A 57,671-nucleotide genomic window follows, 5' to 3' on the forward strand; every position below is an offset into this window, starting at 1 on the left:
CCCGTTCATTGGACGGAATTCACCGGCGGAGACCGCGGCTTCTGGTCGATCACCCGTCACGCGGACATCCTCGCTCTCAACCGCCAGGCGGACCTGCTCTCCTCCGCTCGGGGGATCAGGATGGAGGACCAGACGGAGGAAGAGTACGAAGCGCGCAAGACCTTCCAGGAGACCGATGCGCCGGTGCACCGCGCGTTTCGCGCCCTCGCCAGCAAGGCGTTCTCGAAAGGGGCGATAGCCCAGTACGAAAGCCGCATCCGCGAAATCGTCACCGAGCTGCTCGACCAGGCGTTCGATGAACGCGAGCTGGACGCGGTGGAGCGGATCGCCCGCCGTCTGCCCATGCAGATGCTGGCGCAGATCATGGGTGTTCCGGACGAGGACGGGGCGTGGCTGGTGGAGAAAGGCGACGCGCTGATCTCCAATGCCGACCCCGACTACACGGATTTCGTCATCGACCGCGTGGACACCGAGGAATACCGCTTCCTGCCGTTCCGTTCGCCCGCCGCCGTGGAGCTGTTCGACTATGCGAACAATCTGCTCGAACGCATGGACCGCGGCGAGCAGCTCGGCGTGCTCAACCTCGTGCTGGAGCCGACCAGCCACGGCACGCGGATGAGCCGCGACGAGTTCCGGAACTTCTTCTGCCTGCTGGTGGCGGCAGGCAACGACACGACCCGCTACAGCATCTCAGCGACGATCCACTCCCTCGCCAACGCCCCCAATCTGCTGGCGGACCTGCAGGCGGGCCGGCACGCCGGGTGGGAATCGACCACGGACGAGATGATCCGCTGGGCGTCGCCGACCAGCCACTTCCGCCGCACCGCGACGGCCGCCTTCGAATATGGCGGGAAGCAGATCCGCGAAGGCGACAAGGTCGTCCTGTGGTTCCTGTCCGGCAACCGCGACGCGGAAGGGATCCCCGACCCGTACAGCATCCGGCTGGACCGTCCGCGCAATCCGCACCTGGCCTTCGGCCAGGGCGGACCGCACATCTGCCTGGGCATGTGGCTCGCCAAGCTGGAGGTCGCGATAGTGCTTCAGGAGCTCGTGAAGAGGGTCCGCTCCATCGAACAGGTGGCGCAACATTCCTATCTTCGTTCCAACTTCATCCACGGCATCAAGAAGCTGCCGGTACGCGTGGTGGCCAAGTGATGGACCTGATGAAGTCGATGCTCCGAATTTCCTCCACCTCCGCCCTGGATACGCCGATCGAACGGTGCCGCATACTCTTCGCGGACCAGTTGAACCTGGCGCGCGGGAAATACGTGCCGATGTCGGAGGCAGCCAAAGGCCACGCGCGCCTGTGCGTCGGCACATATGCCGTCACGTACGACAAGCAGATGGTCGCGGCGCCGAGCGGCGGCGTGGTCGAGGGCCTGCCGGACATGGAGATCGCCTTCGATCCGGACGATCTGCGCAAAGGCTGGGAGCCCGGCACCGCGATCGCGCTCGGCGATCTGCGCGACGACAGGGGGCCCTTCCCGCTATGCGGCCGCAGCGCCCTGAAACGCGCGATCGCCGCCTGGCGCGAGCGCGGCCTGGAGCCGATGGTGGGTATCGAGCTGGAAGCCTACATCTTCCAGCGCGCAGAGGATGGCAGCTGGGTTCCCTACGACACCCCCGGCGCGTTCGTTTACGGCACCGGCCCGTTCTCCGACCCTGCCGGCCTGATCGACGACATCTGGGCCACCGCCGCTGCTTGCGACCTGCCGATCGAATCCATCAATGCAGAATTCGACGCTCCGCAGTTCGAACTGACCTTGCGCTATGCGGACGCGCTGAAGGCGGCCGACGATGCGTTCCTGTTCCGGCAGATGGCGCGCGAAGTGCTCTACCGCCGCGGATATCTGCTGTCGTTCCTGCCCAAGCCGTTCGCCGACAAGGCCGGCAGCGGCCTGCACTTCAACCTGAGCTTCCGTGACGCTGGCGGCGCCAACGTTTTCGCCGAGGACGCAGAAACCGGGCAGTGCGGCCCCATCATGGGCGGCGCGATCGCCGGGCTGCTGAAGCATCACCGGGCGCTGACCGGCATCATGGCGCCGCTGACCAATTCCTATTCCCGCCTCCAGCCGGCCAGCCTCTCCGGCTACTGGGCCAACTGGGGTCACGATCATCGCTCGGTCACCGTGCGGATCTCGGGCGAGAAGGGCCCCGCCGCACGCATGGAGCACCGCCTCGCCGACTGCGCGGCCAGCCCGTACTTCGCCCTCGCCGCTCTTCTCCAGGCCGCCCTGCTCGGCGTGGAGCGCGGTTGCGAGCCCCCTCCCCCCGAAACCGCCGACGGCCTCGAGAACGTTAGCACCACGGTCCACGCACCGGGCAATCTCGGGGAAGCGCTCGACGCCCTGGAGCAGGACCGCGAGCTGGTCGAGGCGATCGGCGCCGAGCTGGTCGCCAACTACATCGGCGTGAAGCGTCACGAGATCGAGGAACTCGCCAGCCGATCCGCTGAGGAGCAGATCGCCTACTACCTTCACTACATCTGAGGAACGCCTGTGCGCGACCGCATCGACATCGACGGCATATCGGTTTCTCCCGACCACTTCATCGGCGGCCGGCGCGTCAGTTCGCCGGAGACGTTCGAAACCCGCTGTCCGTTCGACTGGGACCGCAAGCTCGCCGACATCTCACGTGGTGATGCCGAAACGGCACGGCTTAGCGTTGCCGCGGCGGCCGAAGCCTTCCCTGCCTGGGCCGCGCTGACTCCGGCCGAACGGGCGACGTATCTGCACCGGCTGGCGGACCTGATCGAGGAGCGCAAGGACGACATCGCCCAGGTCGAATGCCTCGACATGGCGATGTTGCTGGAGAGCCTGCGGCTGCGGGTGATCTCTCGCGCCGCACTCAACTTCCGCAACTATGCCGATCTGGCCCTCGAGCACCAGGAACGCGTGTGGTCGTCCAAGGGCACGCTGAACCGCGTGATCCGCATGCCCGCCGGGCCAGCGCTGATCATCACCCCATGGAACGCGCCCTTCATGCTGTCGACGTGGAAGTGCGCGCCGGCGCTGGCGGCAGGCAACACGGTGATCCTCAAGCCGGCCGACTGGTCGCCGCTGTCCGCCTCGCTGCTGGGCGACCTGATCGACGAAGCGGGAATTCCGCCGGGAGTCTTCAACATCGTCCAGGGCGGCGCGGAGCTCGGCAACGCCCTGACCAGCGATCCCGGCGTGCGCCGCATCAGCTTCACCGGATCCGTGCCCACCGCGCGCATCATCGGCAAGAATGCCGCCGAGAACATCGTCCCGTTCACCGCGGAACTCGGCGGCAAGAGCGCCCTGCTCGTGTTCGAGGATGCCGACATCGACGCGGCGGCGAAGAAGGCCGCCGGCCAGTACGACGACAGCGGCCAGGTCTGCATGGCCGGATCGCGGCTGATCGTGCAGGACAGCGTGAAGGAAGAGTTCCTCGAACGCTTCCACGCCTACACCGACGCGCACGTGCTCGGCGACAGCCGCGATCCCGCGACGACGGTCTCCGCGATGATCCATCCGGTGCATGTCGAGCGCGTGCTCGGCTTCATCGACCGCGCGCGCGCCGCCGGAGACGAGATCGTCCGCGGCGGCAAGCGCTGGAAGGAAGGCGCCAACTGGGTCGAACCGACTCTCATCGTCCCTACGGGCAACGATAGTGAAGTTGTTCAGAATGAAGTGTTCGGACCCGTCCTGACCTTCCAGACCTTCACCGACGAGGCCGAAGGCGTGGCCCTGGCAAACTCCACCGAGTACGGCCTCTCCGGCGTTATCTACACCGGCAACGCCGACCGCGCCGAGCGCGTCGGGCGGCAGGTCCGCGGTGGCACGGTCTGGGTCAACACGTTCCTCGTGCGCGACCTCACCGCCCCCTTCGGCGGGATCGGCATCTCCGGCATCGGCCGTGAAGGCGGCGACTATGCGCTCGACTTCCATTCCGACCTGAAGACGCTGCAAATCCTCGAAGGCAGCTGCTGAGCGGCAGGACCTCGGCTCGCAGGCGCTGTTCAAGACGTAGTGGTGGTGGTGGGAGTTGGCTGCGCAGTCGTCGCTGGCGGAGTGGGCGTCGGGGTCGGCGTTTGCGCAGTTCCGCCCGATGTGCCGGCGCGCGCGGCGATGACGTTGGGATCGAGAGCCGGCGCGGCGGGCGCTGCAAGCCCCGGTTGCGACGGTGCGAGCGTGGGCGCGGTGCGGCCCGCCCTGGCCGTGTCGCGCGCCTGATAGCGGGCTTCGCGGGCCTGTTCGGCCTGCAGCATCAGCTCGGTTTCCCGGCTCGGATTGAGCGAGTTCTGCGTCAACCGCTGCTGCGTCGCCTGGCTCGCCAGGCGGTCGAGCGGAACCTGGTCGGTGCGGAAATTGAGCTCGACCGAACTGTTGAGGTCGGCGCTGGCGGTCAGATCCTCGCTCGTTGTCGTATCGCTGGTCCGCACATAACCAATGGTGGAGCTCAGGCTGGCCGAGGCGCTCCACCAGCCGAACCCGACACTGCCGCTGGCGGCCACCGAGGTGCGGGTATCGAAGGCCGAAGTCTGCCGGTCCTGCGCGGCCGATGTCGCATCGATGTGGAAACGCATTCCGGCTGTGATCTTGCCCGAATCGATGACGATCCGCTGCATGCCCATCTGGATCATCGTCGCCAGCATGCCCTGCCGGTTGCGCGCGAGGGCGCGCTTGACGAACGGCACCAGCGCCTCGCCCCCGCCACTCGGCACTTCGGCGTCCGCCTCGAGCGACAAAGCGGCGCGCAGCGCCTCGGGGCTTGGCGGCGCGCCGACCGAGACCAGGCGCAGCGGGTCGCGGTCCTCGTCCCCGTCCATCGACGGGAAATCGTCCTGCGCCTCGCCCTCGCCTTCAATTGCGTAGCTGCCGGGGAAGCGCTCGACCAGCCAACGCCGCGCCGCGTCGTCGTTGCCGCCGAGCGAGGAGAAGCTCTCGAGCGATTGCGAGACCCCGCGGATCAGTTCGAAATACTGCTGCAGCTGCTGCTGGTTGGTATCCAGGATCGCCTTGAACACCCCGTTGATCAGCTCGGCCACAAAGCGTGGAAAGGAGATCGCCTGGAGGATGTTGCGGGTCGTGCTCGCCACGCGGTCGACGGCGGTGCCGGAGAATTCGTCGCCCGCGTTCATCGCCCGCGCAGCCTGGGGCGGCTTGCCGGCATCACGCTCGAGCAGCTTCGCCGCTTCGGCGATGCGCACCAGCGAGTGGGCGATCTCGCGCCGGGTGGGTGGGTCGATCTCGGCGAATTGCGGAGCCGCCGTCAGCGCCTGGCGGACCTCGTGGCGCGTCTCCGGGCTCGGGCTGGCCAGCTGCACGCCGGGAGCGAGACCCGCGCGCACTGCCTAGCGTCCAAGATCGTGCCAGGAACCGACGTCGGGCGGGCGACCGGGCGCCCTGCCCGCGGCGTCGCTCGCCCGGGCTTCCTCTTCCGAGCGGATGAGGGCGATGGTCTCGTCGACCCAGTCGAGCGCGGCGCCGAGCACCGGATCGTCGCCGTCGATCCTGGTGCCTTGCCCGTCGCCGTGTTCGACCAGGTCGGCGAGCCAGGCGAGCACGACCATGCCCGCGCGCCCGCGCCGCAAGTGGCTGAGCGTGGGGCGAACCGGGCGGCGCAGGCGGCGATCGATCGCCGCAACGGCGTCCCACATCGTGCGCGCGGTCAGCGCCGCCCGCACTGCCGGATGATTGAGGATTGCGATCGCTTGCGACAGGCTCGAGATGATGTCGCGGGCCATCATCATCAGCATGTCGTTGGCGACTTCGCCAATGTTCTCCGCGACGCGGTCCGCGGCCATGCGCATGCGCGCCGGGCTCTGGCCGTCGGCCGCCTTGACGATCGTGTCGCACAGCTCGAGCAGCAGTTCCTCGAACATCTCGTTGATGCCGCCGGAAGCGTCGACCGGCCCGGCCGGCGCCCCGAACAGCCGCCCGAACAGGGCAAGACGCTCGGCCTCGCTGGCACGCTCGCTGCGCGCTTCCCAGAAAGCGATCACGAGTTGCGTCGCCTCGCCGAGGTCGCGCACCATGCCGCTGCGGACCATGCGCGTGAAGTCGTCGGCGGCCTGGATCAGCCCCGCCGCCTCGAGCGTCGAAGCCAGGTAGAGGCTGGCGGTCGCGCGCAGCTGGATCGGATCGGCGCGCGCGGCGGGCGGCAGCTCGATCCCGCCGAGCTCCGCCAGCATGAGCGCATGGCTCTCGGCCGAGAGGAGCAGCCGTTCGGCATCCTTGAGCGCGCTTTCGGCGCTCTGCGCACCGGCCTGCTCGGCAAAGGCGTGGACCAGCAGGGTCATTGCCCGGTCTCGGCAGGCTGCTGCGCGACCGGCGGGCGCGGCGTGGGCGCCGCGTTGCCCTGGATCGCCCCAATCATTTCCGGCGTCGCCATCTTCTCGAGCGGAAGGTAGTCGGACTTGAAGTTGACCCGCACTTCGCCCTGCATCTTGGCGGCCAGGTCGAGCTTGGACTCGCTCGATTCGTCGACCGAGGTCTTGACGGTGGCGACGTGGCTGCGCTCGTTGACGTTCACCGAACCGCCGCCGAAGCCGAGGAAGCTGCCGCCGAAGAAGCTGGTGTTCTTGTTGCGCTGGCTCTGCCGGTCATAGGCGGAAGCCTTGTAGTCACGCTCCGCCACATCGGTCGAACGCATGTCGAACTTTACCTTGGCGGTGATCGATCCGTCGGTGACGACGATCCGGTTGATGCCCAGCATGACCATCGAGGCGAGCAGCTGCTGGCGCGACTTGGCCATCATCAGCCGCGCGGCATTGACCAGGCGCAGCTCCTCCTCCTCTTCGCCGAGGTCCTCGACCGGCGGGCCGGGCATGCCCATCGTCTGCTGGATTTCGGTCAGCCCGCCCTCGTTGTCGGCATCCTTCTGGCGGAGCCGGGAATTGCCGTCCTGGTCGATTTCCAGGTCGAGCAGGTCGGGAAAGCGCTCGACAAGATAATCGCGCCCCTGCCCCACCCCGATGTTCTCGTTCATGTATTCCTCGGCCGACTTGGCCACATTGGACACCAGTTCGGCATAGGCGCGCATCTGCTCGATCGAGGTGTGCACGATGCTGACGAAGACGTTCTGGATCAGGCCGCCGACGAAGGCCGGGAAATCGACTTCGTTGACCAGGCGCACGAACTGGTCGGTACCCTGGCGCGCCGCGCCGGCCTCGAAGTCCTTGCCGGCGAAGCCCGGCGACTTGGAGAGGTTCTTGCGGGTCTGCTCGTTGGCATCGGCCTGCGCGGCGGCGAGCGGCGCGGTGCGCTTCGCCTGGGCGCGGCCGATCGGGTCCGCCATCGCGTCGCTGACCACGCCGTTGGGATCGTCGACATAGGCCAGCAGCTTGACCATGTTGTTGGCGAGCGCGAGCTGCTCGGCGCGCTCCATTTCCGAATAGGCCGGGATTTGCGTGAGCATGTCGCGCACCATCGGCCGCACGCGGTCGACGGCCTCGGGGCTGAGCCCGTCCGGCAGCCCTGGACCGCCCGCGGAGGCGGCGGCGGGCGGCGGTTCCGCGGTAGCGTGGTGAGAGGCGGCGGCCGGCACGGGTTACTGCCCTGCTTGCGGCTGCGGCGCTTGTCCGCCCTGCGGGGGCGGCGCCGCGCCCGGCTTGTAGATCGGCTTGTTGTGATCGACCGGCTTGGAGCGCATCTGGATCGCGGCCATCATCTCGGGCGTCGCCATCTTGTCCAGCGGCAGGTAGTCCGACTTGAAGTTCACCTCGACATTGCCGGCCAAGCTGGCCCGGGCCGTCAGAGCCTCGTTCTGCATGTCGCTGGCGACCGACATCGCGGTCATCACCGGCTTCTGCGCGTACTTGTATTTGCCTTTCGTGTAGTAGTCGGAATCATAGTTGCCCTTGTAGCTGCCGTCGGCGGCCCGCTCGTAATCGCCCGTGTACTTGCCGCCGCGGTCGTATTCGCCTTCGCTCTGCGACAGCAGGTCGAGCGAACCGTCCGCCTTGCGCGCATAGTCCCGCGCCTGGGCCGAGCGCGACAGGGTCCGCTGGCTGGAGGCGTTGAAGTCGTACATGATCTTGGCCTGGATCTTGCCGTTGGTGACGACGATCCGGTTCAGGCCCATCATGACCATCGTGGCGAGCAACTGCTGGCGCGCGGTGGCAATGTGGCTGCGCGCCGCCTGGATCAGCTTCGCCTCGGCTTCCGGATCGGCGACGTCGAGGGAATCGATTCCGCCTTCGACCAGGCCGCCAAGGGTCGATTGGACCCGGGCGAGCGCGCTGTCCTGATCGACCCCGTCGCGCACGCGCAGCTTGGGCTCCTTGGAGCCCGAGAATTCGTCGATGCCCATGGCGAAGACGTCGGGAAACTGCTCGATCAACTGGTCCTTGCCCTCATCGTCGGTGGTATTCTCGTCGCGGAACTGGTTGAGCGATTTGGAGACGTCCGCAACCATCTTCGAGTAAGCTTCCATCTGCTCGATCGAAGAGGTCACGATCGAGTTGAACACGCCGTCGATGAGGCCGGAGACAAACTCGACGAAGTTCACCTGCTTGATGAACTCGGCCCCTATACGGGCACCTTCCTCCACCGCCGCGGCGCTGAACGGGTCCTCGCCGATCGCCTCGACCGCCTTCTGCCCTTCCTTGAACTGGTCGTTCATCGCCATGCTGCGCATGTCGGCCGCTTGCTGCTGGCCGACCAGAGTATCGGCGACCAGCGCGGTATCGCGGGCGACCTGCTGCTGCTGCGCCGGCGAGAGCTGCGCGAAAGCTTCGGACTGGTTGAGCAGTTCGCGCACTTTGGCGCGCACTTCGGGGCGCGGCACGACTGCGGAGGCTGCGGGATCGCTGCCGCGGGCTTGCTCCGGGACCCGGGCGATGGCGGTTTGGGCGTTCATGGCGTGATCCTTGGATTAGCGGCGGCGCGCTCGCATCAGGCGGCGACCGGCTGGGCTGGCATACGGACGGCCGAAGGCGAGATCTCGAACTCGACCGGCCGCAGGAACAGGCTGATCTTCGCAGGGCCCGACGGCCCGATGCGGATGCCGAGGATCGAGAACCGCCCCGGCCAGACCTGGTCGTCCGGCGTGAACGCCTCGAGAAAGCGTTCGAGCGCGGTCAGCTCCGACGGGCGTTCGCGCAAGTTCATCGTCAGCAACTGCAGGAAGTTGGGCGGGACGTCGCCGACCGCGTCCAGCATGACCTGCAGCTCCATCTCGACGCCTTGCGGACCGCGGCCGAACGAAACCAGCGTCGAACCGCCCGGCAGATCGAACCGCCCGCCCAGCGCCACGCCGATGATCTGCATGATCGGCGCCAGCCGGCCGCCGAGGTCGAGTTCCTGCATCATCGGCTCGAGGTCGGCGAGGCGCAAGTTGTTGGTCAGCAGGAACGTCATCCACTGCGCGCCATGGTCTCGCCCGGCGACGAGCGTGGTGAACACCGGCCGCATCCCGGGCAGCGCCGCCATGGCGTTGCCGATCAGCATGGCGAGCCGCGGGTTCACCTGGGCGACGGCGGAATCCCCGCCTTCGTAGCTGACCGATGCCGACTGCAGCCCCCCGGCATCGAAGCTCGATCCGAAGATCGCGCCGTAGTTCAGGGAATGGCTGCGGCCGTGCGAACGGAAGCCTTCGCTGGCCCCATCGTACCATCGCAGCGCCTCGCTGCCGAAGTTGTCGTTCACCAGCCGGCGCATCGCGTGGGTGGTGAAGTCGCGGCGGTCCGATCCGCTGGCGCGGGGGCCGAGCGGCTCGAGTTCGAACGACAGGTTGCGCGGCTGGCGCGCCGCGAACTGGGAGCGCAGCGGCGCCGCGCCGGGTTCGACCGGGTTGTTGCCGTACGCCGGGTCTCCATACGGATCGCGGAAGCTGTCTTCCAGCATCGGGCCGACGAAGCGGTTAGGATCCGCGGTGCGCAGCCGGGTAGCGGCGGTCATCAGCCGCGACTTCACGAGGGTGGACATCGGTTTGCTGTACATTGTCGTTCTCCATCACCCCCGGCTGTTCAGTAGCCGGCGTAAGCGGACCGATCGTGGCCGTTGGTCGCCTGCGGCTGGTAGCTCATGCCGAGGCCGAGCCCAGTTCCCTCCAGCAGGTCGCGGGCGATCGAAGGCATCTGGATCGGCCGGCTCGGCTGCTGCGGGGACTCGCGCGGCTGGCTGAGCTGCTCCACGCGCATGTCGTCGAGTGCGGAATCCGCCAGCCACAGCTCGCAGGCATTGATCAGGTCGTAGTCGGTCGGATGCGAGGTGGCGCTCTGGCCGAGCAGCCGCGCCGGTGGGTTCTCGATCGCTTTCAGCTCGAGCACCGGGAGCGTCGGATCGCGCAGCCGGTCCAGGTTGTCGCCCAGCCAGCGGGTGATTATGGCGCCGCTTGTAGCAAGGGTACGGTACTTGCTCGAGTTGCGCGCCCCGCCCAGTTCGACTTGCGCGATCTGATCGATCACGCCCCACATGTCGCGCGCGCCGAAGCTCGACTTTACGTCCGGGTCCGACAGCAGCTGGATCATCTCGTTGATCTGCTTCTGCAGGTCGATCGCCGCGTAATAGGCCATGCCGTAGCCATAGAGCGACATGTTGGCGACAAGGTCGCGGGCCGACTTCTTGACCTGCTGCTGGTTGACCGAAACCGGCAGGCTGGAGCGGATGAGCTGGTCCACGCGGTTCTCGCGGACCAGCGAGGAGACCGACGAGACGAAGCGCAGCCACAAGTCCTGGAAGTCGGTGTTGACCTGCGCGCCGGGCTGCCCGGTCGGCATGCCGAGCGTCATCGCGTAGAACGTCTGCCGTTCGACTTCGCTCATCCGGTTCGGGGCCTGTCGCCAGTATTCGTAAAGCTGCGTTCCGGCCTTCCCCCGCGGCAGCGAGATATGCCCGCGCTGCGAAAGCTCGATCAGCTTGTCGACCACTTGGAAGGCCTTTAGCTCCTCGAACATCGAGGCGAAGATCATCGGCCCCATCAGGTAGACGTTTTCCGCGACGACGTTGTTGTCCGCCCACGAATTGAGATCCGGCAAGTCGATCGCCACCTCGTGCCACGGCCGTTCCTCCTCGGAGGCCGAGAAGTCGCTGACGCGGTCGATGACCTGGTCGACCATCGGCTTGAGCTGCGGATCGTTCTCGCGGACCTGCTTCTCGATAAGGACCCTCATCGTCTCGGCGAACTTGGCGGCGTAGACCTCCGCCACCTGGCGGCTGTTGATCCGCACGTCGTTGATGATGATCGACAGGACCTTCTGCGCCAGGCCCATCTGGCCCGCGATCGTGCCGAGCGACTGGTAGAACGCGGACAGGAAGCCGGCCCACTTGGGATGCATGGTATCGGGCCGCGTCCGGTCGCCGTCCGCAACTACGGGCGGAACCGCCGCCTTGCCGGCGGAGAGCAGGCCGTAGAGCAGGCTGGTGCGTACCACCTGGCGATTGTGCTCATCCTCGCTGGGGAGGCGCGGGTCGAACAGGATCGCGCCACTCTCGTGGAAGATCCGCACCGGCGCGAGATTGCCGTCGTTGCGGCCGAGCGCCTCGCGCAGGGCCACGAACAGCGGGTCGAAGCGGATCCACGGGCCCTGCTTGTCCTTCAGGGCCAGGAGCTCGGTCAGCCGCTCGTGCTCGTTGGCGTCGGCCTCCCCCAGCTTCTCGACGCGCCTCTTGCGCGCATTGAGCTCGCCGAGCAGGCGCTCGGCATTGTGGATGGCGTTCTTCTCGTTTTCGACCAGGTCGACGAACCGGGTCTTGTTCGGGATGTTCGGGCCCTCCGATCCGCCGGCCGGAGTGTTTGCTTTGGTGGCCATTGTGAATTCCTTTCACTCGTAAAAACAGGTCTTTAATCCAGTTCCCTGGGCGTGAATGGGCGAGGATCAGCTAACCATCGTCCGGTCCTCCGAATTCGGTGCTGGGATCGGCGTCGAGCGCCTGGTCCAGCAGGGCGAGCGCGCGGGCGGCATCGAGGATGCCCGCGCCGTTGCCCTCCGGAGTGTCGGGGCGGTGAGGACGGGCGCTCTCGATCAGCAGCTGCTTGACCGTTTCGGGAGCGAGAGCCGCGCTGCGGCGCTGGGCCCGCGAATGGAGCAGCGCCGCGGCGGCGGCCGCGAATGGAGCGGCGAAGCTGGTGCCCGTGGCGCGCTGATATCCGTCCACCGCAGCAGTGCGGATGCGTTCTCCCGGCGCGCAAAGGGCCACGTGATCCCCGCTGGTGCTGAAACCGCTGGCCGCGGCGTCGAGCCCGACCGAGCCGACCGCGATCACCTCCGGACACGCGGCCGGCCAGTACGTGCGCGCGTCGCCGCTGTTGCCTGCTGCCGCCACCAGGGTGCAGCCCCTCGCGGTGGCATAGGCCACGGCCTCGGCATGCGGTTTTGGCGCACCCGGTTCGATGGCCTCGTCGTCCGTGCCGAAGCTGAGGTTGACCACTTTGGCGCCGAGTTGGACCGCCATAACCATGCCGATGTCGAGATCGCTGACCGAGCCGACCCCCACCGCCTGCTGCTTGCCGGGGAACAGGGCCGCGCCGAGCGAGCGGATCGGCAGGATCTGGCAATCGCCCGCAAGTCCGGGCGGCATGCGTTCGCCCGCCGCGCCGATGATCGCCGCACAGCCGGAGCCGTGACCAACGAAGCGATCGGACGGGTCGACGTCGGCGCCTGCGTTGTCGCCGAGCAGGGCGATCCCGCCGGCCATCTCGCCATGGCCCAGCTGGACCGTGTCGAAGCCGCTGCGCAGGCGCCAGCCGAACTCCTCGTGCGCCGGGTTTACGCCGCTGTCGACCACGCCGACGATCACCGCCGGGTCGCCCGGTTCGTGGGCCAGCGCACGCTGCGCCCCGATCATCTCGCGCGGAGCCCAGCCGTCGTCGTCTTCCTCGTCGTCGCCGCCCAAGCCGCCGAACGCCGGCTCGTAGCGGTCGAGGCCGACCGCGACGATGTAATTGGGCGTGACGCTCTCGACGACGTCGAGCTGGCGCAGGGAGATCGCCATCGAACCCACATGGGTCCCGGGCTCCACATCGAGGCGCAGCATGCGCGAAATGCCGGTCAGCACCTCGAGGTCGGAATAGCCCTTGTTGCGCGCGCCCGGGCGCCCCAGGGCGGCCGCGGCGGAATGCAACCGCGAGACCCGCACGGATCCGCCGAACGCCCCGGAAACCCGGTCGACCGCGCCGTGGCCTGTCCGTTCCGCGCGGGTCCTGGCGCCTTGGCGAACATCCATCGCCGTCGGGATATGGTCGGGAACCTCGCCCAGCTTGAGCCGCACCAGCAGGCTCGTGGGTGCGGCATACGCGCCGGTGTAGTGGTTCCACGGCTGGGCGATGCGTGCGATCCGGGTCATTGGAAGCGCTCCGGATAGGGCGCCATGCGCTCGTCGAGCCCGGCACCGGGGACCGGCGGAGGCAGCGGTTCCTCGCTGAGATCGAACCAGACCTCCGAACTCGCCACGTCGTCGTGCGCCAGGCTCATCTGCCCCGCGAGCTGCCCATCGCGCGGGGCTAGGACGATCTCGGTATCGGTGGCCTGGACAATACCGACCGGCCGTCCGTCGATCATCGCGCGCGGCGGGCTGCCGTCGCGCAGCAGGTTGCGGCCGCGCACGCGCAGCTGGCGCCGCACGCTGTTGCCCTGGCGTTCGCCGTCGATCCGGACATCGTTGATCATCGGCCGGGTGGCCCGCGAGAGAACCCGTTCGAGCTTGTCGATCGGCAGGTTGGTGATCCGGCCGACGGACCGGCCCAGACCCTGCTGGCGCATCTCGTTGAGCTTGGACACGGTGCGCACGCCGATCCGCTCGAGCCTGCGGATCTCCTCCTCGCTGAGCTCGTCGGTCATTTCGGTGAGCAGCGTGTCGTCCTTGGTGTCGACCGCCAGCTGGATTGCGTTCTCCTCGATCATCGGCTTGGTGATCGCGGTGAACACAAGATGCAGCACGCTGGCTTCGGTGTCGCCCGATCCGGCCGGCTTGATGTGGACCTGCCCATCGCGCATCTCGACGTGCGCCTTCAGGTCCATCGTGATGTCCCTGATCGCGAAAGTCAGCGCCAGGCTGTCGTTCTGGGCCTTGAGCGTCATCCGCGCCTGGGCCGTGTCGAGCTGCGACTGAACGGCCTGGATGAAGTCCTCCAGCGCGACGATCGAGGCGGGACCGGTTCTCATGCGCCGCCCTCCACCACGATCCTGGCGGTGAGGCGGCTGGCCGGCAGGTCGAAGGCCGTCCGCAGCCGCGTACGCGGGCTGTCGGCCAAGACCACCCATTGCCCCTCGCGCTGCTCCAGGCACGCTTCCACCGGCAGGTCGAACTCGATCGAGCTGGGAGTGATGCCGGTCGCGGCGAAAGCCCGCGCCCCGCGCTCGCCGGCCCAATCGAGTCCGGCGACAAGCTCGCTGAGCATCTCGTCGAGCGGGCGGCGCGGCGCGCTCATGCCGGCGCTCCTTGCGGCGGAGCCGGCGCAGGCGCGGGGACCGGCGCCGCAGCCGGGGCAGGAGCCGGGGCTGGAGCGGCTTCGGCAACGGGCTGCGCCGCAGCCGGCAGAGCTGCTGTCTGCGGCGCCTTTCGCACAGCGCTCGCCACGGCTGGGCGGGCCGCGCGTTCGAGCAGGACTCGCTGGGCCTCGTCGACGAACCGCTCGAGCGGCAGGGTCTCGCTGGAGAAGTTGATCTTCACCTCTCCGAACAGTTCGGCGTTGAGCGAGCTGTCGGTCTGGGCGTTGACGCCGACGGTCGAGACTTTGGTGACCGGCGCGGCATAAGCCGTGCTGCCCCGGGTCGACCAGCTGCCGGCCGACGAGGAGGCGCTGCCGGGATCGTCGCTGACCGCGTAGTCGACCGCTGCCCGATCGGCCGCGGCGGCGCGGAAGCGCAGCCTGGCAGTGATCGACCCGTCGTCGACCTTGATCCGCTGCATGCCGAGCATGACCAGCGTCGCCAGCGTCTGCATCCTGTCCCGCGCCATGCGGTCGCGCGCGATGGGGATCAGTTGCTCTTCGATCAGTTCCGGGCTGAGCGGCTGGCCGTCCAGGCCGTAGTCGGTGAGCCAGTCGGCCTCCGGGCCAGAGCCGAACTCGTCCACCCCGCCGCGCGGGACCAGCGCGAAGCTGCCGCCCTGCGAGGAGAGCTCGAGATCGCCCGGATGCTGCGCCGCCAGCCAGTCGCGCGCCTGGTTGATGGTGATGTTCTCGTCGCGAAACTGCTCGACCGGCTTGGAGATCGCCGCCACGAGGTCCGCGAAGGCGTCCATCTGGCGGATCGAGGAATCGACCATCGCGTCCCACGTGCCGTGGATCAGCGAGGCGACGAACTCGGGGAAATCGAGCTCGTCCGACAGCGAGCCGGCGCGCCGGCCGATGGTCTCGGTCGCCGGCTGCTTGGCGCTGCCGCCGGCGGTCGGAGCGGGCTCGTCCGCGAACGCGTCTTCGTCCGCCGGCGGTGCCGAACCGCCCCCGCCCCAGAAGGAGCTGCCGGCCATGCCTCGCGACGTGGCGGCGGCGCCGGGGCTGGCCCGGCGCCCGCTCGCCGGCGGCGGTGGAGGGAGATCGCCGCGCATCGGCATCAGGCGTGTTCGAACGGGCGGACCACCATGGTGGGGTCGCCCCCGCCCGGCCGCGAATGCTGCACCCACCGGCTGGTCACGTCATAAGTGCCGTCGGCATAGAGCGTGACCCGTGTGTTGGCGATCTGGTCGTCGGCGATGACCTCGTCGAACACGTACTGGATATTGATGTGCAGCGCCGGGACTTGCGCCGGACCGGGCGCCCGCGCCTGCGAGCTGCGTGCGTAGAGCCGCGAGTCGTCCTCGATCGTGGCGGTGACGGTCAGGCCCCATCCGGCGGCGTCGTCGTGCCCGATGTCCTCGATGTAGATGCGGCCGAGCGAGGTGCCGTTGTACTGCCAGCGGATCTGCAGCCAGCAATAAATGTCGTCGATGCCGAAGGTCCCGCCGACCAGCGGCCAGTCGCGCAGGGTCACCGTGCCTTCGTGGAACGGTGCCTGCCTCGCAGGCGCGCGGTCGCCCGGGTGCTTGACCCCGGACCAGTTCGAAAGGTGCGTGGCGATGTCGCCTGAATTGGCGCTGATGACCTCGATCGCGGTGCCGGCGATCGTCGCCGCCGCACCGACATCGAAGCCCTGCCCGCGCCTAACCGGAGCCGGCGGCGGCGGCGCGCGGCGCTCGCCCGCGGCCATCGCATAGCCCGCCGGCGCCGCGGTGCTGCGGTTGATGCTGCGCCCCACGGGCACCCCGCCGCTGAGGATCTGGACGTAGGCCGGATTGCCCGCCGCAGCCATTTCGTACTCGGCCTGGAAGTCCTCGTACTTCATGATGTAGCGGCTGCCGGTGTCGTGCGTGGGAGCATAGCCACCCGGGCTGCCGGGCGTGCCGACCGGGCGGTCCCAGGGATCGGCGATGCGCACGAAGTGGTTGGCGCCGTCGTAGTACATGCCCACGACCAGGACAGCGTGGCCGGACAGGTTCGTCGCGCTCGCCATCTTTCCGACGTAGAGCGGGCCGTGGTGCTCGATCAGGGCCTTGAAGCCCTCCGGCAGGTAGCATTGCGGCGGATGGGCCGTCAGGCCGAGCGCGTCGGCGGCCGCCTGGCGTTCCGCCCAGGGCAGGCCGTTGGCGATGTCTTTGCCGCACTGCTGTGCGATCGTTTCCGGGGCGATGCTCACCTGGTCGCGCCAGCCGATCAGCATCGACAGCGTGGTCGCCCAGCAGCCGTTGTCGGTCGGTTGCGGGGTCAGCTGGACCTCGTCCCATTGGATCGACCACCGGCTGCCGACGCCCATCCCGGCCGCCATGGCGAAGCCCGCGGGAGGATTGCCGCTGCGGTCCGGCTGGCGCCCCGCCGGCACGCCGAGCGAGAACATCTGCACGTTGGCCTCGCCGACACTGCTGTCGCGAGCCGCCTGCAGCTCGTACTCGCTTTCGAAATCCTCGAAGCGCAGGATGTAGCGGCTGCCGGTGTTGTGGGTGGACTGGTATGAGCCTGGCGTGCCCGGCGTGCCGACGCTGCGGTCCCATGGATCGGCGATGCGCACGAACCACTGCCCACCGTCCTGGTACATCCCCACCACGAGCACCGCGTGCCCGGACAGGTTGGCGGCGCTGGCCATCTTGCTGACGTAAAGCGGGCCATCGCTCTCGAGCAGGTCGTAAAGCCCTTCCGCGGTATAGCACTGCGGCGGGATCGGGTTCAGGCCGAGCCGCTGCGCGACCGCGCGGTGCTCGCTCCAGGCCAGTCCTTTGTCGATGCTCTTGCCGGCCTGCTCCGCAATGGTCTGCGGGGCGATGCTGACCTGATCGTGCCAGCCGACGAGCATGGCGATGGTCGTCGCCCAGCAGCTCATGTCGGTGGGCTGGTTGACCAGCTGCACGTCGGGCCAGTGGATGCTGGAGCTTACCTCCTGCGCGCGGGCCTGCGGCGTGGCGAACAGGTCGTCGCCGGACGAAACCGGCCGCTGCGAAGGCTCGAGCGTGTCGAGCAGCGGCACCACCGAAGCTTCCGGAAGTCCGAGGCCGAGCGCCTCGTGGATGCGCTGGGCGAAAGCTCCGCCGATCCGCGCGGCGCGCTGGCGAGCGCTGCCCGGCAGGTCCGGCATGACCGCCCGTGCATCGGCGGGCTCGTCTCCGGCGGCCTGGGGGCGCTCCTGGAACGCCGCCTGGCGCGCGGGCAGCTCGGGCAGCTCGCCGAACCCGTCGTTGTACTCGGCGGGGCCGGCAGGCTGGGGAGCAGTGCCCGATCCGTTGGCCGTCACCGGCTGGGCGGTGCGCGCGGGCTCGCTACCCGGCTGCGCCGCGTCGCCGGTCCATTCCATCAGCGGCGGACCGGCGCTTCGGGCAGGCGCGAAGCTGCGGCGCAAAGTGCGGCCGGTGAAGCCGCTCAGCGATACGTATGGGCTGCCCTCGCGCGGCGCTGCGTCGACTTTCAGCCCGCCCTGATCGGCACGCCCGGTGGCCAGGGCGAAGAACAGCTTGTCCTGGCCGATGAAGCGCGCGAGCACCTCCGGCGGTACCACGAAAACGCCCTCCCCGCGCGGGACCGAGAGCAGCCCGTGCTCGCGGCTCGAATAGAAGTTCGCGGCCGTACGGCGGGCGCGGTTCTCGGGCCGGAACAGGTCGATGGCGGTCGCCAGCACGACTTCGGCCTGGACCTCAGGCTGGGCGGTTCGCACCGCGAACCCCAGCATGGGAAAGCGGTCGTTTACCTGCATGCGATTGGGGCGAATTTGCGCGGTCATGGGTCTCACCTGTCTCTCTTGGGATGGGATGTGCGGCGGGGGGTCGCGGCCGGCGCGCGCGGATCGGCGCCGCCGTTGCCGGCGCCTTTGCGGGACAGCTCGCGCAGTTCGCGGGCGCGCTGCTCGAACTCCTCGGGGAGCGACCGGAGCACGATGTCGAAAGCCGCACCGTGCTCTCCGATCGCCGCGATCGGCCCGTGCTCGGCCTCGTGCTCGGCCACGGCCTGGGCCAGCAGCTCGGACAGCATCTTGGCGTAAGGCGGGGAGATCGCGACCGGCGTATGGATCGACAGATCGCCGCCGTTGGGTTGTCCCGATGGGCGAAACTGCCCCAGTTCGATCAGGAACTCGTAAGGGTTATGCGCGACTTCGAAGTAGTTGACATAGAGCGATGCATGCCCAGCCCGCCTGACGCCGACGTCCTCGCTGGTGCTCGGTTGGGCCACTGTCCTGCCTCGTCGTCTGCCGCTGTCGCCAGACCTTCAGCAGGATGCGTGCCACTCGAAGATTGTCTCGAATTTTCCGGAGTTTGGGTGAAATGGACCGGCGCTGCCGATGTAACATGTTACACTCGCGCGCCGAACGGGACGGTGCGTATGTGTTACACGTCCTCGCTCCGTCCTGCGCGGCGGTGCACGGGCGTGGCGCTCTGCGCGAGGTTGTACTTCGTCATCTTGCGGTACAGCGTCATGCGCGACCAGTGCAGCGTCTTCGCCGCCTGGGCCTTGTTCCAGTTCGTCTGCTCGAGCGCCGCGAGCATCCGCTCGCACTCGCCCGGATCGGCGTGCGAGTAGGATCGGCGCAGGTGGGCGAATGCGTTGGGGATGTTGCGCATGGTGATCGGCCCCGCGGGAGGGTCGATGAACACCGCTTCGACGAAGTTGCGGATTTCGCGGATGTTGCCGGGCCAGTCGTAGTGGAGGAGCAGCCCGAACAGATCGGGGTCGAGGCCACTGACGGTCGTGTGCCGATCGCGGTTGAAGCGTTCGATGAAGTGATCGATGTACAGCCCGATGTCCTCCGGTCGGTCGGCGAGCGGCGGTATGTCGATCCGCGCCACGTTGATGCGGTAATAGAGATCGCTGCGGAAGCGCCCTTCGGCAACCGCGTCCTCGACATCGACGTTGGTGGCGGCGATGATGCGCAGGTCGTATTTCTCCGGCCGGGTCGCGCCGATGGGATAGGCTTCCTTCTCCTCGAGCAGGCGCAGCAGCTTGGTCTGGTTGTAGAGCGAGAGATCGCCGAGCTCGTCGAGGAACAAGGTCCCGCCGTCGGCCAGCTTGGCCTTGCCGGCCCGCGCCGCGACGGCACCGGTGAAGCTGCCGCGCTCGAAGCCGAACAGCTCGCTTTCGAACAGCGTATCGGGAATGGCGGCGCAGTTGATCGCGACGAAAGGCTCGGCGCTGCGGCGGCTCTGCTGGTGGATCGAGCGGGCGAAATGTTCCTTGCCGGTGCCCGTCTCGCCGGTGATCAGGGTCGGCGCATCGGACCTGGCGATCTTGGGTAAGTCGCCTCGCAAGGCGAAGATCGCCTCGCTCCTTCCCAAGATCTCGGCAGCGCCTTGCAAAGGAGTCTCCCCCCTGCGTCTGTCAACGATACGTCCGTCAATGATGCGTCTTGTGGTGCATGGCCACGAGCCGCGGCATGCAAATGTCCCGACCAGGTTCGAGGATCGTCTCCAGGTAAATGTCTATGTCGAATTCTACGATTCGTCCAGCATCGCCTCACCGTAGACCAGGCACAGTTCATCCAACCATTCCTCTCGGGAACGCCCAATTCATAAGGGATATAGTTAATACGGCGGGCGTTTCGTCGGTCACTCTTTGCGTTCGTCGGGAGAGATGGAGGAACTGTGCTTGCCGAAAGGGAGAAGCGGCTGGCGAGCTATGACGCTTCCGTCTACGCCGCTGACCGCCGACGCGAGATTGTTGCACATGTCTCCATAACTGCCACCCTGGTGCAGTTGGGAAGTTTCCGTTGGCGTGTGAGTGGGCGCAACTTTGCCAAGTTAGCGCGAGCGGCAGTGCAGATTGTGTGTAAGTCGTACTGAACCCCGTCACCGTAACCTCAAACAGCGCCCTCACCTTACGGCTTCCTCAGTTGGAGAGGTCGCACAGCTAGTGGGCAACGGAAGCTGTCTCGGTTGTACCCCCAGGTAGTTCGAGGTTCGGAACCTCCCCTTCGTACAATGACCCGCCGTTGCTCCACCAAAGTGGTGCGTTTTCGCCTTTCAGGAAATGCCCAAAAAATTCAATCACCCGTCCGTCGAAGTCAGCGTAAGTCGCATCGTCAAAGGTGTGCGACTGACCACGGTACTCGATGAGCACGACATTCTCATTTCCAAGCGCCCGTAACGTATTGAATAACTCCACCGACTGGGCAAACGACACCGAATCATCTTCACTGCCATGGCCTAAGAGAAGCGGTGTCTTGATGCTCCTTGCATGGTACAAAGGCGAATTGCGCAGAATGTCGTTCCATCCTTCCCACCACGGCTTGCTGAGATAGGGCTGGCTACGCTGACACCCGGGCGTGAGTGGCCATTTCTCGTCATAGGCGCCGTTGCAATGGCTCCAAAGATTGGACACGCCGGCCTTCGAGACGGCGGCCTTGAACCTGTTCGTCTTCGTCACGATGAAGTTCGTTTCGAACGCACCGAACGATTCGCCCATCAAACCTAGACGCTGGGGATCGACTGCGCCCGTAGCAACTGCGGCGTCGATGCCGGCGTTGACGTCTTCCAAGGCCGCGCCTCCCGGATCGTCAAGTTGCGGAACGATATCGGGCAGCAGCACGGCGAAGCCGGCGTTCAGGTAAGGGAAAAGGTAACTCGTCGGCGGGCGATTGTCGTGGGTCGCAGGGGAGAATCTTTTGTAGATCTCGACAATAGTCGGATAGGATCGGCCCTTCTTGTAGCCGACGGGCAAATAGAGAAGTGCATGCCTTTCCGATCCACTCTCAGTTCGGTAGGTCAGATATCGTGCTGGAGCCGGCAACAGATAATCATTTTTCTGCGGATTGATTCTGGTTAGCGTCGTGCCGGGTTTCCAGCCCGCGACGACCTTATGGATTGCACGCTCCTCGATTGACGTTTCCCGGGACACGAACATGGATTTCGAATCCCGTGCTTTGAAGTAGTTCAGGTCGGCAAATTCGGAGTGAAGCTGATTCAACCTCCGACTGTCTGGATCCCAGCGGGCAATACCTTGTTCACCCGTGTCGAGATCAAACCATTCGAAATAGATTTCAAGATTGAAGTCGACCGGGTTTGGGCTTCCATTCACACGAGTTTGCACTGGGCTATCGAGCACTACGCGCCGATACCACTTGTTGCTGGTGCGGCCATCGCCAGTGACATTGAAGGCGCTGCCTTGCCCAAGCGGCAAAGCCCAAACGTCGTAATGGTCAGAAACGAGCACATGAGCGCGGTCAGTGCTCCAACCCTGGATACGCGGCTGACCTTGTTCATGAACGTCTTTCAAGAACCAGTCCCGCTTAGGGTCATTCTCGGGAAAGTAGAATCTGGTGGGAAGTTCGGCCGTCACATTGCGCGACGCCCCAGTCTCCGCCGAGCGGACGATTATATCGCCCTTGCCGTCCTGATAGACGATCGTACGCCCATCGGGCGATAATTGCGGCAATACAAACGCGCCAGACCTCGCCCAAATCCGGTGGCCCGTCAGGATGCGCTCACGCGTTCCGTCCTTCAGATCGACGAGAGAATAGTCGCGACGCTGCGGAGCGGCCGAGGCGACGCCGATCTGCATATAATTGACCCAGTCGTATGCTCCGACATCGTAAGCGAGGATCTTTGCCGCTGACGGATGGCGCTCGACTGTTGCCAGGTGGCCGTTCGTCAGTCGAATAAAACGGGGTGCAGTCAGGTCGATGTAACCCCAGTCGGGCCGGTTCTGGTCGTCGATGCGGCGCTTGTCGGCTGGAAGATAATCGGCTCCGCCGTGCCACAACCGGACACCCGGGACGCCGTTCCGTTTCGCCTGATGGCCGAGCTTTCGGATAGGAACATACAAGCCCTGCCGGTCGCTGCGCCATTCAAGCCCCGCGACGATCCCGAAGTCGGCAGGAAAAGTTGCGAGATCCTTTGGCGTAACGACATGGACGGTAGGCCGCGCGCTTTCCAGGCTCGTGATCGCCACCAACGCTGTCGAATCTTTGCGAACGGCCGCTATTGCATCGCCTGTCGAGGCCCAGGTCAGACCCTCGAAAGCGTCACCGCCGGAGACTAGTGTACGCCTGACGCCCGTGCGTAGATCCATTTCGTTGATCTGCCCCCCATCCGTCCAGGCGACACGGTCCCGGGCCGTATTGGTCGAGACCTCTTTGACCATTCCCAAGTTGACGGCAGGGCCGCCACAAAGGCGGTGAATGCTCGCGGTGGAGCTGTGCTCGCTTGACTTGGAGATCAACACGATCTGCTCGGTGGGACCCAAGAGATCGAAGGTGCTGACATCGGGAAAATCGCAGGACCGTCCGGTTTCAAGATCGAGTGCTGTGACGACGACCGCTGTGCCTGCCTTGCCCGTTGAACCGTGCCTACGGAACGCGACCCATCTGCCAGACGGCGACAAAGAAAAGCTTTCGGCCTCGTCGGACTTGCCAAGCTCAATGCGACGCTCGGTCGAGCCATGGACCGACTTGATCACCAGCGTCGAGCCGCCGCCGCCAACGGAAGCAGCCAGATAGACGAGCCACTTTCCATTGGGACTCAATTGTTCGGAAGAAACATGCTTCCATTGCTTGGCGACGGCCGGTGTCACTCGCCTCAACGTTTCCGCTTCCGTAGGCGCATGATGCGAAGTACAGCCAAGTACCAACGCGACCACGCGGACTCTTCCGAAGAACTTCGACATCATCCTGCTTGCTCCCCATCGAAAGAAGCAGTGGCAGCTTCTTCGCGCTGAACCTTTGTCCAATCGGTTTTGAGTGATTCCCATCGCTCTTTTCGGGCGCGGTCCTCTTCGCGAGTTTCGATCTCCTCGCCACGGAGCCAGAACCGCATCCAGTCCAGCGTGGAACGCATGGCCGCCGCACGCTCCGCAGGCGCTTGCAGAACGTGAGCGGCCCCCGGATGATAATGATATTCGATGGGACGGCGAGCGAGCTTGAACGCGCCGATCGTCGAATGAGCGTCCCATAAGATCGGATTGCCGGTCACATGGAAAAGGATCGGGGATTTCAGTCGGTCCAGATTGAACTCGGGCGCATCGAGCCAGGCAACCTTGTTCCACCAGAAGGCTTTGCGATTGCCGAATTGCCAAGCGTAGTGGCTGGTTGACTGCACGTCCTCCGTCGCCGTCGCCGCCATCGAAACATATTGGCTGTATCCGTTTGTGATGGAATCGAACACGATGGCGGCACCGACCGGCGTTCGCCCCGGATGCGTCGCTACATAATAGGTATAGGTTCCGGTACGGGAGAAGCCGATAAGCCCGCTTGGCAAATCAGCCGCGAGACCTCTCCTTTTCAACTCATCGACCGCGGAGTCCAGGCGCAGCACCTGCGCCGGAAATTCCGACGGGGTCAAAATGATCTCCGATTGCGTTTCGCGGCCCGATCCATAGCCCCCGGCAGCCTGCATCAGGAATACGGTAAAGCCGTTAGCCGCGAGCAACTGAGCTGCGTCAGCCGTTCCGCTTATGCCATCCGGTGCGAAATCATCCTTGGTGGAGCCCAGGAACTGGACGATGAGGCGCGGAGACTGTCCTGGAGTTGGCCTGCCCCGGACCAAATAGCCATAGGCAGGATTCCCCGCTTCATCGGTCCAATCGATGCGTTCGAATGGCCGAATCTTGGCGAGGCTTGATGCCGGCCCGGCAGAGAAAAGTACCCGCTCCTTGCCATAGCCCTCAACCAAAAGGCGCGGCGGTTCGCCGAGCCCTCCCCGGACGGTGAATGTGAGTTCGTCAACCGGTGGCCCGCCCTTCCTCTGGTTTGTATCGCCGACTAGCCAACCAGCGCTTGTGAAATTGTAGTGGCGGACCCAGCTCTTGCCGCCCTTGGCTTCAAAGCGGACCTTCAGCCGCTTTCCTTCGTCGATCCATTCAGGATCCGCTCGGAGACCCGACCCGTCAGCGAGCGTCTCAACAACCCGGCTCTTGCCAGTGGCAACGTTATAATCGACGATTTGAGAGGTCTTGTCTGGTCGGGACTCACTCGATCCCGCTATATTGAACAGAAGCAGATGCGAGCTGTCGTGGGACCAGAAGGAACTGGCTCTGGTGTAAAACTTCGTGGTAAAGGGCGAAGGATTGGCGCGGATCCGCGCCGCCGCTAGCGGCAAGTCAGTCAAGGTCCGCCGCTCGCCCGTGGCAAGGTCGAACAATATGTAGCGGAGCGCCGACGTGGCAAATGGGTAAGCGTTCCAGTCGGCGGGCTTGGTGAGGCCGTCCGGCTGGAAGGCCATGACGGCCCATCTTTCATCCGGAGAGATCCACGGGCCGGAGCGCGCTCCTCCTCGCTCGGAATCTATCGAAGCAGAGACGATCGGCCTCGGCGCTGCGCCCTTGTAGGACGCATGCATTGTCCAGCTATTGGCACTGAGCACGCTGATCCCGTCGCGTCCCGCAAGATCATAAAGCGTCTCGGCATCCAGGAGCTGGAATGGGTAATCACGCGGCTTGGAACGATGTAGTTCCACGGTGAAGAACAAGGTCGTGCTGCCGCGAGCAACATAATCCTGACCGCCAATTTCCGCGACACTGGCCGAACCTGAGATGCACTCGGGCGCGCGGCCAGTGCGAAGGTCATAGCGGCAGACACGGCGGATCCCGACCTCATCGACGCCGATAAAGCTGATGGTCGAGTCGTCTAGCCACCGCGGCACGTAAATCGCTGCCGAGCCTACCGTGCTGCGCAGCCGGCTGCCCCGTTCGAAGACATGCGTTGGTTGGACGTTATCGAGCCTACCCCGCAACCAGTCGGCGGTCTGAGCACGCGAGTAGACGGAGAGCCTGTAAACACTTCGGTCGGAGGCCAACTCTCCACTGTACGTCACGACAAAGTAGCGGCTACCGTCCGGAGAAAATTGCGCCGGGCCGTCCCTACCCCGCACCGACGGCTCGGCCCAGTCGGTGACGATGCTTTGCAGGGCAATGGAATCCTCAACCGTCCAGCGCGCCACGGAGGTTGCGGGCGACGCCTGAACCGCGCCGGCCGCCGCAGCGCAGTGCCAAGCCAGCAACAGGCCGGCCCCCGTACGGCACCATGCGGTGCACTTGGCCTTGCCAGTCATTGCCTAGATCTCGCCGCGAAACGTCAGATAATAGTTGGCACCGCGAGGATCACCCCAGCGACTGTAATAGGGCGAACCGATGCCGCTCTGGATTTCGGCTGGTGGCTTCTTGTCGAAGATGTTGCGCACGCCTGCCTGGATCTCGGCCGACTTCAGAAAACTCGGGCTCAGCCGATAGCGAACGAACAAATCATGATACATTTGCGACGGAACGCGGGCCGAGTTCAGGTTCGGATCGACGATGCGATTGGGGCGAGTGTAATATCCGCTCGTGCAATTGCTAGTCCAGCTGATGCTAAATTGCTTATGAGTCCAGGTCAGCGTCCCATAACCACGCCATTTGGGGTTGTCGACCAGCCCGGCGCGCTCGACCGGATCGGCTGAGGGAATGATGATCGTGACATTGTTGATGGCATGCGTCGCCCGCCCCTGGATCTCGAACTTGCCGAAAGAGGTGGAAAGCGTCTGCGAGAGCGCGAGGTCGAGCGCGTCAACCTTATATCTCGAAATATTGAGCGGTCCTGTGTCAGCGGCAATGATCGGTCCGACGCCAAATGGGCCGAAGGTACTCGGATCCGTGTCGCGGATGATTCGATCGGGAGCCAAAGCAAGGACCTGAAGCAGGCCGGCCTGCGTCGTGATGTCTAGGATATTGGCGATCGCATCCTTTTTCCGGATGCGGGTGTAATCGGCCGAGAAGCGCAATCCCGGGATGAAGCGCGGCGTCAGAATGATGCCGAAGGATGTCGACCTGGACGTTTCGGGACGCAGGCTCGTGGCACTGTCCGAGATCAGGAGAACGTCCCTGAGCGTTTCATCGCCGCGATCGGGGTCTGTGATACCGAACAACTGGAACAGCGCGGCATCGAAGAGAAAGGGCTCGCCTGGAGACAGCTCGGTCAGCGACGGCGGAAGGAATCCGGTGCTATAGCTGGCGCGAAGCGCGATATCGCGAACGGGCTTCCATTCGAGCCCCAGTGTCGGGTTGGTCGAGTGGAGCTTCGAACGCGTTTCGGTCAGGGGCGCGGGATCAATCAGGCCGACGACATTGGACGTCGTGCTCCGAAACCATTCGGTTCGAACGGCCGCCTGCGCGGTCAGCGAGTGAATAGCAGGAATGGCATTGACTTCGCTGATAAGCGGCAGAGTCAATTCACCATAACCGCTGATCACATCCTGAGATCGGCCATTATAGCGCGTCGTCGCTGCGACGAACGGTTTGAGCTCTTCGGTTCGGTATTCGAGGATACCGGAGAAATTGGGACGGCCGCCCGGCAGGCTGACTTGAATTGGCCCGCCAACTCTCAGTGCCGCCGCGTTGAATATGGTTTTGCCAGGTCCGAACTCGTTGGTCGGCCGTTCGAACTCGGCGAAGACATCGGGGGTCAGGTTCAAGTCGCTAAAGACATCGATGGCGCCACTGATCACTCGCGCGGTCTGGAGACCGTTGAGCGTGTTCATCGTCCGGGATTCAAAAGTCGCCTTGTTCCAGGTGTAATCGGCCGCGCCCTTCCAGGAGCCCGGCAGGTCGAAGGTCACGCCGGACACCGCACGGAGGCTCTTGTTCCGAGATGACAATTGCTCGTCGGTCCCGACGAGCGGAACGGTAACGCGGATTGCTTCATTGAACGGATTGCCTGCCGCGCCTGGGGCAAGCGCGAACGTCGCTCCGCTTTGTTGCCCGCCCTCGAAATGGGACTGACTATCCGAATAGGAAATGGTCGCAAAGCCAGCGAAACTGGAGTCGAATTCATGCCGTAACGTCGTACTCAGCGAGCTGAGCTTCGACCCGGCTAACAGACTGCGTCGGCCGCCACCGTTGGTCTGGGCGGTATTAGCCATGTCGAAATCGTAGTTGCCGGCATTGGCTATGAGGCCTGCCCCGTCGTCGGAAGCGGGCCCGAGATAGCCGTAGGGCACGAATGTCCGCGACGAACCGATAGATCCGCCTCCGAACTCGGGTCGCAGTGTCAGGATCGCGCCGGTCTGGCTCCGGATGTTCGTCGTCGCACCGAGCGGCGGCGACGCAGCATTGAAGATCGAGTTCGAATTGTTCGCGAGGATCGTCTCGATGCCGCGCGAATAAAAATTGCGGTCATTGAAACGCAACGTATCCTTGTCGGCATGGCTGGCGAAGAACATGATATTCGTGTCGCCATTGTTGAATGTCACCCCGCCTGACAGGTCGATTCGCAGGGTTTCCGGCTGGCCCCGAAATGCGTTGCCATAAGTAAGTTGCGCCTGAAGGCCTTCATAATCGCTCCGTAATACAATATTGACTGCGCCGCCGGTTGCGCCGCCGCCAAAAATGCCGGACGCGGTCGAGGGCAGCACATCGATGCGTTCGATCGCGCCCAAGGGGATACTGTTGATGTCCGTCTGTTCCTGATTGCCGAACGCGCCACGCGAGGCTACGCGGCGGCCATCGATCAGGATGAGCGTCTGGCGTGGCCCTAGGCCGCGCAGATCCAGCGTGCTCGACGCTCCTTGATTGGATTCGCCGCTCTTGCCGCTCACCGTGCCAGCGGCCATCGGCAGCAATTGGCGCAGCAGATCCTCCGTATCCTGCGCGTTTGTGCGATCAATCTGCTCTCGGTTGATGATAACATAGGGCTGAGGATCATCCTCGGTCCGCCGAATATCGACGTTTTGCGATCGACTTCCCACCACGAGGATTTCAGCAACGCCCCCCTCCTTCCATGCCGTTGCTCTTTTCGCCGCGGTCCGCTCATCGGCGGCCGCGGCGGGGGCGTTTCCCTCCGCACTCTCGATCAGGTAGCCGTTGTCCCCGGAGCGGCGGAAGCGGAGGCCGGTGCCGGCGAGGAGGCGGGTGAGCGCCTGGGGGACGGTCATGCGCCCGGACACGGCCGGGGCGGTTCGCCCGCGGGTCACGGCCTCGGGGGCCATGATGTCGACGCCGCCCTGGCGCGAGACCTTCAGCAGCGCGTCCGCCAGGGGCTGCTCCTCGATGCGGAATGCCTGGCTGCTCTCCTGCGCCGCCGCCGGCGCGGCCGCCGCGAGCGTGGCTATGCCGAGCGCCCCCGCCGCCGCACAGGCAAGCCAGCGGCCGCGCCGCGCACCGATGCTGTTCGACCGTGTGTTCATCCTCTTCCCCCCTCCTCTCGAGCGGCACTCTCGTGCCCGGGGGCGTTCTGTGGCCCCTCATTCACTCAAACGAAGGAGGGGCGCCGATCGGCAGAAAAATCGTCATCGCCCTGTAACCGAAGCGTAACCGAAGCGTCATCGAACCGTCATCGGGCGGACAGCGTGATCGCTCCGTCGGCGGTGCGCCGGCTCTCGACCGGCAGCGCGGCTTCGAGGTTGGCAACGAAGCGGTCGATGTCGCTCGAGCGGAAGGAGGTGGTGACTTTCATGCGGCCGACCTCCGGGTCCGCCAGGCGGATCGGGACGGTGCTGTAGCGCTGCAGGTCGGCGACGATCTCGGCGATCGGGGCCTCGGAATAGTACAGCCGGCCGCTGCGCCACTCGCCGGGGACGACCGGCGCCGGGGCGGTGGGCGTGAAGGCGCGGCCTTCGTCGAGCACGGAGCCCTCCCCCGCCCCGAGCACGCGCGCCGGCTCGCTCTCGCGCAGGAGCCCGGCGAGCCGGCGGCGGCGCAGCTCGACCCGGCCTTCGAGGACGGAGACCTCGACGTCGTCGCCGATGCGGCGGACGTCGAACTTGGTGCCGGTCACGCGGATCTCGGCCTTGCCGGCGTGGACCACGAACGGGCGCGCGGGATCGGGCGCGACGTCGAAGAAGGCCTGGCCGCTGGCCAGGGTGACCCGGCGCTCGTCGTCGCTGAAGCGGACCTGCACGTCGGAGCGGGCGCCGACGGTGACGCGGCTGCCGTCGGCGAGGGGGAGGAGCTGGGTCTGGGCGACGGTGGTCTCGACCTCGACAGGGGGCGGCCGGAACAGGCCGGGCACAAAGACCGCGAGGGCGAGCGAGGCGGCCAGGGCTGCGGGCAGGACGAAGCGGCCCTTCCCGCGCACCGCCCATTCGCGGGCGCGGCTCAGCGGGGAGCGGCCGAGGGCCTCGGCCTCGCTGCGCCAGTCCTCGCCGATCAGGCTTTCGAGCGCCGGGGCCATGTCCCAGACCCTGCCGGCTTCGCGGAACGCCTGGTCGTGCGCGGGGTCGAGCGAGCGCCAGGCGTCGCACTCGGCCGCGGCGGCGGGCTCTTCGTCGAGCCGCAGGACCCAGTCGCGCGCCTGGTCCTGCGCGCTGCTGGGCCCACTCCCGGGGCGCAGAGGGGTGACGGTGGTCATCGGGGCTTGCCCATCCGCGCGACGCAGGTCTCGAGCGCCTTGTTGACCAGCAGCCGCGCGCCGGATTCCGATATCCTCATCCGGCGGGCAATCTCGGCATAGCCGAGGCCGTCGATGCGGTGCAGCAGGAACGCCACGCGTTCCTTGGGCTTAAGCTCGGCGACGATCACGGCCAGACGCTCCAGCTCCTGTTTCGATGATAAGACGTCCTCGGCGCTCGAATCGTGATTATTCTCTTCCACGATGCGGACATGCCGCGCGGCCACTCTGGCCGTCCCGTCGCGGCGGTGCGCGTCGATCACGAGGTTGCGGGCCGTGAGCTTGAGATAGGCCGCGGGGTTGGGAATCTCGCTGCAGTTGGGCGTGGCGGCGAACCGCAGGAACGCGGCCTGCACCACGTCCTCGGGTTCGGGCGGCCCGTTGCCGAACTTGCGGCGCACGTAAGCGCACAGCTCCCCCTGGTGCAGACGATAGAGCTCGTCCAGGAAGGGGCTCTTCCCAGCGGCTTGGCTCGTCATCGGCACGGGTTCGCGTTTCACGATCCTCTCCCACGCGCAGTGTGGAGCACTTCGGACCGGAATAGCAATACCATGAAAGTGGCGGCCGTCTCGATGTGAAACAGCGCCGTGCCCGCCCCGCCGGAGCGCCGGGTTCAGAAGCGGTAGCTCAACTCCAGGCCGTAGCGCCGGGGGCGCGCCTTGAAGACGAAGCCGCCGGGCGAGAACTCCGCGTTGTACTCCTCGTCGAAGGCGTTTTCGGCGAACAGCGTTGCCGACCAGCTGTCGTGTTCGAGCCCGAGCCGCGCGTCGACGAGGTCGATCGGATCGCGGCTGGTGGTGTTGTACGGCTCCCACCAGGTGCGGCCGGTGCGGCGATAGTCGAGCCGCGCCAGCACGCCGAGATCGGACGCTCCGATCGGGGCCCGGTACTGCGCACCGAGGTTGACCGTATAGCGCGAGATCAGCGGCAGCTCGTTGCCGATCACCGTCGGGTCGGCGAATTCGGTGATCTTGCTGTCGGTGTAGCCGAGCGCGGCATTGAGCTCCAACCCCTTGACCGGCCGCGCCCGTGCCTCCAGCTCGAAGCCGCTGATCCGCGCTTCGGGAATATTGCCGAGGTTCTGGGTCGAATTGGCAGCCAGGAAGACGAAGAAGTAACTGTTCTCGTTCCGCGTCGTATAAGCGTTCGCGGAAAGCGAAACGCGCCGGTCGAGGAACGAAGTGCGGGCGCCGATCTCAAGCGTTTCGGCGGTCTCCGCCTGGAAGATGTCGCCGACCCCGACGATGCCGTTGGACGCGGCAACGGCGCCCACGCCGGTCTGGTTGAACCCGCCGCTGCGGAAGCCGCGGCTGTAGCCGCCGTAGACCGTGACGGTCGGCGTCGGCTCCCAGGTGAGCGTCACTTTGGGCTGCAGGTCGTCGAACGAGACGCTGCGGACCTCGCCGGTCTGGCCCTGCGGAAAGCCGGGAACGTTGGGCAGGAAGCCGGCGGGCGTGAGGGTCGTGTTGCGGCGCCGATCGTGGTCGTAGCGGAGGCCGAGGTCGAGCGAGAGCTGCTCGGTAAAGTCGTAGCTGGCGTTGCCGAACACTGCCCAGGCGAAGTTGTTCTGCCGGTCGGCGAGGAAGGTCGCCTGGGGGTTGAGCGGATTGGTGCTGGGCGAGCGAAAGACCGGGAACACGCCGTTGCCGGTGTCGATCATGTTGCCGGTGGAGATGAAGCGGTTGGTGTCGATCGCATAGGCGCCGACGATGTAGCGGAACGGCCGGTCTTCTGGCGAAGTAAAGCGCACTTCCTGGCTGATCGCCTCGACGTCGAGGAACTGGCTCTGGTTGAGGTCGAAGCCGAACAGGAAGAAGAACAGCGATTCCTCGATCGGCAGGAAGTTGAACGAGTCGCCCGTGAGGATTTCCGAGAGCGTGTCGTAGCTCGTCACCGAGCTCAAGGTCCCCGCCTCGGTCTCCCAGCTCAGCCGAAGCGCGACGTTCTCCATGTCGCGGTCGTTCTGCCCGGGGTTGTTGACGCGGATCGGCAGGCTGGTGTCGTTCACGTCGTCGACGATGTTGAAGTACAGCGCCTGAGTCCGCAGCCGGCTGAACGATCCGCGCAAGTCGGCCGTGAAAGCGTCAGTGGGCGTCCACAGCAGCGTGCCGCGGGCCGAAAGGTCCTCCACGGGATCGGCCTTCTCGCCGAGGTAGGGATTGTCCAGGAAGCCTTCGCTGTCGAGCCAGGAGCCGGCGAGGCGGAAGCGCAGCGTGTCGCTGATCGGTCCGCTGACGCCGCCGCGAAGCCAATAGCTGAAGCCGTTGTCGATGCCGGTGCGGATCTGGCCCTCGAACTCGTCGCTCGGCTGCTTCGTGCGGATGACGATCGCACCGCCGATCGCGTTGCGCCCATAGACCGCCCCCTGCGGCCCCTTCAGCACCTCGATCTGCTCGATGTCGAACAGCTCCTGGTTGAATTGCGCCGGGTTTACTTGCTGCACGCCGTCGATCACCACCGCGACCGAAGGCTCGGAATTGCGCGCCTGGGTAATGCCGCGGATGACGATAAAGGCGTTGCCGGCGTTCTGCGTCTCGACCAGCGTCACGTTCGACGTGAGATTGATGAAGTCGCTCGGGCGTTCGATGCCGGCCGCCTCGATCGAAGCGGCAGTAAACGCAGTGATCGCGGCGGGAACGTCTTGCAGGCTCTCGTTACGGCGCAGGGCGGTTACGATGATGCCGTCGTCGTCCTGCTCAGCCGCGGATGGAGTGGGCGCTTCCTGCGCCGCGGCAGGGGCGGCGGCCAGGCCGGCGATCAAGGAAGCACCTGCCAAAAAGGTGCCACGTACGAACCCAGTCCCCATGCCCCGTCCCCTCCTCTCATGGCGGGACGGTCGGGCTGGCCTGGCGGGCCGGCACACGCCATCCGCTTGTTTTCGGAAGCTATGTACCTAATTTTACCAAGTCAAGCGAGGGATTTAGGCCGCCGACGACCGAGATCTCCTTGGCAGGCTCTTCGATCAGCACTTGGAGACAGGTTCGAAGAACTGGCTTTCGACTTTAGCTCGGCGGATCACGACTGCTGCATGGCGCCTGGCGCTGGCGACCGGCCCGTGAGCTGCTGCAATGCCTCTCTCAGCGCGGCATCGTGGTCCTTAGCGGACTCGTCGCAGCGCCAGCCGACGATGCCGTCCGGACGCACGATCACAGCCGAAGCGTTCGTCAGGCCAAGTCCGGCAACGTCCCGCTCATCGGCGAACCGGTGCGCTTCGAGACGGCCCGACCTTTCGGCGGCGTCGATCCAGCCGGTGCCCGCCGGTCCGGCCAGCAGCACGAAGTCGCGGCCGACGAGATCGAGGGTCGAAAGATCGCGACCGCCGTGCCGGATCCAAGCATGCCCCAGCCGAGTACCGGGGCGTCCGCTCGGCTGCTCGGGCGCTTCGACCGAAGCGCCTTCGCGACTTGCGCCGACCACCGCGCCGGAACGGTAGACCGGGCCCAGCTCGATCGCCGTATCCTGCAGGTTCGGCGCCAGGTCTTCGGCGGGCAGCGAGGAGTCCACCCGTTCGACGTAGCGGCGGAAGGCCTGCTCCACGGTCAGGTGAGCAACGGGCCGGCGCTCCGCATCGTAGCTGTCCAACAGGGCAGGATCCGCCCTGCCGTCCAGCACCATCGCCATCTTCCAGACCAGGTTGTGAACGTCGGCCACGCCGGTGTTGCCGCCAAAACCCCCGGTCGGCGGCATGACGTGGGCAGCATCCCCTGCCAGGAAGATGTCGCCCTGCCGAAAAGCGGCAGCCGTTTCCGCGCTCGCGCTCCAGGGCTGGACGTTCTCGATCAGCACCGGAAAATCGTCCGCCACGCCCAGCGCCGCGCGCACGAGCTCGGCGCACGAGTCGAACGGCAGCTCGCGCTCCAGAAGGTCTTCCCGCCCGCCCTGCTCGTCGAACGTCGAAAACACCGCCAGGAACCCGGCGTCTTCCGTGATCGAGAACCTGAAGAACGCCAGCATGCGGGGCTGGTTGACGTAGACGACGCTCAGGTTGCGGCCGCGCAACAGCGAACTCACATCGGCCTTGAAATAGATCGTTGCGCATTTGGCGAACGCGCCCCTGCCCTGCATCGGAATGCCGAGCGTTCTGCGGACCGGACTGTGCGCTCCGTCCGCGGCGATAAGGTAGCGTGCGCGAATGCGCCTCTCCTCGTCGCCGTCACGCGCGCGAGTCGTCACCGTGACTCCGGTCTCGTCCTGCGTCACCCCGGTCACTTCGGTCGAATAGCGGAGGTCGGCGCCAAGGCCGGCGGCATGCCGGCGAAGCACCGGCTCGAGCCCGATCTGCGTGATGAAGAGCCGGCGTACGGGACTGAGGTCCTCCACGCCTTCGTTGAACGAGCGATAGAAGGACGCGAGCTCCCTGCCCGCCAGGCTGTCCACCGCCACGATGGCGCCGTTCTGCACGAACTCGCGCTCCGCCGCCGCTTCCACGGCGTCCTGCAGGCCAACGCTGCGGAAGATCTCGAGCGTTCTTTGGTGGAACGAGGCGGCACGCGGGTGGATGGCCGTTCCGCGATGCCGCTCGACCAATACATGCGGCACTTGGTGGTGCGCGAGCAGGACCGATGCGGAGAGCCCCACGAGGCTGCCGCCGACGACCACGACCGGAACTTGCTCGTCCATCTCCTATGCGCCCTTCCTCTTCCGAACCGCGGTCTCCGCGCCTTCATCGAAGCTGTTGGATGGCGGTCACCGATACCGTCGACCTGCGATGCGCGCGCCCTCCGCCAGCGCCGCGAGCTTCGCCCAGACGACCTCCGGATCGAGGTTGTTTGCGCCGGCGTGCACCGAGAAGCCGCAGTCCACGCCCGCCATGATCCGCTCGCGGCCGAGCAGGTCGGCATAGCGCCCAATCCGCTGGGCGATCAATTCGGGGTGCTCGATATACGGGCTCTGCGGCTCGATCATGCCGGGGCACAGCACTTTGCCTTCGGGCAGCGGGTTCTCTTCGAAATAGGCGAACTCGTGCCCGTGGCGCGGGTTGGCGCCTTCGAGCAGCACCGTCTGCGGCCGCGCGCTCCAGACGATGTCGGCGATGTCCGCCAGCGGCACGTCGCAGTGGTGCGGCCCGGGATAATTGCCCCAGCACAAGTGCATCCGCAGCTGCTCGGGCGGGATGTTGCGCAGTGCATGGTTGAGCGCTGCCACGTTCATGCCGATCCGCTTGCGGAAATCCTCCAGCGACAAATGCGTGAACTGCACATGCCGGCCCATGGCCAGGTCCGGACAATCGACCTGCAGCGTAATGCCGGCCGCAGCGATCGTCTCGTATTCGTGGCGCAGCCCTTCGGCCAGGGCGAAGACGTACTCCTCGTCGCTGGGGTAATGCTGGTTCGGGAAGAACAGCGCGGTGACGCCGGGGCTGGCGGCGGACATGAAGGTCTCGTGACCGCCGGCCAGGCGCCGGAGCCGCTCGGCATCCTTGCGCGGCGCCTCCATGTCGATCACCTCGATCGGCGCCGTGCAGGCCGGCGCGCTGCGTCTGGCGCGGCCCTTGTTGCCGAACACTTGCGCCTTCGCCCCGGGAAACTCCTCGAGATCCTGGAACTCGTACTGCCCGGCCTCGCCGCCGAAGCCCGAAAGGCGGTGCTTGATGTATGTGGCGTAGCTCGGCTTGGACATTTCGCCGTCGTTGATCGCGGTGATCCCGGCCTGCTTCTGCCGTTCGACGACATGCGCCGTCGCCTGCTCGATCGCATCGTCGAGCGTGCCCTGATCGACGGCCTCGCCGGCCTCGCGCGCGAACATCAGTTCGAGCAGGTTCTCGGGGCGCGGCAGGCTGCCGGTGTGCGTGGTCCTGAAGCTCATGCCAGCTCTTCGCGCACGATCCTGGCGCCTTCCGCCAGCGCCTTCATCTTGCCGAACGCGACCTCGCGCGGGAGGTACTTGAGCCCGCAGTCGGGCGCCGGGATGATCCGGCTCGCGTCGACGTAGGGCAGCGCCCTGCGGATGCGCACGGCGACCGTCTCCGGCTCCTCGACGGCGTGGGTCGAGAGATCGAGCACGCCGAGGATGATGGTCTTGCCGGGCAGGGTCTCGAGGATCTTGCAATCGAGCTCCGACTGCGCGGTTTCGAGCGAGATCTGCAGAACTCCGCTGCCGGCCAGCTCGGGCAGGAAGTTGTACCCCTGCGGCCGTTCGTGGATCAGCGCGGCATAGCCGAAGCAGATGTGCAGCGCCGTAGTGCCCGTGACTCCCTCGAGCGCGGCCTCCAGGGCCTTGAGGCCATACTGGCGGGCCTTCTCCGGCCGCGCCTGCATATAGGGCTCGTCCAGCTGAACCACGTCCGCCCCGGCAGCGAACAGGTCCTTGATCTCGCCGTTGACCGCCCGGCCATAGGCGACCGCGAGCGCCTCCGGATCGCCGTAGTAATCGTCCTGCGCCTGCTGGCTCATCGTGAACGGGCCGGGCACGGTGATCTTGATCGCCTTCTCCGGGCTCGCGTGCTCGCGGAGGAACTCGACGTCCCGCACCTGCACCGGATGGCGCCGGGTGATCGGCCCGACCACCCGCGGCACCGGAACCGGCTCCCCGCTGCGATCGAGAGCCGTGCCGTGGTTCTCCATGTCCACGCCGTCCAGCGCCGTGGCGAAACGGTTCGAGTAGCTCTCGCGCCGCATTTCCCCGTCGGTGATGATGTCGAGCCCGGCGCGCTCCTGCTCGTGGATGGCCCAGACGGTAGCATCGTCCCAGGCCTGCGGGAGCAACTCTTCCGCGACACGCCACAGCTCCTTCTGCCGCGTTCGCGGCGGGAAGCGGCCGGCGAGCTTTTCACGGTCGATAAGCCAGTCGGGTTGGGCGTAGGAACCGACCAGCGAAGTCGGCAGCAGGGGAAGCGGCATCGAAGCTCCTCTCTCACTCCGTCATTGCGCGCCGATGGCGCCGCGCATTCGGGTTTTTCCAAGTGTTTGCTGGGTTAATGCGCTGCTGGCAATGGCGAAGCCGCCCCACTCGCAGCCACTAATCCCGGCGGGCGATGACATAGCTCTCGTCGTTGAACCACAGTTCTCCATGCTTGCTCAGCACCGCACGGGTCGCCTCGAGATAGTCCGACCGGCTCATCGCCTTCCCGAGGCGGTCGTCCTCGATCTGCGCGACGTATGTCGCGGCGTTCCACGCGGCGAGCAGGGTCGATGTCCCGATCGAGCTCGCCGCGCTGTCGATCTCGTCGGGCATCGTGTGCATCCTGTAACGGAACACCGACGCCTCCTCGGTGAGCGGTTCGAAGACGAAGCGCTCTGCCTCCTCGTTCAGAGCGTCCCGCGTCGCATCCAGCAGGTCCCGCCGGGAGGCGATGAACGGGTTCTCGCCCGGCCAGACTTTCTGCACGATTTCCAGCCCCGGGTCGGCTCCGGCCGAATGAATGCCCAGCAGTCGGCCGCCGGGCCCCAGGGCTCGCGCGAGCGGCGCAAGGACGCGCCGTGCCTTGAACTCGGTCGGAGCCCGCAAGCGGAACGGCTGGCTCGCGAGGATGAGGTCGAAGTCCGCGACCGGCCGGCCCTGCTGCGGGATGACGTCGTGCAGCAGGAAGCGCCGATCCTTGCGGTAGATCACCAAAGTCGCCGGCGTCTCCGGAACGAGCCCCCCGGATCGGCCGACATGGGTTTTCCAATTCTCCGAGAGGAAGGGCTGCAACTGGAGGATCTGCTGCTCGAACTCCGCGCTGGTTTCGCCTTCCAGCGCCAGCTCCTGCCAGCGCATGCGGCTTGCAGCCAGCGGGTTCGCCGGCTGCAGCCATGGGGCATCGGCGTAGGAGATGTTGGTCAGCGCTAGCACCGTCTCCGGGTGCTCGAGAAGCCGGTCGGGCATCTTCTCCAGGGTGAGCCGGACGTCTTCCAGGCTGATCTCCTTGCCCGCCACGTAGAACGGGACACGCTGGAAGCGGCGATGCATGGAACGAAGCGCGCGGGCCAGGACAGTGCCGTCGCCCGTGCCGGCATCGAAGAACCGCAAGGCTGGCGGCCGGGGCGCGATCCCGTGCAACTCGCGCGCTATCCGTTCCCCGATGATCAGCTTTTCCGAACACGTGGTCACGAACATCAGGTATTTCTGGCGGTTGTCGTAAAAGCGGAAGTCCTTCTCCTTGCTTCCGCCGCCACGCGCCGAAGCCGGGTTCTCCGAGGGCATTTCCGCTGTGGTCATAAGACGCACTCCGTTCGAAAGACGTACCCGCTTACCGGACTATCCCACCCACCATTTCACCGCCGCCCGTGGATCGCGTTGCGGCGCATCAGCAGGACCAGCGGGATCGACGCCAGGCTGAGCCACATCATTGCGTAGAAATCGTTCACATAGGCGATCATCGCCGCCTGCCGGGTCACTTCCGCGTCGATCACCGCGAGTGCGGCATCGCCGTACGCCGGGAACCGATCGAGCGCGGAGAGATCCATCATGCCGGTGAGGCCGGGCGTGACGTGGCTCGCCAGTTCGCTGTGACTGGTCTGGATGTTGCGCGCGAGGAGGGTCATCACCACCGAGATTCCGATCGACGAGCCGACGGAGCGGGTGAGGTTGAGCAAGCTCGAGCCGTCGGTGCGCAGGTGCGGCGGCAGGGTCGCGAAAGCGCTGGCGTTGAGCGGTATGAACACCAGTCCGATGCCGAGGCCCTGCACCAGGCCCGATATGACGATGTTGTAGTAATCCACCTCCAGCGACCAGCCGGCCATCCAGTTGAGCGACCATGCGCCGACCGCAAACCCGACGGCGACGATCCACCGCGCATCGACCCCCTTGCGCATCAGCAGGCCCGACACCTGCATGCTGACGAGCACCCCGATCCCTCGCGGCATCAGCACCATGCCGGTGTCGATCACGTCGTAGGCGAAGAGCTGCTGCAGCATCGGCGGAAGCAGCGCCATCGTCGCGAACATAACCGCGCCGACCACCACCATGAACAGCAGCGAGACCACGAAGTTGACGTCGGCGAACAGGGCGCGCGGGAACAGCGGCTCTTTCGCGGTCACCAGGTGGATGATCATCACCCAGGCGGCCGCGATCGTGCAGCCCAGGTAGATCCAGATCTCAGTCGAATCGAACCAGCCGACGTGGTTGCCGCGGTCGAGCAGGAGCTGGAGCGCGCTGAGCGCGACGGCGATCATCGCGAAGCCGAACAGGTCGAACCGCCGCCGGCGCACCGCGCGAGACGGCAGCTGGGCCATGAGAATGGCCAGCGAGGCGATCCCGACGGGAAGGTTGACGTAGAACACCCATCGCCAGGTCCAGTTCTCGGTCAGCCAGCCGCCCAGGATCGGGCCCAGGATCGGCCCGATCATGACGCCCAGCCCCCATAGGGCGATGATCTGCGGCTGCCGGCTCGGCCGCGTCGTGTCGAGCAGGACGCTCTGGCTGAGCGGCGCGATGAACGCTCCGGTGACTCCCTGGAGGGCGCGGAACACCACCATCTCCTGCAGGTTCTGCGCCATGCCGCACAGCATCGAAAAGACGATGAAGCCGGCGACGGACCAGAGGAAGAGATTGCGCGAGCCGATCCGGTCGGCCAGCCACCCGGTGATCGGCATCGCCACCGCCGAAGCGATGATATAGCTCGTCAGCACCCAGCTGATCGTGTCCGGCGTCGCCCCCAGCGCCGATTGCATATGCGGGATCGCCACGTTGGCGATGGTCGTGTCGAGCACCTGAAGCAACGAAGCGCTCATCACCCCGAGGATGAAGAGCGGCCGGTTCTTCACGTGAAGCTGAGCGACATCCTCGAGCTGCGCGGGCTGTTCACGGCGACCGGCGCGCCGCGGGGCACCCTCCCCGGCCAAATTACCGCTTCTCTTCCGTGAACACGGTCGCCTCGATCGAGAGGCCGGCGATCAGCGGGCGTGTAGGCGTGTCGTCGATGGCGATGCGTACAGGAACGCGCTGCGTCACCTTCACCCAGTTGCCGGTGGCATTCTGTGCCGGCAGGATCGAGAATTCCGACCCGGTGCCAGCACCGATCGACGCGACATGGCCTTTCAGCACCATCCCTGGATAGGCGTCGAAGCGCATTTCGGCAGGCTGGCCCACACGCATGTCGGCCAGATCGGTCTCCCGGAAATTCGCCTCGACATAGCTGCCGACGGTCTTGACCAGCGTCAGCACCGGCATGTTCCGCATCAATTCCTGGCCAACCTGCAGGCGATCGGCTTCGGCGACGCGGCCGGCGGTGGGCGCGCGCACTTCGGTTCTGCGCAAGTCGAGCTCGGCGGCCTCGCGCTGCGCCCTGGCGGCCGCAATGCGGGGGTCCTGGTCGGGAACGGCGGCGCCCCTGGCGATGCGGGCTCGCGCCTCCTGCTGTTCGGCCTGCGCCACGCGCAACTGCTCCTGCGCCTGCGAGACCGCGTGCTGGGCGGCTTCGTAAGCCGCTTTGGTGGTGAAGCCCCGCTCCCAGAGCGCCCTCTGGCGTTCGAACTGGCTTCGCGCGAAGGCGATGTCCTCCCGCGCGGCGGCGATGTCGACACCGGACAGTGCAGGGGCGTTGGACAATGCCGTGAGGTCCGCCTGGGCACCGGCCAGGGCAGCGTTCGTTTGGGCCAGCTGGATGCGGTAGGGTTCCGGATCGACCCGGAACAGGAGCTGCCCCGCCTCAACCCGTTCTCCGTCGCGGACGAAGACCTCCACGATCTTGCCGCTCACTTCGCTGCTGATGGAGACCCTGTCCTGCTTCAGGTAGGCATTGTCCGTAGTCACCTTCCCCTGCAGGCTCTGCCAATAGGAAAAGCCGCCGGCGAGCAGCGCCAGCGGCACAACCGCCATCAGCGCCACACGGCCCCACGGGCGCCGGGCCCGGGCGGGAATTGCCTCCACTGCGTGTGCGGCAGAAGCCTCGCCACCAATGCGGGCGTCGGCTTCAGCCATCTGCGGCTCTCACCATTCAACATCCTTATTATGAGGTTGCTTATGACCCCGAGTTTTCCCGCGAGCAAGGCGTACGCGGCTGACTGGCAGTGGACGAAAACAATTAGCAGGCAAACTTGTTGCGTTCATTCGAAAGCTAAGTATGTTTTCGCGTCCGAGCGTAACCGCGGCCAGCAAGGCCGGAAAAATGGGCGCTTCAGGAACGGTTGCCGTGGACGTTCGGCTGCTCTCGCCAGCCTCCGCTGCTTGCCGATCACAACAACGAGCCGCTGCGGCGGCCGCTTTGGGATAGAGGGAGATTCCGAATGAAAGTTGCCAGTCCGCTGTCGCGGTTCACGCGCACGGCGCTCGCCTGTTCGAGCGCCCTGTATCTGTCCATCGGGGCTGCCGCGGCGCAAGCCCAGGATGCCGGTGAAGGTGCGGAAGAGGCCGCTCCGCAAGCCGCTCCACTCGCGGAGTTCGGGGAGCCGATCGTCGTCACCGGATCGCGCATCGCCCGCCGGGACTACGACTCGGAAAGCCCGATCGTGACGCTCAGCGACGACGCGCTGGAGAACACCGCCGCAGTCTCGATCGACCAGAGCCTCAACAAGCTTCCGCAGTTTTCCGGCGGCGCTAACCAGATCACCAGCGCCACCGACATCCAGGCCACGCCGACCAGCAGCCCCGGCATCGCGACCGTCAGCTTGCGCGGCCTCGGATCGAACCGCACCCTGGTGCTGCTCGACGGTCGCCGCACGCAGCCGGCCAACGCCAGCCTCGTGGTCGACCTCAACACCATTCCCGCAGCGGCGCTCAGCGGCGTCGAGATCATCACCGGCGGTGCAGCGGCGACTTACGGCGCCGACGCGGTCGCCGGCGTGGTAAACTTCCAGCTGAAGAACGACTTCTCGGGCGTCGAGCTCGATGCCCAGTACGGCCAGACCTTCCGCGGGGACGCCGATCAGCTGAAGCTCAGCGCCCTGGTCGGTTCGAACTTCGCCGACGGCCGCGGCAACGCGATGCTCGGCCTGACCTACCAGAAGCGTGACGAAGTCTACCTGCGCGACCGGCCCTTCTTCGAAGCCGCGTTCACCGATCCGAACACCCCCGGCCGGAACGTCTGGCCGAACTTCGGCGGGTTCGCCGGGCCGCCGAATGCGAACCAGGCGGCTTACGACGCGATCTTCGTGCCCAAGGGCTTCGCCCCTGGCGACGTCAGCGCGGGAACGCAGCTGTTCTTCAACACGGCGCCTACGGTCGCGGGGTCGACCCTGTTCTCGGTCTCGCCGGGGCGCGTCAGCGGTGCACCCGCGCCGGGATTCACCGGCCCGCTCTATCCCGACAACAAGCTGCTCGCGAACGGAACGCTCTCGCCGAACTCCTTCCCGGGCTTCCTCTCCAGCCCGCTGGAGCGCTATTCGCTGTTCGCCCGGGCGAATTACGAGGTCTCCAGCAACTTGGACTTCTACGTCCAGGGCAGCTTCGACCAGAACGAGACGACCACCGAGATCATCGGCTACTCGCCGGCGTTCAACCAATGGTCGGTGCTGATCCCGCGCGATGCGGCGCACCCCGTCTCACCGGAACTGGCCACGATCCTCGACGCGCGGCCCAATCCTGCTGCGCCCTGGGCGCTGTACAAGCAGCTCGATTACCTCGGCCCGCGGCAGATCACCACGACCACCCATACGTACGAGGTGCTGTTCGGCGCGCGCGGCGACATCGGGCTGAAGGACTGGACTTATGACATCTTCGCGTCCCACGGCCGCACGAACGCCAACGCCAACTACGCCGGCTTCGCCGATCTGGCGCGATACCAGGACCTGATCGCCCGCCCCAACTACGGCGCCGGGGCGCAGTTCAACAATGGCCGCACCGGGCTGCTCGCCTCGTGCACCAGCGGGCTCAACCCGTTCCTCAACACGCCCGTCTCGCAGGACTGTATCGACATCATCTCCGCGAAGGTTAACGCGGAGACCGACCTGACGCAGGACCAGGTCGAGCTGAACCTGCAGGGCGGCCTGTTCGACGTGCCAGCCGGCGAACTGCGCTTCGCGGCCGGCGCGGCGTACCGCGAGAACGACTTCAAGTACCTGCCCGATCCGGGCTTCTCGACCACCAACACCACATCGCTGACCATCGGCCTGTTCGACGTCTCGGAGACCTCGGGCAGCACCAACGTGAAGGAAGTCTACGCCGAGTTCCTGGCGCCGATCCTTGCCGACCGGCCGTTCTTCCAGGATCTCAGCCTCAACATCGGCGCCCGCTATTCGGACTACAACACCGCAGGCGGCGTCACGACCTGGAAGATCAACGGCAACTGGGACGTGAACGAATGGCTCAAGTTCCGCGGCGGTTACCAGCGCGCGAACCGTGCCCCGAATGTCGCGGAACTGTTCCAGCCGGCCGTGTTCGTGACGGTGCCCTGGGCCGACCACGACCCGTGCTCGATCTTCACGCGGGCCGAATACGGCAACATCCCGAGCAATCCTAACCGGGCACAAGTGCAGGCGCTCTGCACCGCGCTGTCCGGCGGTTTCCCGATCGGCGACAACTTCGTCGGCAACGTGCCGACATATTTCCCGCTCGGCCGCGATCTGCAGCGGGGCAATCCCGATCTCGAATCCGAAAAGGCCAGCACCTGGACGATCGGCACGGTGATCAACTCGCCGTTCTCCAGCGCGCTGCTCAACCGGTTGCGGCTGTCGGTCGACTACTACAACATCAAGGTCGAAGGCGCGATCGCTCCCGCCTCCACCCCGGTCGTCTACCAGGAATGTTTCAACGCCCTGGGCAACAACCCCACTTACGATCCGAACAACGAATACTGCCAGCGCATCTCCCGCACGCCGGTGAACGGGTTCTGGATCGCCACCACCGCCTCGTTCGAGAACCTGGGCATGATCGCCACGTCGGGCATCGACGCCCAGCTCGACTGGAGCATGGACGCACCGGGCTTCGGCGGCGAGACCGGCGCGATCTTCGCCAACCTGCTGTTCAACTGGCTGGAGAAGTACGAAGTCCAGAACAATCCCGGCGGCCCGGTGTTCGACTATGCCGACTCCGTCGGTTCGCAGATCGCCAACCCGCCGTACGGACCGCAGTACAAGTGGCGGCTCAACTCGACCGTCGGTTATGACTTCGGGCCGGGCTCGATCAGCCTGAACTGGCGGCACACGCCCAGCGCGCGGCATGTGGCGACGGTCACCAACCCCTCTGCCGAACAGGACGACATCGGCGCCTACGACATCTTCGACCTCGCGGGCCGTTTCCAGGTCAACGACCGGTTCGAGCTGCGCGGCGGCATCGAGAACCTGTTCGACCGCGAACCGGAGATCTTCGGCCGCATCCCAGGCGTGACCGATGCCGTCGGCGAACCCGAACCGGGGGGCGCGTTCGACGTGCTCGGCCGCCGGTTCTACGTCGGCCTCAAGGCCTCGTTCTAACCTGAGTACGGGCGGTGGCTGCGGCCGCCGCCCGGCTCCCCACCATGCGCGGCGACTGAACGCCGCGGCGCAGCGTCAGTCCACCCGGCGGCAGCGGAATACGTCGGAGCCGATCTTGCACCGGTAGCTGCCCAGAGCGCCCTCCTCGACCGCGAAGGCCGAGCCTTTCGCAGGCAGCCGGCGGAACGGACCGCCATCGACCTGCTTCCATATCGCGCCCTCGCTGGTCGCCACAATCAGCAGGCGATCGCCGCCGATGAGCGCATCGCTCACCGTTGTCTCGATACCTGAAATCGCTGGCGGAGCCGCAACCGCCCGTTCCTGCACTGCCCCTGCCTGTGGACTGGCAGCTGCAGCAGCTGCGGCAGCCGGCGGCGGAGCGACCGCCGGTGGTGCGACCGCCGGCTCCGCACGCCGTTCGGGCGCGCCGAAGCTCTGGCGCTGCGCCGCGGCTTCGCGGGCCGGATCGAGTACGCCCGCGGCCCGCAGGACCCGGTCGACGCAGGCATGCCGGCTGCCCGCATCCGCTTGCCCTGCGCAAGCGACGACCGCCTGCCAATTGGCCGCCGCCTGGTCCGGGCCCGGCTGCGATTGAGCCGGCCAGGATAGCAGCGCCAACCCCGCCGCGGCGCCCAGACCTGCATGCCTCTTCATCGTCGCTCTCCCGAATCCGGCGCTTGGAGCCGTAAGGCGATACTAACCGCCCGAAGGCGATTGACAACGAGGTTGAAAGCGAAATAGATTGCATCCTAACGATCAACTGAGCTTCCGGGCGAGGAGTTGGACTGTGGCCGAAAAGATCACCGTGATGGATCCGCGGGGCTACCCGCCGAAAGTGACCGGCAACCGGCTCGCCGCGCGTCCGGAAAGCCTCGATGGCAAAGTCCTCTACCTGATCGACTGCCTGTTCGATAACGCCGACGTGTTCATGGAGCAGCTTCGGCTGTGGTTTGCCGAGAACATGCCGAAAGTCGAAACCCGCATGATCCGGCCGAAGGAAAGCTGGGTCGACGATCCCGAGATGAGAGCCAAAGTCGTCGCCGGAGGCGACGCGGCCATCATCGGCGTTGGTCTCTGAAGCACTTGCTGCCCCACGGTCGTGGGGTTCTCATTGGAGTTGGAAAAAGCCGGGATCCCGACGATCCCGGTGAGCACCCACGCCTTCGCGCGGCTGGCCAAGGCCACCACGCTGGCCGCGGGCATGCCGACGGTGCGCAACGCCTTCGTCCCGCAGCCGGTCGTCGGCCTCAGCGCGGGTGAGCTGCGCGCCTACATCGAAGGCATCGATCCGGTCGCCAAGAAGCCCTTCATGCAAGTCGTGCTCGACGGGCTGACCGGCCCGCTGACCGACGAAGACTACAAAGGCGCCACGTTCGAGCGCACGACTCCCCGGTTCCTCGAACCCGACACCGAAGACAATCTCCGCGCGCGCTTCATCCTGGAAGGCTGGACCGACTTCCTGCCCATCATCCTGCCCACCGAGCAGCGGGTCGAAGCCATGCTCAAGGGCACCAGCCATGCCGGCGACAAGTTCGTCAACCGGATGGCTCCGGCGAGCTTCCGCGAGAAGTGGGACTTCGATGTCGAGAAAGTCGCCATCAACGCGGTGATGGCCGGCGCCCGGCCGGAATACCTGCCGGTCATCCTGGCGCTCTGCTCGTCCGGCTTCTCCGCCCGCTCCAGCTCGACCACGAGCTGGGCGACGATCAGCATGATCAACGGCCCGATCCGCGACGAGATCGGCATGAACTACGGCATCGGCGCCCTCGGCCCCTACAACCATGCCAATGCCACGATCGGCCGGGCCTATTCCCTGCTGTCGATGAACGCGCAGGGCGGCAGCGAGCCCGGCATCACCTACATGGGTTCGGTCGGCAGCAACTGGAACACCACCGCCTGCTTCGCCGAGAACGAGCAGGCGAGCCCGTGGGAGCCCTTCCACGTCGGCAAAGGCCACAAGGCGGAAGAAAGCACCGCCGCGATCTTCTTCGGCGGCTGGTACACCCAGTCCGGCTTCGGCCCGCGCAAGAGCTGGAAAGAGAAGTTCATCCGCTGCATCACCGCGGCCGATCACTTCTCCCCCCCGTTCATTGTCATGGACCCGCTGGTGGCGAAGGAATTCGCCAAGCTCGGCTTCTCCAAGCAGTCGCTGATCGACTGGTGCGCGGAGAACGCCAAGATGCCCGCGCGCGACTACTGGGACGACCAGTGGACCACCACCCTGATCAAGCCCCACGCCGAAGCCGGCGTGGAGCCTTACGCCAGCTGGCTCAAGGCCGATCCCGACGAGCTGATCAGCATCTTCCGGCCGGAAGATATCGAGATCATCGTAACCGGCGGCGAGACCCAGGGCGCATTCAAGATGATCAGCGGCCGCCTCGTCGGCGGCCCCGGCCTCCGCGCCGGCGGCACCAGCGGCAGCGGCCTCATCCCGATCGATCCCTGGCGGTGACGGCTCCGGCTCTGCCGGATTGAGTCACACGAAGCCACGAAGACACGAAGGGTGTGGACCTTTGTGCCTTCGCGCCTTTTGCGCCTTTGCGTGAGCCCAATCGCCCCTCCTCTTCAGAGGAGGGGCCAGCGAGACTTGGTGAGCCGAAGGCGAACCTAGTCGCAGCGGGGTGGTGCTGCGGCAAAGCGCAACGTTTCACTGCGCATCCACCACCCCCAACCCCCTCCTCTGAAGAGGAGGGGGCTTTCCGCCCCAGAGTTCAGTAATTAGCAGGCTAACAATATTGCCATCGCTCCCGTCCGCTCATATGAGCGGTGGCAGGAGACCGCGATGAACCTGGCCGAACCGAACGCCGATGCCGCACCGAATGCGCCGCGCCTCACGGCGCTGGCACACGGCGGCGGCTGCGGGTGCAAGCTGGCGCCGGCAGTGCTGCGCGAGCTGCTGCAGGGCCAATTCGCCGCGTCCGGCTTTCCGCAGCTTCTGGTCGGCAACGGCACCGCCGACGACGCCGCAGTGTGGCAACTGGACGATGGCCGCTGCCTGGTCGCGACGACCGACTTCTTCATGCCGATCGTCGACGATCCGCACGATTTCGGCCGGATCGCCGCCACCAACGCCATTTCCGACATCTACGCCATGGGCGCCCGCCCGCTGTTCGCCCTGGCGATCCTCGGGATACCGCTGGGGAAGATCGACACCGCCACCGTTCGCGAGATCCTCGCCGGCGGGGCAGCCGCGTGCGCCGGGGCGGGCATCCCCGTTGCCGGCGGCCATTCGATCGACAGCGCCGAACCGATCTATGGCCTCGCGGTGATCGGCGAATGCCCGCACGAGTCGATGCGCAGCAACGGCGGGGCACAGCCCGGCGACGCGCTGATCCTGACCAAGCCGCTCGGCGTCGGCGTCTATTCCGCGGCCTACAAGCGCGGCACGCTGCGCGAAGAAGCCTATGCCGAGATGATTGCCACCACGACGAAGCTCAACGCTGTCGGGGCGCGGCTCGGCCAGGGCGCTGCAGTCCACGCGCTGACCGACGTCACCGGGTTCGGCATTCTCGGCCACGGCCTGGAAATGGCGCGTGCTTCCGGACTCCAGCTGGAGATTTCCGCCGGAGCCCTGCCGCTGCTCTCGCGCGCGGAGGAGCTGGCCCGGGGCGGCGTCGTTACCGGCGCCTCCGCCCGCAACTGGGCCAGCGTCGAAGACGCGGTCGCCCTGCCCGCCTCCCTGCCCCAGTGGCAGCGCGATCTGCTGACCGATCCGCAGACCTCCGGCGGGCTGCTGATCGCAACCGCGCCCGAACACGCCGAGCGCATCGTCGAACTCGTCCGCGGCGAAGGCTTTGCCGCAGCGACGATCATCGGCCGCGCGATAGCCGGAACGCCCGGCCTGACAATCACCGACTAAGCTTGGACATTCGCATGCAGGACTACGACATCATCGTTATCGGCGGCGGCATCGCCGGCCTCAGCGCGGCGCTGACCGCCGCTCGCCTGGACCGCCGCGTGGCGATCTTCACCGGCGGAGTTCCCGGCGGCGAGCTGCTCAACATCGAGCGGATCGACGGTATCGCCGGGCATGAGGACGGGATCGCCGGATACGATCTGTGCCCGATCGCCCAGGAGCAGGCCCAGGGGGCCGGTGCGGAGCTCGTCATGGATACCGTCGACAGCCTGGCGCCCCAGGGGGAGCGCTGGAAAGTCTCGGCCGCGGGCAGCGATTACTCCGCAGGCGCGGTGATCCTGGCGACCGGAGCGCACGTCGCCAAGCTCGGCGTCCCGGGCGAGGAGGAGTTCACCGGTCGCGGCGTGAGCCACTGCGCCACCTGCGACGGGCCGCTGCTGCGCGGCAAAGTGGCGCTGGTCGCGGGCGGCGGGGACTCCGGGATGCAGGAGGCTCTCACCCTCGCGCAGCATTGCGAGCGTGTCGTGATCGCCGAGAAAGGACCTGCGCTGCAGGGCCAAGCGGCATATCGCCAGGCGGTCGAGGCCGAACCGAAGATCGAGGTCGTGGCCGGTCACGAAGTGATCGCCATCGAAGGCGCCGACAAAGTCGAAGCCGTCCTGCTGCGCGACGCGAACGGCGGCGAGCGCAGGATCGAAGCGGCAGGCGTGTTCTCCTTCGCCGGCCTGGAGCCGAACGGCAGCCTCGCCGCCGGCATCGCCGAACTGGCGCCGGACGGCCGCGTGGCTGTCGATGCTTCGCTGCGCACTTCCGCCAAAGGCCTGTTCGCCGCCGGCAACGTGCGTTCGGGGAACGCCTGGCGGGCCGCGAGCGCTATCGGCGATGGAACCACCGCTGCCGCTTCCGCCTGCGCCTATCTCGACAGCGGCGTGTGGTCGTAACCGCCAGGACCGATGAGCACCGAAGCGCGCCCTCCTTCCGTATCGCTGCTGCTGGAGAGCGATGCCGGGCGCGCACTCGCCGCCACGCATGGACATAAGCCGGCCGTCGCGGCAATCCGCGCGGCGATAGCGGAAGCGCGCCAGAGCGGGAGCTTCGCACCGGACCGGCTGCTCCAGATGGCCGCACAAAGCCTCTCCGCCCGCCGTCCCAACCTGCGGCCAGTGTGGAACCTCACCGGCACGGTCCTGCATACCAATCTCGGCCGGGCGCTGCTGAGCGAGCGAGCCGTAGCGGCGGCCACGGTAGCGATGCAGCGGCCGGTCGCTCTCGAGTACGACGTCGCCGGCGGCGCGCGCGGTGAACGCGACTCCGTGGTCCGGGAAGCCCTGCGCGCGCTGACCGGCGCCGAGGGCGCGGTGCTGGTCAACAACAACGCCGCCGCCGTCACCCTGATGCTCGATACCTTCGCCCGCGGCGGAGAGGTGATCGTCAGCCGCGGCGAGCTGATCGAGATCGGCGGCGCCTTCCGGCTGCCGGACATCATGGCCGCGACCGGCGCGCGCCTGCGCGAAGTCGGCACGACCAACCGCACGCACCTTCGCGACTACGAAGCGGCGATCGGCGAGGACACCCGCCTGATCATGAAAGTCCATCCTTCGAACTTCCGCATCGAAGGCTTCACCAGCGAGGTCACCGCCGCCGTGCTCGCCCCGCTCGCGCGCAAGCACGGCATCCCGCTGGTCAACGATCTCGGCTCCGGAACCCTCGTCGACCTCAGCCGCTACGCCCTGCCGAAAGAGCCCACTGTCGCCGAGGCGATCGCCGAAGGTGCCGACATCGTTACATTCTCTGGCGACAAGCTGCTCGGCGGCCCGCAGGCAGGACTGGCGGTCGGCCGCGCCGAGCTGATCGGGCGGATGGCGCGCAATCCGCTGAAGCGTGCGCTCCGGCTCGACAAGATCCGCCTAGCGGCGCTCGAGGCTACGCTCGAGGACTACCGCACCGCCGCCAACCCGGATGGCGCCGTCCCCACCCTCTTTTTCCTCGCCCGCCGCGCCGACGAGATCGCCGCACGCGCGGCCAGGCTCGTGGCACCGGTCGCCGAGGTGCTTGGCGAAGATTTCGAAGTCCGCGTGGAGGAATGCCGCAGCCAGGTCGGCTCCGGCGCCTCCCCCACCGCGACCCTGCCGAGCGCCGGGCTGGCCATCCGCGGCGACAGCCTGGAAGACCTTGCCTCGCGCCTCCGCTCCCTGCCGGAACCGGTAATCGGGCGCATCGCAGAAGGCGCCCTGTGGCTCGACTTGCGGTGCCTCGCGAGGGAGGACGAGGCCCGCTTCCTGGCCAACCTCGCCCATCTGGCGCCGCGATGATCGTCGGCACCGCTGGGCATATCGACCACGGCAAGACCGCGCTGGTCAAGGCCCTGACCGGCACCGACACCGACCGCCTGGCCGAGGAGCAGGCGCGCGGGATCTCGATCGATCTCGGTTTCGCCTACGCGCCGCTCCCTTCCGGCCAGATCCTGGGGTTCGTGGACGTGCCCGGGCACGAGCGCTTCATGCGGAACATGCTGGCCGGCGCCAGCGGGATCGACTTCGTGCTGCTCGTGGTCGCGGCCGACGACGGCATCATGCCGCAGACGCGCGAGCATCTCGCTGTCATCGAAGTGCTCGGCGTGACGCGCGGCGCCGTGGCCCTGACCAAGTGCGACCTGGCCGACGAGGCGCGGCAGGCTGCGGTCGCCGAAGAAGTGACCGCCCTGCTCTTCGACGGTCCGCTCGCCGGCGCGCCGGTCTTCCGCTGCTCGGCGCGGACCGGCGAAGGCATCGACGCCCTTAGGTCAGCGTTCGAGCAGGCGGCCGTACCGGCGACTGAACCCCGCCCCGAGGGCCCGCTGCGCTTCGCCATCGACCGAGCCTTCTCGCTCCCCGGGGCCGGCACCGTCATAACCGGCGTGCTTGTCTCCGGCGCGCTCGCCGTCGGCGACAGCCTGTGCATCTCCCCGCTCGGCCGCGAAGCGCGGGTTCGCGCGCTGCATGTCCAGGGCCGCCCAGGCGAGCGCGGCGAGCGCGGGCAGCGCTGCGGCGTCAACCTCGGTAAGATCGACCTGCACGATGTCGCCCGCGGCGACTTCCTGCTCGCGCCCCACCTCCACGCCCCCACCCAGAGGATCGACGTGCTCCTCCGGGTCCTCACCGACGAGCCCCGCCCCCTGCGCCAGTGGCAGCCGGTGCGGCTCCACCATGCGGCGGCCGAAGTCGCCGCGCATGTCGCCGTGCTCGAGGAGGCCCCGGTCGCCCCGGGCGCGACAGGCCGCGCGCAACTCGTGCTGGATCGGCCGATCGCCGCCGCCGTGGGGGACCGCTTCGTGATCCGCGATCACGAAGGCCGGCGCACCATCGGCGGCGGGCGAATGATCGACTTGCGCCCGCCGCAGCGCCGCCGCAAGCAGCCGCGCCGGCTGGAGCAGCTCGCCGCCATGGCGCTGGAGGATCCGGCCAAGTCGCTCTCCGCCCAACTCGCGGCATGGCCCTGGTTCGTCGAGCAAGACGGCTTCGCCCGCGATCGCGCGCTCGGCGAACCCGAGATGCAACTCGCGCTTGCCCAGGTGCCGCACGAGAGCGTCCGCCATGAAGGCACGACATACCTGTTCGGCACGGCGTCATGGTCGCGCCTGGAACAGACCGCCCGCCGCGAAGTCGGCCAGTTCCACGAGCGCTACCCGCAACTGCTCGGCCCCAGCATCCGCCGCCTCATGCCTGCCTTCGATCCGCGCCTGCCGCTGGAGCCGCTGACTGCTGCGCTCAGCCACATGGTCGCCCGCGGCCAGCTCGTCCGTGAAGGCGGCGTGTACCGCCTGCCCGGGCACCGGCTCGGCCTGGACCGCGACGACGCTGCCCTGTGGCGGCGCATCGAAGCCCTTATCGGCGGCCCCGCCCGGTTCCGTCCGCCGCGCGCCGGAGAGATCGCCCAGGAACTCCGCGCGCGCGATTTCGAATGCCGGCGCGTACTAAAGGCGATGAGCCGGCAAGGCCGCGTCGCCGAGATCGCGCCCGACCACTTCTTCCTGCGAGAGACCCTCACCGAGATCGCCGGGATCGTCATGGAACTGGCGCGGGAGAGCGATGGCGGCGCGTTCGGCGCAGCCCAGTTGCGCGACCGGCTGGACAACGGCCGCAAAGTGGCGATCCAGCTTCTCGAATACTTCGATCGCCAGGGGCTGACTCTGCGCCGCGGAGACCTGCGCACCGTCGACGCGCGCCGCTTCGAGCGCTACCGGGAGGGGGCGCTCGGCACGGCCGCCGCGTGAATGGAAGAGAATCGTGCCCGGTGGCGCGTCCGGACTTCAAATCCGGGTGGGGCTGTTAGCCAGTCCCGGGTGGGTTCGACTCCCACTCTCTTCCGCCAGGCGCCCGTAAGCGCAGCGACCGCCCGCTCGGTACCGATCAGCATCGCCGCGGTGACCAGCAGCCACGCAGACAGCTCGCCGTAGTGCATCAGCTGCTGCGCCTCGTAGAGCTCCTGCCCGATTCCGCCGGCGCCGATCAGCCCCAGCACCGTCGCCATCCGCAGGTTCCAGTCGAACCGGAAGGCCGCATGCGTGCCCAGCGCCCCGGCCGCCAGCGGCAGCGCACCGTAAAGCGCGGCGGTCGCGCGCCCCGCGCCCGTCCGTAGCACGGCCCGCCGGGCGGTCGGCTCCGCTGCGTCGATGGTGTCGGCGAACAGCCGCACCAGCGCGCCGAGCGAGTGAAGGAACAGCGCCGCCGCTCCGACCGCCGGCCCGATCCCGAGCCACAGGACCAGCACCAGCGCCCAGACCGCTTCCGGCATCGCCCGCAAGACCGCCGCGCCGATCCTCGAGATGAGGCGCAAGGCCGGCGCGGACGCAGTCCTGGAGCAGGCAAACGCCAGCGGCAGGGCCAGAACGGCAGCGAGCAGCGTTGCCCCGGCGGCCATCGCGAATGTCTCCGCCAGGAGGCGCGGCAGCGCCCGCCACTGTTCGGCGGGCAGGTAGGGAGCCGCCAGCCCGCTTGCCGCGCGCAGGCCATGGTCCCCCGGCAGGATCCGCGGCCACCACGCGATCGCCAGCGCCAGGCCCAGGGCCAGCAGGGCTGCGATCGCTCGCGGATGCATCCGCACGAACAGCGCGCCGCGCTCCAGCAGCAGGGCCAACGCTACGGTCACGATGATGCAGGTCGAGGCGCGCGGCAGGTCGAACGCTGCCAGCGAGCCGACCAGTTCCGCACCGATGCCCCCGCCCCCGACCGCGCCGACGACCACGGCGGCCCGGAAGGCACATTCGAACACGAACGTGCCGTAGGCCGTCATCTGCGGCGCGGCGAGCGGAAGCAGGCCCCAGAGCGCCTGGACCGCGCCCCCTGCGCCGGTCCCGGCCAGGGCACGCACCGGCGCGCGCGGAACGGCGGCGAGCAGGCCCGCGAACGCCTTGGCCGCCGACGCCGTGTAATACAGCGCCAGCGCCACCAGCGCCGCCCCGGCGCCGAGCCCGAACAGCACCACGCAAAGCACCGCCAGCGTCAGGTCCGGCACCGCACGAAGGGCAGTTCCCACGCTCGTCAGCATCCTCCCGGGCCACGCATCGAGCGCCGAGGCGAGCGCCAGCAATGTGCCCGCGACCACCGCCACCGAGACCGCCGCCAGCGTCAGTGCCAGGGTCTCGGCGATCGGCCCGGCCAGTGCGGCCAGGTACGCGGGCGAGAGATCCGGCGAGAACAGCGCGCCGAGCATCTCAGGGCAGCAGCCCGGCGCTCGTCAGGCGCAGCACCCGGTCGAAATGCCGCGCCGCCAGGTCCGGCTGATGCAGCGTGCAGATCAGCCCCATTCCCCGCTCACGCGCGAGGCTCGTGAGCAGATCCAGCGTCCGCTGCGCGGCCACAGGATCGAGCGAGGCGACGGGCTCGTCGGCCAGCAGCAGGTGCGGCGCCTGCACCAGGGCACGCGCTATGGCCACGCGCTGCCGTTCGCCGCCCGAAAGCGACGCGGTGCGCCGCCGCCCCGCGCCGGAAAGCCCCACCGCCGCCAACGCATCCTCCGCCATCGCCTCCTCTTCACGGTTCGGCCACAAGAACACCCGCAGCGCCCGGGCGGCGCTCCATCGCCCCAGTGCTCCGGCCAGGACATTGCGATCGGTCCTCAGCGGCTCGACCAGGTCGTGGGCCTGCGCCACGAAGCCGATCGCCGCCCGTTCGCGGCCCACGAGCGACGCCGTCGGGCGGCCGTGCAGCAGGATGCGGCCGGCGCGCGGCGCGATCTCTCCAGCGATGGCGCGCAGCAGCGTGGTCTTGCCGGCGCCGCTCGGGCCGGTGATCGCCAGCGCCTCTCCGGCGGAGAGCGTGAGGGAAGCCCCGCGCAGCAGCGGAGGCGCGCCCTCCGCGGCAGCCAGGGTCAGCTGCTCGACATGCAACATGCGCTAGAGCAGCTTGAGCTTGCGCGCGGTCGCTTCGACCGCCGCATAGTCCCCGGCGTTCGCGCGCACATAGCGGTCGCCGCGCAGCACATCGAGCACCGCATCGTCCCGCCCCCGCCTGAGCTCCAGCAGCGCCCGGGAGAAGCTCTCGCGATCCGCCGCCGGCACGCCCGGCCGCGCTGCCCACACGTAATCGGCGAACGGCGCGCTGGTGTGGAACACGGCCACCTCCTGCGGATCGATCGCGCCATCGGCGACCAGCTTCGCCCACACGGTCTCGTCGAGCACGCCGGCATCGCAGGCGCCGCTAGCGACGGCGGCGGCGGTCGCCGGATGGCTGCCGGTGTTGCGCGCCGGGCCGAGCGTCTCGCCCACCCCGGCCTCGTCGAGCTCGAAGCGCGGCATCAGGTGGCCGCTCGTCGAGTTCACATCGCCGAAGCACATGCTCCTGCCGGCGAGATCGTCCAGCCCATCGATGCCGCTCTCGCGGCGGGCGATGAACGCCGAATGGAAAGCGCGGTCGATGTCGCGCTGCACCAGCGGCACCGCGCCAAAGGCGTTGTGCGCCCTCACGAACGTCAGCCCGCCCAGGTAGGCGATGTCGACCGAGCCGTTCCCCAGCGCCTCCACGGTCGCGGCGTAGTTGGTCGTGACGATCACCTCGACCGGGCGCCCAAGCCTGCTCGCCAGCATTTCCTGCAGGAGCCGCTTGTCGTCGGCCGCCGCCTGGGTGGCTCCGGCATCGGGGATCATGCCGATCCTCAGCAGCCCCTGCTCTGCCCCCGGCGAGGGCTCGTCGCCCGGAGAGCAGGCGGCGAGCGCTACGCAGAGCACAAGCACGCCCAAAGCCCATGCTCCCGGCCGAGCGCGCCTGCGACGGAAAGCGAACAGCAATGGAGCCACGATCCGCAGGATAGGCACGGCTGGTCCGAGGTATGTCATTAGCAAGCGAACTATCTCGTTCCGCTCGCCGCCGCAAGCCTCGGGTAGCCCTACCGAGAACCTCCAACCACCACATGCCCACAGAGCACTGTCATTGGCCGGCCTGAGCCGTCGAAGGCTGCCCATCCTGAGGTTGCAAATGTCTCGGCACCAACGCGAAACTGGACCGGCACTCACGAGGGACTTGTCGCAAGTGCCGGCCCAGCGGAACCGTGGTTAGTGAAACCCCCGGCCCCCATCTCCTAGACGCACGAACCAACGAATTCCGCACTCCCAACGCAACATTTTTGCATGTTCACCGCTGCGAGCGTCGTTCTCGCTGCCGAGCAAGGGCGGCTTGCCCTCGACGGCGACGTGCGCCGATGGCTCCCGGAACTTCCGGACTATGGGCACAGGATTACTCTCCGGCAGATGCTTCACCACACGAGCGGGCTGCGCGATTACTACGGGCTGATGGGGCTCTCCGGGCGATCCTATCGTGGCTACTATCCCGCCCGAGAGCTGCTCGCGCTGGTTGCGCGCCAGAGCGCCCTGAACTTCGAACCGGGTTCGCGCCACGAATACAGCAATACCAACTACCTGTTGCTCGCGGAGGTCGTTCGCCGCGCCACTGGCCGGAGCTTGGCGGCATTTGCCGCCGAGCACATATTTCGCCCGCTCGGGATGCACGACACGCCCCCCCTGCAGGGAAGCGTTCGAGGTCAGACACCCGCGCCTGCTCCGCGGGTGACGCGGGATGGATCCTGAAACGAGTTCAGGATGACGAGGTTGGGTAAACCCTGCCCGATCGGCCCTCACCCTTCCATCGTCCCGCCCTCCATACTGCCGCGGTCCCACCCCCACACAGCCTCTCTCGCCCTTATCCAACCTCAACCCACCGTCATCGTCACCCTGAACTTGTTTCAGGGCCCATCGGGCAGCCAGGACAGGCACCCGCCGCCACGCCCCGCCCCGAGCCCACAAGTTCCTCCCCTGCAAGGGGAGGTGGCAGCCCGCAGGGCTGACGGAGGGGTGTAGCTTCTTGATGACAATACCCTCGTCGTCCCGCGCCGCGTCATGGCCTATAGTCCGAAGCCGGAGGGCGGGTTCAGCCCCAACTGGTCGACCAGCTTCGACATCGTCGGCGCCGGCGGCCTTCTAAGCACGATCGACGACCTCCTGCTGTGGGATCGCAACTTTTACGAGAACCGGCTCGGCAGTGGCTCTCTCATCAGGGAGATGCAGGAGCCTGGGGTGCTCGATGACGGCACGCGATTTCCCCATGCGCTGGGACTCCTGATCTACCCGTACCGCGGCGTCCGGATGATCGAGTTCAACGGCGCGCTCTACGGCTATCGAACGTCGATGCGACGCTTCCCCGATCAGCGGCTGACCGTCTTCGTGCTTTGTAACCTGTCCAGCGCACCCATGATGGATCTCTCGCGCCAAGTGGCGGACCTGTATCTCTCCGACGTGCTTGAGCCGCTTCCCGCAAGGCGTCCTGCAGCGCCCATGGCTGCTCCGATCTCCAGGGCCGAGAGTCCCGCCCCACCCCAGCCGACCGAAGCTGAACTGGCTGCCTACGCGGGCACTTACCAGAGCCCCGACATCGACACGTCCTGGCGGGTTTCAGTTGCCGATGGTGTTCTGACCCTGCTGATCGGTTGGGCAGATCCGATACGGCTCACCGCGATTGCTCGCGACGAGTTCGCCAGCAGCTCGGGCGCGCGCCTGGCATTTGCGAGGGGCCGGAGTGGCCAAGTGGATCGCCTGATTGCCTCCTATGGATCGATCCACGGCGTGAGGTTCGAGCGCACGGTCTGACGCCAGGCGTCATTTGGCTGCGGCCCGATCGGCTCCGGCCTCACTGCCGGGGCGTGTGCAGGATCACACAGAACCGAAGCGCACGGCATTCAAAACGCAGCGTCGGCGCGAGCCATTAGCGCCACGGCATCGTCGTCGCTCAACGGCGGGTAGGCGAGAGCCACCGAGCATTCGGCCATGCGTGCCGGGATGCACCAGTAGGTGCTCAACAGGAGCTGCTGCATCGGCGGCGTTGGGAGGACGAAGCCGTGACGCTCGTAGAGCCGGATGGCCCACGTCGCGGCCTGCCATGTGCCGACGAGGACCTGCCCATGGGTCCGGGTCAGGATGTGGCTCAGCATGGCGCTACCGATGCCGCGGCCCTGGTGATCCGGATGCACATAGGCATGGCGTACCAGGCTGACGTTGCGCACGGGCTCGACGGCCATGACGCCGATGAGTCGGTCGTCTTGAGCATAGCCATGGAAGCAGACGCCTCGCGCCCGCTCCGCTGCGAAAGCGGCGGCCGGCATGTACGGATCATGCCAGCAATCGGCGGGGATGGCGCCGCGATAGGCCAGCGCGGCGAGGTTGATGATCTCCAGCATCCGATCGCCGTCTTCGTGCCGGCAGGGGCGGATCGACGTCTCCATCTATCCCGTTGCTCCCTCCGATGCTCTGCCAGGCCGCTATTGGCCTGTCGCCGGCTCGCCGATGCCAAGGAGTTCGACCGTGAACAGC

General features: G+C 66.8%; 41 protein-coding genes, 1 tRNA gene and 1 pseudogene (2 of these 43 cut by a window edge). 12 read left to right on the forward strand and 31 right to left on the reverse strand.

What is annotated here, in order from left to right; all coding sequences use genetic code 11:
* The 3 genes in view from GRI75_RS03500 to GRI75_RS03510 are tightly spaced (at most 9 nt apart) and all read left to right on the forward strand, a layout consistent with a single transcriptional unit that may run on beyond the window.
* On the forward strand, positions 1 to 1,155 hold the 3' portion of the coding sequence (locus tag GRI75_RS03500; protein WP_235911273.1) for a cytochrome P450. The gene continues 150 nt to the left of window position 1, outside the view; 1,155 of the gene's 1,305 nt are visible here — the last part of the coding sequence; its start codon lies beyond the left edge, outside the window; its stop codon occupies positions 1,153 to 1,155.
* An 8-nt stretch (positions 1,156 to 1,163) separates the two neighbouring features.
* Positions 1,164 to 2,489, forward strand: a complete 1,326-nt coding sequence (locus GRI75_RS03505) for a type I glutamate--ammonia ligase (protein WP_160745584.1) — start codon at positions 1,164 to 1,166, stop codon at positions 2,487 to 2,489.
* Positions 2,490 to 2,498: 9 nt separating this feature from the next.
* Positions 2,499 to 3,953 carry an aldehyde dehydrogenase family protein gene (locus GRI75_RS03510; RefSeq protein ID WP_160745585.1) on the forward strand — a complete coding sequence of 485 codons (1,455 nt, stop codon included), beginning with the start codon at positions 2,499 to 2,501 and terminating at the stop codon, positions 3,951 to 3,953.
* Positions 3,954 to 3,982: 29 nt separating this feature from the next.
* Here GRI75_RS03510 and GRI75_RS03515 read toward each other — a convergent pair whose 3' ends face one another.
* The 25 genes from GRI75_RS03515 to GRI75_RS03635 form a co-directional block, all read right to left on the reverse strand.
* The gene (locus GRI75_RS03515) at positions 3,983 to 5,314 is read right to left on the reverse strand and encodes a hypothetical protein (protein ID WP_160745586.1); all 1,332 of its coding nucleotides are present in this window, start codon (positions 5,312 to 5,314) and stop codon (positions 3,983 to 3,985) included.
* A 3-nt stretch (positions 5,315 to 5,317) separates the two neighbouring features.
* The gene (locus GRI75_RS03520; protein ID WP_160745587.1) at positions 5,318 to 6,265 is read right to left on the reverse strand and encodes a hypothetical protein; all 948 of its coding nucleotides are present in this window, start codon (positions 6,263 to 6,265) and stop codon (positions 5,318 to 5,320) included.
* Positions 6,262 to 7,512: a hypothetical protein gene (locus GRI75_RS03525; protein WP_160745588.1), complete on the reverse strand. Its 1,251-nt coding sequence runs from the start codon at positions 7,510 to 7,512 to the stop codon at positions 6,262 to 6,264. Before GRI75_RS03525 ends, GRI75_RS03520 begins: the two co-directional genes overlap by 4 nt.
* Positions 7,513 to 7,515: 3 nt before the next feature.
* Entirely contained in the window at positions 7,516 to 8,826 is a 1,311-nt protein-coding gene (locus tag GRI75_RS03530) for a hypothetical protein (RefSeq protein ID WP_160745589.1), read from the reverse strand.
* A gap of 35 nt (positions 8,827 to 8,861) precedes the next feature.
* A complete protein-coding gene (locus GRI75_RS03535) occupies positions 8,862 to 9,908 on the reverse strand; it encodes a hypothetical protein (RefSeq protein WP_160745590.1) in 1,047 nt (348 codons plus the stop codon).
* Positions 9,909 to 9,934: 26 nt separating this feature from the next.
* Entirely contained in the window at positions 9,935 to 11,719 is a 1,785-nt protein-coding gene (locus GRI75_RS03540) for a hypothetical protein (protein WP_160745591.1), read from the reverse strand.
* 70 nt (positions 11,720 to 11,789) lie between these two features.
* Entirely contained in the window at positions 11,790 to 13,253 is a 1,464-nt protein-coding gene (locus GRI75_RS03545) for a S8 family peptidase (RefSeq protein WP_160745592.1), read from the reverse strand.
* Positions 13,250 to 14,071, reverse strand: a complete 822-nt coding sequence (locus GRI75_RS03550; protein WP_160745593.1) for a hypothetical protein — start codon at positions 14,069 to 14,071, stop codon at positions 13,250 to 13,252. Before GRI75_RS03550 ends, GRI75_RS03545 begins: the two co-directional genes overlap by 4 nt.
* Positions 14,068 to 14,337: a hypothetical protein gene (locus tag GRI75_RS03555; RefSeq protein WP_160745594.1), complete on the reverse strand. Its 270-nt coding sequence runs from the start codon at positions 14,335 to 14,337 to the stop codon at positions 14,068 to 14,070. The genes GRI75_RS03550 and GRI75_RS03555 overlap by 4 nt, the downstream gene beginning before the upstream one ends.
* Positions 14,334 to 15,380: a hypothetical protein gene (locus GRI75_RS14410; RefSeq protein WP_202389579.1), complete on the reverse strand. Its 1,047-nt coding sequence runs from the start codon at positions 15,378 to 15,380 to the stop codon at positions 14,334 to 14,336. Before GRI75_RS14410 ends, GRI75_RS03555 begins: the two co-directional genes overlap by 4 nt.
* Before the next feature lie 83 nt (positions 15,381 to 15,463).
* Entirely contained in the window at positions 15,464 to 18,151 is a 2,688-nt protein-coding gene (locus GRI75_RS03565) for a papain-like cysteine protease family protein (RefSeq protein WP_160745595.1), read from the reverse strand.
* A 5-nt stretch (positions 18,152 to 18,156) separates the two neighbouring features.
* Positions 18,157 to 18,597 carry a DUF3467 domain-containing protein gene (locus GRI75_RS03570; RefSeq protein WP_160745596.1) on the reverse strand — a complete coding sequence of 147 codons (441 nt, stop codon included), beginning with the start codon at positions 18,595 to 18,597 and terminating at the stop codon, positions 18,157 to 18,159.
* A 155-nt stretch (positions 18,598 to 18,752) separates the two neighbouring features.
* Positions 18,753 to 19,718, reverse strand: coding sequence for a sigma-54 interaction domain-containing protein (locus tag GRI75_RS03575; protein WP_202389580.1), 966 nt, complete (start codon positions 19,716 to 19,718; stop codon positions 18,753 to 18,755).
* A 550-nt stretch (positions 19,719 to 20,268) separates the two neighbouring features.
* Positions 20,269 to 23,025, reverse strand: a complete 2,757-nt coding sequence (locus tag GRI75_RS03580; RefSeq protein ID WP_160745597.1) for a S9 family peptidase — start codon at positions 23,023 to 23,025, stop codon at positions 20,269 to 20,271.
* On the reverse strand, positions 23,022 to 25,403 hold the full coding sequence (locus tag GRI75_RS03585; protein ID WP_160745598.1) for a hypothetical protein: 2,382 nt from the start codon (positions 25,401 to 25,403) through the stop codon (positions 23,022 to 23,024). The genes GRI75_RS03580 and GRI75_RS03585 overlap by 4 nt, the downstream gene beginning before the upstream one ends.
* A gap of 3 nt (positions 25,404 to 25,406) precedes the next feature.
* The gene (locus GRI75_RS03590) at positions 25,407 to 28,508 is read right to left on the reverse strand and encodes a TonB-dependent receptor (protein ID WP_160745599.1); all 3,102 of its coding nucleotides are present in this window, start codon (positions 28,506 to 28,508) and stop codon (positions 25,407 to 25,409) included.
* Positions 28,509 to 28,654: 146 nt separating this feature from the next.
* A complete protein-coding gene (locus tag GRI75_RS03595; protein ID WP_160745600.1) occupies positions 28,655 to 29,671 on the reverse strand; it encodes a FecR family protein in 1,017 nt (338 codons plus the stop codon).
* Entirely contained in the window at positions 29,668 to 30,210 is a 543-nt protein-coding gene (locus GRI75_RS03600) for an RNA polymerase sigma factor (protein WP_160745601.1), read from the reverse strand. Before GRI75_RS03600 ends, GRI75_RS03595 begins: the two co-directional genes overlap by 4 nt.
* A gap of 113 nt (positions 30,211 to 30,323) precedes the next feature.
* A complete protein-coding gene (locus GRI75_RS03605; protein WP_235911275.1) occupies positions 30,324 to 32,471 on the reverse strand; it encodes a TonB-dependent receptor in 2,148 nt (715 codons plus the stop codon).
* A gap of 254 nt (positions 32,472 to 32,725) precedes the next feature.
* Positions 32,726 to 34,330 (reverse strand): FAD-dependent monooxygenase, encoded by a 1,605-nt coding sequence (locus GRI75_RS03610; RefSeq protein WP_160745603.1) that lies wholly within the window; start codon positions 34,328 to 34,330, stop codon positions 32,726 to 32,728.
* A gap of 66 nt (positions 34,331 to 34,396) precedes the next feature.
* Positions 34,397 to 35,515 carry a cobalamin-independent methionine synthase II family protein gene (locus GRI75_RS03615; RefSeq protein ID WP_160745604.1) on the reverse strand — a complete coding sequence of 373 codons (1,119 nt, stop codon included), beginning with the start codon at positions 35,513 to 35,515 and terminating at the stop codon, positions 34,397 to 34,399.
* A complete protein-coding gene (locus GRI75_RS03620; RefSeq protein ID WP_160745605.1) occupies positions 35,512 to 36,549 on the reverse strand; it encodes a uroporphyrinogen decarboxylase/cobalamine-independent methonine synthase family protein in 1,038 nt (345 codons plus the stop codon). The genes GRI75_RS03615 and GRI75_RS03620 overlap by 4 nt, the downstream gene beginning before the upstream one ends.
* Before the next feature lie 118 nt (positions 36,550 to 36,667).
* Positions 36,668 to 37,849, reverse strand: a complete 1,182-nt coding sequence (locus GRI75_RS03625; RefSeq protein WP_160745606.1) for a hypothetical protein — start codon at positions 37,847 to 37,849, stop codon at positions 36,668 to 36,670.
* A 56-nt stretch (positions 37,850 to 37,905) separates the two neighbouring features.
* On the reverse strand, positions 37,906 to 39,474 hold the full coding sequence (locus GRI75_RS03630; protein WP_160745607.1) for an MDR family MFS transporter: 1,569 nt from the start codon (positions 39,472 to 39,474) through the stop codon (positions 37,906 to 37,908).
* A gap of 1 nt (position 39,475) precedes the next feature.
* Entirely contained in the window at positions 39,476 to 40,552 is a 1,077-nt protein-coding gene (locus GRI75_RS03635; protein ID WP_160745608.1) for an HlyD family secretion protein, read from the reverse strand.
* A 305-nt stretch (positions 40,553 to 40,857) separates the two neighbouring features.
* On the opposite strand from GRI75_RS03635, the gene GRI75_RS03640 reads away from it, so the two are divergent.
* Positions 40,858 to 43,980, forward strand: a complete 3,123-nt coding sequence (locus tag GRI75_RS03640) for a TonB-dependent receptor plug domain-containing protein (protein ID WP_160745609.1) — start codon at positions 40,858 to 40,860, stop codon at positions 43,978 to 43,980.
* 75 nt (positions 43,981 to 44,055) lie between these two features.
* Here the strand turns inward: GRI75_RS03640 and GRI75_RS03645 are convergent, their stop codons facing one another.
* Complete coding sequence (locus GRI75_RS03645; RefSeq protein ID WP_160745610.1) at positions 44,056 to 44,634, reverse strand: hypothetical protein; 579 nt, start codon at positions 44,632 to 44,634, stop codon at positions 44,056 to 44,058.
* A gap of 133 nt (positions 44,635 to 44,767) precedes the next feature.
* Here GRI75_RS03645 and GRI75_RS03655 point away from each other — a divergent pair, with 133 nt between their 5' ends.
* From GRI75_RS03655 to GRI75_RS03680, 6 genes are all read left to right on the forward strand, one after another.
* Positions 44,768 to 46,432 (forward strand): UGSC family (seleno)protein, encoded by a 1,665-nt coding sequence (locus tag GRI75_RS03655; RefSeq protein ID WP_273701412.1) that lies wholly within the window; start codon positions 44,768 to 44,770, stop codon positions 46,430 to 46,432.
* A gap of 330 nt (positions 46,433 to 46,762) precedes the next feature.
* The gene (gene selD, locus GRI75_RS03660) at positions 46,763 to 47,839 is read left to right on the forward strand and encodes a selenide, water dikinase SelD (RefSeq protein ID WP_160745613.1); all 1,077 of its coding nucleotides are present in this window, start codon (positions 46,763 to 46,765) and stop codon (positions 47,837 to 47,839) included.
* Between the two features lie 2 nt (positions 47,840 to 47,841).
* Complete coding sequence (locus GRI75_RS03665; protein WP_160745614.1) at positions 47,842 to 48,777, forward strand: NAD(P)/FAD-dependent oxidoreductase; 936 nt, start codon at positions 47,842 to 47,844, stop codon at positions 48,775 to 48,777.
* Between the two features lie 12 nt (positions 48,778 to 48,789).
* Complete coding sequence (selA, locus tag GRI75_RS03670; RefSeq protein WP_160745615.1) at positions 48,790 to 50,148, forward strand: L-seryl-tRNA(Sec) selenium transferase; 1,359 nt, start codon at positions 48,790 to 48,792, stop codon at positions 50,146 to 50,148.
* Complete coding sequence (selB, locus tag GRI75_RS03675) at positions 50,145 to 52,088, forward strand: selenocysteine-specific translation elongation factor (protein WP_160745616.1); 1,944 nt, start codon at positions 50,145 to 50,147, stop codon at positions 52,086 to 52,088. Before selA ends, selB begins: the two co-directional genes overlap by 4 nt.
* 2 nt (positions 52,089 to 52,090) lie before the next feature.
* Positions 52,091 to 52,186: transfer RNA gene (locus GRI75_RS03680), tRNA-Sec, on the forward strand.
* A 51-nt stretch (positions 52,187 to 52,237) separates the two neighbouring features.
* Here the strand turns inward: GRI75_RS03680 and GRI75_RS14805 are convergent.
* From GRI75_RS14805 to phnD, 3 genes and pseudogenes are all read right to left on the reverse strand, one after another.
* Positions 52,238 to 53,527: pseudogene (locus tag GRI75_RS14805) on the reverse strand (ABC transporter permease subunit); the annotation flags it as partial.
* Position 53,528: 1 nt separating this feature from the next.
* Positions 53,529 to 54,206 carry a phosphonate ABC transporter ATP-binding protein gene (locus GRI75_RS03690; protein WP_160745617.1) on the reverse strand — a complete coding sequence of 226 codons (678 nt, stop codon included), beginning with the start codon at positions 54,204 to 54,206 and terminating at the stop codon, positions 53,529 to 53,531.
* Between the two features lie 3 nt (positions 54,207 to 54,209).
* Complete coding sequence (phnD, locus tag GRI75_RS03695; RefSeq protein WP_328597935.1) at positions 54,210 to 55,046, reverse strand: phosphate/phosphite/phosphonate ABC transporter substrate-binding protein; 837 nt, start codon at positions 55,044 to 55,046, stop codon at positions 54,210 to 54,212.
* 393 nt (positions 55,047 to 55,439) lie between these two features.
* Here phnD and GRI75_RS03700 point away from each other — a divergent pair, with 393 nt between their 5' ends.
* Together GRI75_RS03700 and GRI75_RS03705 are read left to right on the forward strand one after the other, a co-directional pair.
* Positions 55,440 to 55,895, forward strand: coding sequence for a serine hydrolase domain-containing protein (locus GRI75_RS03700; RefSeq protein WP_160745619.1), 456 nt, complete (start codon positions 55,440 to 55,442; stop codon positions 55,893 to 55,895).
* Between the two features lie 309 nt (positions 55,896 to 56,204).
* The gene (locus GRI75_RS03705) at positions 56,205 to 56,951 is read left to right on the forward strand and encodes a serine hydrolase (protein WP_160745620.1); all 747 of its coding nucleotides are present in this window, start codon (positions 56,205 to 56,207) and stop codon (positions 56,949 to 56,951) included.
* An 89-nt stretch (positions 56,952 to 57,040) separates the two neighbouring features.
* Here the strand turns inward: GRI75_RS03705 and GRI75_RS03710 are convergent, their stop codons facing one another.
* Positions 57,041 to 57,583 (reverse strand): GNAT family N-acetyltransferase, encoded by a 543-nt coding sequence (locus GRI75_RS03710; protein WP_160745621.1) that lies wholly within the window; start codon positions 57,581 to 57,583, stop codon positions 57,041 to 57,043.
* Positions 57,584 to 57,619: 36 nt separating this feature from the next.
* Positions 57,620 to 57,671 carry the final stretch of an FKBP-type peptidyl-prolyl cis-trans isomerase gene (locus GRI75_RS03715; RefSeq protein ID WP_235911276.1) on the reverse strand. It continues 443 nt past the right edge of the window, so only the last 52 of its 495 coding nucleotides appear in the window; its start codon lies beyond the right edge, outside the window; its stop codon occupies positions 57,620 to 57,622.

The organism is Croceibacterium soli (assembly GCF_009828065.1).
Lineage (GTDB): Bacteria > Pseudomonadota > Alphaproteobacteria > Sphingomonadales > Sphingomonadaceae > Croceibacterium_B > Croceibacterium_B soli.

Coding starts and splice junctions, on each gene's coding strand:
- GRI75_RS03555 (WP_160745594.1), bottom strand. CDS start 14,337: ATGAGCGCGCCGCGCCGCCCGCTCGACGAGATGCTCAGCGAGCTTGTC.
- GRI75_RS03590 (WP_160745599.1), bottom strand. CDS start 28,508: ATGAACACACGGTCGAACAGCATCGGTGCGCGGCGCGGCCGCTGGCTT.
- GRI75_RS03585 (WP_160745598.1), bottom strand. CDS start 25,403: ATGACTGGCAAGGCCAAGTGCACCGCATGGTGCCGTACGGGGGCCGGC.
- GRI75_RS03710 (WP_160745621.1), bottom strand. CDS start 57,583: ATGGAGACGTCGATCCGCCCCTGCCGGCACGAAGACGGCGATCGGATG.
- GRI75_RS03640 (WP_160745609.1), top strand. CDS start 40,858: ATGAAAGTTGCCAGTCCGCTGTCGCGGTTCACGCGCACGGCGCTCGCC.
- GRI75_RS03540 (WP_160745591.1), bottom strand. CDS start 11,719: ATGGCCACCAAAGCAAACACTCCGGCCGGCGGATCGGAGGGCCCGAAC.
- GRI75_RS03620 (WP_160745605.1), bottom strand. CDS start 36,549: ATGCCGCTTCCCCTGCTGCCGACTTCGCTGGTCGGTTCCTACGCCCAA.
- GRI75_RS03635 (WP_160745608.1), bottom strand. CDS start 40,552: ATGGCTGAAGCCGACGCCCGCATTGGTGGCGAGGCTTCTGCCGCACAC.
- selA (WP_160745615.1), top strand. CDS start 48,790: ATGAGCACCGAAGCGCGCCCTCCTTCCGTATCGCTGCTGCTGGAGAGC.
- GRI75_RS03615 (WP_160745604.1), bottom strand. CDS start 35,515: ATGAGCTTCAGGACCACGCACACCGGCAGCCTGCCGCGCCCCGAGAAC.
- GRI75_RS03565 (WP_160745595.1), bottom strand. CDS start 18,151: ATGACCGCGCAAATTCGCCCCAATCGCATGCAGGTAAACGACCGCTTT.
- GRI75_RS03530 (WP_160745589.1), bottom strand. CDS start 8,826: ATGAACGCCCAAACCGCCATCGCCCGGGTCCCGGAGCAAGCCCGCGGC.
- GRI75_RS03690 (WP_160745617.1), bottom strand. CDS start 54,206: ATGTTGCATGTCGAGCAGCTGACCCTGGCTGCCGCGGAGGGCGCGCCT.
- GRI75_RS03550 (WP_160745593.1), bottom strand. CDS start 14,071: ATGAGAACCGGTCCCGCCTCGATCGTCGCGCTGGAGGACTTCATCCAG.
- GRI75_RS03645 (WP_160745610.1), bottom strand. CDS start 44,634: ATGAAGAGGCATGCAGGTCTGGGCGCCGCGGCGGGGTTGGCGCTGCTA.
- GRI75_RS14410 (WP_202389579.1), bottom strand. CDS start 15,380: ATGGCCGGCAGCTCCTTCTGGGGCGGGGGCGGTTCGGCACCGCCGGCG.
- GRI75_RS03545 (WP_160745592.1), bottom strand. CDS start 13,253: ATGACCCGGATCGCACGCATCGCCCAGCCGTGGAACCACTACACCGGC.
- GRI75_RS03625 (WP_160745606.1), bottom strand. CDS start 37,849: ATGACCACAGCGGAAATGCCCTCGGAGAACCCGGCTTCGGCGCGTGGC.
- GRI75_RS03705 (WP_160745620.1), top strand. CDS start 56,205: ATGGCCTATAGTCCGAAGCCGGAGGGCGGGTTCAGCCCCAACTGGTCG.
- selB (WP_160745616.1), top strand. CDS start 50,145: ATGATCGTCGGCACCGCTGGGCATATCGACCACGGCAAGACCGCGCTG.
- GRI75_RS03595 (WP_160745600.1), bottom strand. CDS start 29,671: ATGACCACCGTCACCCCTCTGCGCCCCGGGAGTGGGCCCAGCAGCGCG.
- GRI75_RS03700 (WP_160745619.1), top strand. CDS start 55,440: ATGTTCACCGCTGCGAGCGTCGTTCTCGCTGCCGAGCAAGGGCGGCTT.
- selD (WP_160745613.1), top strand. CDS start 46,763: ATGAACCTGGCCGAACCGAACGCCGATGCCGCACCGAATGCGCCGCGC.
- GRI75_RS03520 (WP_160745587.1), bottom strand. CDS start 6,265: ATGACCCTGCTGGTCCACGCCTTTGCCGAGCAGGCCGGTGCGCAGAGC.
- GRI75_RS03535 (WP_160745590.1), bottom strand. CDS start 9,908: ATGTACAGCAAACCGATGTCCACCCTCGTGAAGTCGCGGCTGATGACC.
- GRI75_RS03505 (WP_160745584.1), top strand. CDS start 1,164: ATGAAGTCGATGCTCCGAATTTCCTCCACCTCCGCCCTGGATACGCCG.
- GRI75_RS03580 (WP_160745597.1), bottom strand. CDS start 23,025: ATGATGTCGAAGTTCTTCGGAAGAGTCCGCGTGGTCGCGTTGGTACTT.
- GRI75_RS03610 (WP_160745603.1), bottom strand. CDS start 34,330: ATGGACGAGCAAGTTCCGGTCGTGGTCGTCGGCGGCAGCCTCGTGGGG.